56 protein-coding genes (2 of these 56 only partly in view) are annotated in these 57671 nt (G+C 37.1%); 19 read left to right on the forward strand and 37 right to left on the reverse strand.

Annotated elements, in window-relative coordinates; genetic code table 11:
* From MKY07_RS15770 to MKY07_RS15795, 6 genes are all read right to left on the reverse strand, one after another.
* Window positions 1–614, reverse strand: a protein-coding gene (locus MKY07_RS15770; RefSeq protein WP_339263054.1) for an IS3 family transposase; it reaches 960 nt to the left of the window's first position. Within the gene, window positions 1–614 belong to an annotated coding region that runs on past the window's edge; the region does not span the whole gene.
* Window positions 615–1190: 576 nt separating this feature from the next.
* The gene (locus tag MKY07_RS15775; RefSeq protein ID WP_008405393.1) at window positions 1191–1343 is read right to left on the reverse strand and encodes a YrzI family small protein; all 153 of its coding nucleotides are present in this window, start codon (window positions 1341–1343) and stop codon (window positions 1191–1193) included.
* Between the two features lie 565 nt (window positions 1344–1908).
* Entirely contained in the window at window positions 1909–3102 is a 1194-nt protein-coding gene (locus MKY07_RS15780) for an amidohydrolase (protein WP_008405395.1), read from the reverse strand.
* A gap of 61 nt (window positions 3103–3163) precedes the next feature.
* The gene (locus MKY07_RS15785) at window positions 3164–4684 is read right to left on the reverse strand and encodes an AbgT family transporter (protein ID WP_008405396.1); all 1521 of its coding nucleotides are present in this window, start codon (window positions 4682–4684) and stop codon (window positions 3164–3166) included.
* A 308-nt stretch (window positions 4685–4992) separates the two neighbouring features.
* Entirely contained in the window at window positions 4993–5250 is a 258-nt protein-coding gene (locus MKY07_RS15790; RefSeq protein WP_339263057.1) for a UDP-glucose 6-dehydrogenase, read from the reverse strand.
* Window positions 5251–5409: 159 nt separating this feature from the next.
* Window positions 5410–7233, reverse strand: a complete 1824-nt coding sequence (locus MKY07_RS15795; RefSeq protein WP_339263059.1) for a helix-turn-helix domain-containing protein — start codon at window positions 7231–7233, stop codon at window positions 5410–5412.
* Window positions 7234–7467: 234 nt separating this feature from the next.
* Between MKY07_RS15795 and MKY07_RS15800 the strand changes: the two genes are divergently transcribed.
* The 3 genes from MKY07_RS15800 (at window position 7468) to MKY07_RS15810 (ending at window position 10731) form a co-directional block, all read left to right on the forward strand.
* Window positions 7468–8715, forward strand: a complete 1248-nt coding sequence (locus MKY07_RS15800; protein WP_339263061.1) for an MFS transporter — start codon at window positions 7468–7470, stop codon at window positions 8713–8715.
* Window positions 8716–8774: 59 nt separating this feature from the next.
* A complete protein-coding gene (locus tag MKY07_RS15805; RefSeq protein WP_339263063.1) occupies window positions 8775–9971 on the forward strand; it encodes a M20 family metallopeptidase in 1197 nt (398 codons plus the stop codon).
* 286 nt (window positions 9972–10257) lie between these two features.
* Window positions 10258–10731, forward strand: coding sequence for a DUF2062 domain-containing protein (locus tag MKY07_RS15810; protein ID WP_008405401.1), 474 nt, complete (start codon window positions 10258–10260; stop codon window positions 10729–10731).
* A gap of 126 nt (window positions 10732–10857) precedes the next feature.
* Here MKY07_RS15810 and MKY07_RS15815 read toward each other — a convergent pair whose 3' ends face one another.
* Together MKY07_RS15815 and MKY07_RS15820 are read right to left on the reverse strand one after the other, a co-directional pair.
* Complete coding sequence (locus MKY07_RS15815; RefSeq protein ID WP_339263066.1) at window positions 10858–12357, reverse strand: S-layer homology domain-containing protein; 1500 nt, start codon at window positions 12355–12357, stop codon at window positions 10858–10860.
* A gap of 600 nt (window positions 12358–12957) precedes the next feature.
* Complete coding sequence (locus MKY07_RS15820) at window positions 12958–13344, reverse strand: hypothetical protein (RefSeq protein ID WP_339263067.1); 387 nt, start codon at window positions 13342–13344, stop codon at window positions 12958–12960.
* Window positions 13345–13810: 466 nt separating this feature from the next.
* On the opposite strand from MKY07_RS15820, the gene MKY07_RS15825 reads away from it, so the two are divergent.
* Both MKY07_RS15825 and MKY07_RS15830 read left to right on the forward strand, forming a co-directional pair.
* Window positions 13811–14350 carry a sigma-70 family RNA polymerase sigma factor gene (locus tag MKY07_RS15825; protein ID WP_339263069.1) on the forward strand — a complete coding sequence of 180 codons (540 nt, stop codon included), beginning with the start codon at window positions 13811–13813 and terminating at the stop codon, window positions 14348–14350.
* A complete protein-coding gene (locus MKY07_RS15830) occupies window positions 14331–15290 on the forward strand; it encodes a DUF4179 domain-containing protein (protein ID WP_339263071.1) in 960 nt (319 codons plus the stop codon). The genes MKY07_RS15825 and MKY07_RS15830 overlap by 20 nt, the downstream gene beginning before the upstream one ends.
* Before the next feature lie 223 nt (window positions 15291–15513).
* Here the strand turns inward: MKY07_RS15830 and MKY07_RS15835 are convergent, their stop codons facing one another.
* The gene (locus MKY07_RS15835) at window positions 15514–15798 is read right to left on the reverse strand and encodes a hypothetical protein (protein ID WP_339263073.1); all 285 of its coding nucleotides are present in this window, start codon (window positions 15796–15798) and stop codon (window positions 15514–15516) included.
* A gap of 743 nt (window positions 15799–16541) precedes the next feature.
* On the reverse strand, window positions 16542–17003 hold the full coding sequence (locus MKY07_RS15840; RefSeq protein WP_339263075.1) for a GNAT family protein: 462 nt from the start codon (window positions 17001–17003) through the stop codon (window positions 16542–16544).
* A 326-nt stretch (window positions 17004–17329) separates the two neighbouring features.
* On the opposite strand from MKY07_RS15840, the gene MKY07_RS15845 reads away from it, so the two are divergent.
* Window positions 17330–17518, forward strand: a complete 189-nt coding sequence (locus tag MKY07_RS15845) for a hypothetical protein (RefSeq protein WP_339263077.1) — start codon at window positions 17330–17332, stop codon at window positions 17516–17518.
* A gap of 255 nt (window positions 17519–17773) precedes the next feature.
* Window positions 17774–18124, forward strand: coding sequence for a hypothetical protein (locus MKY07_RS15850; RefSeq protein ID WP_339263079.1), 351 nt, complete (start codon window positions 17774–17776; stop codon window positions 18122–18124).
* A 353-nt stretch (window positions 18125–18477) separates the two neighbouring features.
* Here the strand turns inward: MKY07_RS15850 and MKY07_RS15855 are convergent, their stop codons facing one another.
* Window positions 18478–18975 (reverse strand): ATP-binding protein, encoded by a 498-nt coding sequence (locus MKY07_RS15855; protein ID WP_339263081.1) that lies wholly within the window; start codon window positions 18973–18975, stop codon window positions 18478–18480.
* Window positions 18976–19308: 333 nt separating this feature from the next.
* On the opposite strand from MKY07_RS15855, the gene MKY07_RS15860 reads away from it, so the two are divergent.
* The 3 genes from MKY07_RS15860 (at window position 19309) to MKY07_RS15870 (ending at window position 21946) form a co-directional block, all read left to right on the forward strand.
* Window positions 19309–19551, forward strand: coding sequence for an ABC transporter (locus MKY07_RS15860; RefSeq protein ID WP_339263083.1), 243 nt, complete (start codon window positions 19309–19311; stop codon window positions 19549–19551).
* A 326-nt stretch (window positions 19552–19877) separates the two neighbouring features.
* A complete protein-coding gene (uvsE, locus tag MKY07_RS15865) occupies window positions 19878–20843 on the forward strand; it encodes a UV DNA damage repair endonuclease UvsE (RefSeq protein ID WP_339263085.1) in 966 nt (321 codons plus the stop codon).
* A gap of 233 nt (window positions 20844–21076) precedes the next feature.
* The gene (locus tag MKY07_RS15870) at window positions 21077–21946 is read left to right on the forward strand and encodes a polysaccharide deacetylase family protein (protein WP_339263087.1); all 870 of its coding nucleotides are present in this window, start codon (window positions 21077–21079) and stop codon (window positions 21944–21946) included.
* A gap of 106 nt (window positions 21947–22052) precedes the next feature.
* On the opposite strand, the gene MKY07_RS15875 is transcribed toward MKY07_RS15870, so the two are convergent.
* The 4 genes from MKY07_RS15875 to MKY07_RS15890 form a co-directional block, all read right to left on the reverse strand.
* Window positions 22053–22805 carry an SDR family oxidoreductase gene (locus MKY07_RS15875; protein WP_339263089.1) on the reverse strand — a complete coding sequence of 251 codons (753 nt, stop codon included), beginning with the start codon at window positions 22803–22805 and terminating at the stop codon, window positions 22053–22055.
* A 170-nt stretch (window positions 22806–22975) separates the two neighbouring features.
* Window positions 22976–23656, reverse strand: coding sequence for a hypothetical protein (locus MKY07_RS15880; RefSeq protein WP_065216800.1), 681 nt, complete (start codon window positions 23654–23656; stop codon window positions 22976–22978).
* 1 nt (window position 23657) lies between these two features.
* Window positions 23658–24206 carry a zf-HC2 domain-containing protein gene (locus MKY07_RS15885; RefSeq protein ID WP_065216799.1) on the reverse strand — a complete coding sequence of 183 codons (549 nt, stop codon included), beginning with the start codon at window positions 24204–24206 and terminating at the stop codon, window positions 23658–23660.
* Window positions 24203–24697: an RNA polymerase sigma factor gene (locus tag MKY07_RS15890; RefSeq protein ID WP_065216798.1), complete on the reverse strand. Its 495-nt coding sequence runs from the start codon at window positions 24695–24697 to the stop codon at window positions 24203–24205. The genes MKY07_RS15885 and MKY07_RS15890 overlap by 4 nt, the downstream gene beginning before the upstream one ends.
* Before the next feature lie 666 nt (window positions 24698–25363).
* On the opposite strand from MKY07_RS15890, the gene MKY07_RS15895 reads away from it, so the two are divergent.
* The 3 genes from MKY07_RS15895 (at window position 25364) to MKY07_RS15905 (ending at window position 27595) form a co-directional block, all read left to right on the forward strand.
* Window positions 25364–26584, forward strand: coding sequence for a YHYH domain-containing protein (locus MKY07_RS15895; RefSeq protein WP_065216797.1), 1221 nt, complete (start codon window positions 25364–25366; stop codon window positions 26582–26584).
* 61 nt (window positions 26585–26645) lie between these two features.
* Window positions 26646–27260: a PH domain-containing protein gene (locus tag MKY07_RS15900; RefSeq protein ID WP_197494733.1), complete on the forward strand. Its 615-nt coding sequence runs from the start codon at window positions 26646–26648 to the stop codon at window positions 27258–27260.
* Window positions 27261–27310: 50 nt separating this feature from the next.
* Window positions 27311–27595, forward strand: coding sequence for a type II toxin-antitoxin system HicB family antitoxin (locus MKY07_RS15905; RefSeq protein ID WP_014822851.1), 285 nt, complete (start codon window positions 27311–27313; stop codon window positions 27593–27595).
* A 151-nt stretch (window positions 27596–27746) separates the two neighbouring features.
* Here the strand turns inward: MKY07_RS15905 and MKY07_RS15910 are convergent, their stop codons facing one another.
* From MKY07_RS15910 to MKY07_RS15930, 5 genes are all read right to left on the reverse strand, one after another.
* Window positions 27747–28226 carry a hypothetical protein gene (locus MKY07_RS15910; protein WP_339263091.1) on the reverse strand — a complete coding sequence of 160 codons (480 nt, stop codon included), beginning with the start codon at window positions 28224–28226 and terminating at the stop codon, window positions 27747–27749.
* 248 nt (window positions 28227–28474) lie between these two features.
* On the reverse strand, window positions 28475–29365 hold the full coding sequence (locus MKY07_RS15915) for a DMT family transporter (protein ID WP_339264663.1): 891 nt from the start codon (window positions 29363–29365) through the stop codon (window positions 28475–28477).
* A gap of 153 nt (window positions 29366–29518) precedes the next feature.
* Window positions 29519–30310 carry a putative hydro-lyase gene (locus tag MKY07_RS15920; RefSeq protein WP_339263092.1) on the reverse strand — a complete coding sequence of 264 codons (792 nt, stop codon included), beginning with the start codon at window positions 30308–30310 and terminating at the stop codon, window positions 29519–29521.
* A 32-nt stretch (window positions 30311–30342) separates the two neighbouring features.
* Complete coding sequence (locus MKY07_RS15925; RefSeq protein WP_339263094.1) at window positions 30343–31581, reverse strand: NRAMP family divalent metal transporter; 1239 nt, start codon at window positions 31579–31581, stop codon at window positions 30343–30345.
* On the reverse strand, window positions 31568–32353 hold the full coding sequence (locus MKY07_RS15930; protein ID WP_339263096.1) for a 5-oxoprolinase subunit PxpA: 786 nt from the start codon (window positions 32351–32353) through the stop codon (window positions 31568–31570). Before MKY07_RS15930 ends, MKY07_RS15925 begins: the two co-directional genes overlap by 14 nt.
* Before the next feature lie 271 nt (window positions 32354–32624).
* On the opposite strand from MKY07_RS15930, the gene pxpB reads away from it, so the two are divergent.
* Window positions 32625–33359: a 5-oxoprolinase subunit PxpB gene (gene pxpB, locus MKY07_RS15935; RefSeq protein ID WP_339263098.1), complete on the forward strand. Its 735-nt coding sequence runs from the start codon at window positions 32625–32627 to the stop codon at window positions 33357–33359.
* Window positions 33356–34351 carry a biotin-dependent carboxyltransferase family protein gene (locus tag MKY07_RS15940; protein WP_339263100.1) on the forward strand — a complete coding sequence of 332 codons (996 nt, stop codon included), beginning with the start codon at window positions 33356–33358 and terminating at the stop codon, window positions 34349–34351. Before pxpB ends, MKY07_RS15940 begins: the two co-directional genes overlap by 4 nt.
* An 89-nt stretch (window positions 34352–34440) precedes the next feature.
* Here MKY07_RS15940 and MKY07_RS15945 read toward each other — a convergent pair whose 3' ends face one another.
* The 3 genes from MKY07_RS15945 to MKY07_RS15955 all read right to left on the reverse strand — a co-directional run bounded on the left by MKY07_RS15945 (window position 34441) and on the right by MKY07_RS15955 (window position 36714).
* A complete protein-coding gene (locus MKY07_RS15945) occupies window positions 34441–35196 on the reverse strand; it encodes an IclR family transcriptional regulator (RefSeq protein WP_339263101.1) in 756 nt (251 codons plus the stop codon).
* 373 nt (window positions 35197–35569) lie between these two features.
* Window positions 35570–36163, reverse strand: coding sequence for a hypothetical protein (locus MKY07_RS15950; RefSeq protein WP_339263103.1), 594 nt, complete (start codon window positions 36161–36163; stop codon window positions 35570–35572).
* A 167-nt stretch (window positions 36164–36330) separates the two neighbouring features.
* Window positions 36331–36714: a RidA family protein gene (locus MKY07_RS15955; RefSeq protein ID WP_339263104.1), complete on the reverse strand. Its 384-nt coding sequence runs from the start codon at window positions 36712–36714 to the stop codon at window positions 36331–36333.
* A 105-nt stretch (window positions 36715–36819) separates the two neighbouring features.
* Here MKY07_RS15955 and MKY07_RS15960 point away from each other — a divergent pair, with 105 nt between their 5' ends.
* Window positions 36820–37158: a helix-turn-helix domain-containing protein gene (locus MKY07_RS15960; RefSeq protein WP_339263107.1), complete on the forward strand. Its 339-nt coding sequence runs from the start codon at window positions 36820–36822 to the stop codon at window positions 37156–37158.
* Window positions 37159–37265: 107 nt separating this feature from the next.
* A complete protein-coding gene (locus tag MKY07_RS15965) occupies window positions 37266–38270 on the forward strand; it encodes a VanZ family protein (protein WP_339263108.1) in 1005 nt (334 codons plus the stop codon).
* A 94-nt stretch (window positions 38271–38364) separates the two neighbouring features.
* Here MKY07_RS15965 and MKY07_RS15970 read toward each other — a convergent pair whose 3' ends face one another.
* A complete protein-coding gene (locus MKY07_RS15970) occupies window positions 38365–38868 on the reverse strand; it encodes a YetF domain-containing protein (protein WP_339263110.1) in 504 nt (167 codons plus the stop codon).
* 913 nt (window positions 38869–39781) lie between these two features.
* On the opposite strand from MKY07_RS15970, the gene MKY07_RS15975 reads away from it, so the two are divergent.
* Entirely contained in the window at window positions 39782–40612 is an 831-nt protein-coding gene (locus tag MKY07_RS15975; protein WP_339263112.1) for a glycerophosphodiester phosphodiesterase family protein, read from the forward strand.
* A 302-nt stretch (window positions 40613–40914) separates the two neighbouring features.
* On the opposite strand, the gene MKY07_RS15980 is transcribed toward MKY07_RS15975, so the two are convergent.
* The 5 genes from MKY07_RS15980 to MKY07_RS16000 form a co-directional block, all read right to left on the reverse strand.
* Entirely contained in the window at window positions 40915–42012 is a 1098-nt protein-coding gene (locus MKY07_RS15980; RefSeq protein WP_339263114.1) for a hypothetical protein, read from the reverse strand.
* Between the two features lie 89 nt (window positions 42013–42101).
* Window positions 42102–43208 carry an o-succinylbenzoate synthase gene (gene menC, locus MKY07_RS15985; RefSeq protein ID WP_008405428.1) on the reverse strand — a complete coding sequence of 369 codons (1107 nt, stop codon included), beginning with the start codon at window positions 43206–43208 and terminating at the stop codon, window positions 42102–42104.
* On the reverse strand, window positions 43183–44016 hold the full coding sequence (locus MKY07_RS15990) for a GNAT family N-acetyltransferase (RefSeq protein ID WP_008405429.1): 834 nt from the start codon (window positions 44014–44016) through the stop codon (window positions 43183–43185). The genes menC and MKY07_RS15990 overlap by 26 nt, the downstream gene beginning before the upstream one ends.
* Window positions 44013–45128, reverse strand: coding sequence for an amidohydrolase (locus tag MKY07_RS15995; protein ID WP_008405430.1), 1116 nt, complete (start codon window positions 45126–45128; stop codon window positions 44013–44015). Before MKY07_RS15995 ends, MKY07_RS15990 begins: the two co-directional genes overlap by 4 nt.
* 5 nt (window positions 45129–45133) lie before the next feature.
* Window positions 45134–46006 (reverse strand): MurR/RpiR family transcriptional regulator, encoded by an 873-nt coding sequence (locus tag MKY07_RS16000; protein WP_008405431.1) that lies wholly within the window; start codon window positions 46004–46006, stop codon window positions 45134–45136.
* Window positions 46007–46209: 203 nt separating this feature from the next.
* On the opposite strand from MKY07_RS16000, the gene MKY07_RS16005 reads away from it, so the two are divergent.
* Entirely contained in the window at window positions 46210–47805 is a 1596-nt protein-coding gene (locus MKY07_RS16005) for a DUF4153 domain-containing protein (protein ID WP_339263117.1), read from the forward strand.
* Window positions 47806–47992: 187 nt separating this feature from the next.
* Here MKY07_RS16005 and MKY07_RS16010 read toward each other — a convergent pair whose 3' ends face one another.
* The 8 genes from MKY07_RS16010 to MKY07_RS16045 all read right to left on the reverse strand — a co-directional run.
* Entirely contained in the window at window positions 47993–48325 is a 333-nt protein-coding gene (locus tag MKY07_RS16010; RefSeq protein ID WP_339263118.1) for a hypothetical protein, read from the reverse strand.
* A 347-nt stretch (window positions 48326–48672) separates the two neighbouring features.
* Window positions 48673–49509 carry a zf-HC2 domain-containing protein gene (locus MKY07_RS16015; protein WP_339263119.1) on the reverse strand — a complete coding sequence of 279 codons (837 nt, stop codon included), beginning with the start codon at window positions 49507–49509 and terminating at the stop codon, window positions 48673–48675.
* Window positions 49496–49978 carry a sigma-70 family RNA polymerase sigma factor gene (locus MKY07_RS16020; RefSeq protein WP_339263120.1) on the reverse strand — a complete coding sequence of 161 codons (483 nt, stop codon included), beginning with the start codon at window positions 49976–49978 and terminating at the stop codon, window positions 49496–49498. The genes MKY07_RS16015 and MKY07_RS16020 overlap by 14 nt, the downstream gene beginning before the upstream one ends.
* A 220-nt stretch (window positions 49979–50198) precedes the next feature.
* On the reverse strand, window positions 50199–51158 hold the full coding sequence (locus tag MKY07_RS16025; protein WP_339263122.1) for a nucleoside hydrolase: 960 nt from the start codon (window positions 51156–51158) through the stop codon (window positions 50199–50201).
* 110 nt (window positions 51159–51268) lie between these two features.
* Window positions 51269–51874 (reverse strand): hypothetical protein, encoded by a 606-nt coding sequence (locus MKY07_RS16030; RefSeq protein WP_339263123.1) that lies wholly within the window; start codon window positions 51872–51874, stop codon window positions 51269–51271.
* 276 nt (window positions 51875–52150) lie between these two features.
* Complete coding sequence (locus MKY07_RS16035; protein WP_339263125.1) at window positions 52151–53137, reverse strand: hypothetical protein; 987 nt, start codon at window positions 53135–53137, stop codon at window positions 52151–52153.
* 3 nt (window positions 53138–53140) lie between these two features.
* Window positions 53141–54997, reverse strand: a complete 1857-nt coding sequence (locus MKY07_RS16040) for a DUF3696 domain-containing protein (RefSeq protein WP_339263127.1) — start codon at window positions 54995–54997, stop codon at window positions 53141–53143.
* Window positions 54998–55182: 185 nt separating this feature from the next.
* Window positions 55183–57671 carry the 3' portion of a type I restriction endonuclease subunit R gene (locus MKY07_RS16045; RefSeq protein ID WP_339263128.1) on the reverse strand. It continues 613 nt past the right edge of the window, so the window shows 2489 of its 3102 coding nt (coding positions 614–3102); the start codon falls outside the window, past its right edge; the stop codon is at window positions 55183–55185.

The following is a 57671-nucleotide window of genomic DNA, read 5'->3' on the forward strand; positions in this document are numbered from 1 at the left end:
TTTTCACGTTCTATTTGTTGGATTTTTAATCGTAATTTATCTTCTGGTGTACGTTCATCTACTGATTTTATTCGCCCACGGCGATCTTCAAGAGATTCTTCGCCACCAACTTCAAACTTCCGTACCCACTGGTATACTTGTTGGTAAGTCACATTATATTGAGTTGCCGTTTTTTTATAATCCTTTTGATTCTTTAGACAAGTTTTCACAATTTCAATTCGTTCTTCTAGAGTAGTTTTTCTTCCTTTAATCATAGTTTGGCTCATCCTTTGATTCGAGTCTTTTAATTCACTATGACTATTATAATTTTTTAACCACTTATTGAATACTGAGTAACTACTGATTCCATATTTGATAATAATTTCGTACTTTGAATAGTCTCCTGTTAAGTAATCTTCAATAGCGTTTTTTTTCAATTCTTGTGGATAGATTGTATTTTTCGCAGGACGAAGTAATGCGTTTAAGCCTCCAAATTGATATTTAGCCTGCCATTCGTATAATCTACTTACATTCAGATTAAACATGCGACAAATTTCTCTTACAGAATAATGACCTTCCTCTAAATATTTAAGAACCAAAATTTTGGTATCCAATGAAAATCTATTATTAGACAAAAAAATGCCCCCATTTCGTTAAACAGATTATATTTTTTAATCTGTCTACTTAATGGGGAGCATATCACAAATTAACAATTACGCATTTTTATTGGGATTCTATTTATATAGTTTTTATGTATATCATATGATTTTGTGGAAAACGCTATTTATATAACAGTAATGGAAAAATTGCATCAAAAGCTGTGTTTAAAGGGGATCTTCAGAAGGATTTACCATATTAAGAATATGTACGATTTTATGCCTTCACACTGTTGATGCAACAATCAAATTATCTCCTAAATCAAGGATGCTGGAGGCCGGCACGATACTGGTCCCAAATGGATTTTAGCATTCGTTTCTATACTCCGGCCGCCCCGCGATAAACGCGGCTAAATAACACCTTGATATGGGCTGAATGAAATGATTTTACTTTTCGCACAGCCCCATCACTAGACGTAGTTATTAAAACCTACACTTTATATTACGTCCTTTTTTAGCTAAGTGGAGTCATTCTCCCACCATAAAACTGCACACCTTCTTTTATTCATATAAATCATTTCAATTCCCACCTTTCATTGTTTTAAATTAACAAAATTAATAATGGCGTTGACGAACGTAATCTTCTACTTTTCTTCGGTTCTGTTCAAAGATTTTTTTTACTTTTTCTTCATGAAGTGCTTTCTCACGAGAGATCTCACGCTCACGTTTTGTAATAGCTATCGATAGGGTAAAAAAGTTTAATATCATGGATTATCACCTCCTTAAAATGCCCTGGAAACGGAAAAAACCACAGAGAGACTCCCCCTGCGGTAAAAAAAGGCATAAAAATACCGCAGGGGCACACTTCTCCCTGCGGTATGGGCATACTTAATTAATAAAAAAATTTAAGCAATCCATTCCAATCTGGTCGAATGTGTGATTTTCGTTTTCGCTGAAATTGTAACTACTAGTGACATTAATTTATTGATAACGATCATTTTCTTCGACCTCCTTAGAATTTTTTGATTATTGTGTAAGTATACCCATCCTCAGATTATTTGTAAACATCTTTTTACATTTTTATAAAAAAATGTAATGTATCATTCGAAAGTAAAAATCCGAAACGTTGATTTAGCCGCGCAATTCTGTAAAAAGTTGCACACGATTTCATTATATGAAGAGGCTTTATATTGCGTTCATGACGTGTAACGCCTATCCATGCTTGGTTAAACTTTAGAATTTGATATTAACAATATCTTGTTATCCCTCTTTTCCCCTTTAAAACCCAAAGAAAAGACATAACAACAGAAATATGTTATGTCCTTAACTATCCTTATATAACACTACTCACAGCATGCTGCTTCAAATACTCCAACGTCGCCTTGGCAAGTGTGTTTGCTGCAACAAGAAGTGCGCGCTCGTCGATATCGAACTTCGGATGGTGGTGCGGATACGCTTCTTCTTTCTCAGGATCACGTGCACCCGTGAAATAAAATGTTCCCGGTACCTTTTCTAAATAGTAGGCAAAGTCCTCTCCGCCCATTTCCGGTTCGCAAATGACCACTTCCTCAACACCCGGCGTTTGTCTTGCCTGCTCGATGAAGAATCTTGTTGTTTCCCGATCATTAATGACAGCTGAATAGCCGCGCACATAATCGTATTCGTAATCAGCCTTCATCACCAAGCATGCCGCCTTCAGGACATCTTCCAGTTCACGTTCAATCAGTTCACGCGTTTCTTCATCAAATACACGTGCCGTTCCTTTGATTTTTACGGAATCGGCAATGACGTTAAATGGGTTTAACGCTTCAAAGTGACAAACCGAAATAACTGCCGGTTTCACAGGACTAATACGTCTGCCTAAAAGCTGTTGGGCATTTACGACAAATTGTGAACCGATGTAAATCGAGTCTTTCGTTTCCTGTGGTTTTGCCCCGTGTCCGCCCTTTCCTTTAATTGTAATGTAAAATCCATCTGCTGCAGCCATTAACGGACCTTCGCATACAGCAATTTTCCCATGCTCTACCGGTGCCCATAAATGCTGACCGAAAATGACATCTACTCCGTCCAGGCAGCCGTCTTCAATCATCGCAATCGCTCCACCCGGCGCAATTTCTTCACCGAATTGGTGGATGAACACGACATTCCCCTGAATCTCGTCCTGGATTTTGTTCAGTGCCTTTGCCAATACAAGGAGTGACGCCGTATGCCCGTCATGACCGCATGCATGCATTCGGCCATCTACCTTCGATTTATAAGGAACATCATTTTGCTCCTGAATTGCCAGTGCGTCAAAATCTGCACGTAATGCCACCGTCTTACCAGGTTGACCCCCACGTAATGTTGCCACTACGCCACGACCGCCTACCCCTTCACGCACTTCATGTCCAAGGGCACGATGGTATGCCGCAATATATTTTGGCGTCTCTACCTCTTCATGTGAAAGCTCCGGGTTTTCGTGCAAGTAACGACGAATCGCTACCATTTCATCAAAATGCTGTTCCAGTATGTCAAAAATGTTCGTCATGTTTTCCATCCCCATTTTCTAAGTTGTCTGTTTTTCAAATGATATTCGTGTATCCTGACTATTATTTTAAGTAAATGCCATCGCCAGGTCCTAATGGCAGGCCAAGCAAGAACCAGATTGCAAATAAAATAATCCACATAATCGCGAAGAATACTGAGTAAGGCAATAACGCTGAGATTAACGTACCAATTCCGATATTTTTGTCGTAGCGTCTAGCAAATGCCAGTAAAATTGCAAAGTATGCAAGCATCGGTGTAATCGGGTTCGTAATGGAATCCCCTACACGGTATGCCATTTGTGTAACAGCAGGCGAGTAGTTTAAGTACATGAACATCGGTACGAAGATTGGCGCCAGTAAAGCCCATTTTGCCGAGGCACTTGCGATCAGTAAGTTGATGAAAGCACAAATAATAATGAAGCCGATAAACATCGGTGCGCCCGTAAAGTTCATGTTTTGTAAAAACTCTGCGCCTTTAATGGCTAAGATCGGTCCAATGTTACTCCAGCCAAAGTAGGCAATCATTTGAGCTGCAACGAATGCCAATACGATGAATGAAGATAGGTCACCGATTGATTTAAACATTTGTTCCGCTACATCACGGTCCGATTTTACTTTTTTCGTAACGATACCGTATGCTAAGCCTGGTAATAAGAAGAAGAACAGCATAATCGGTACAATACCCGTCATAAACGGTGAATTTAAAAAGCCGTTATCTTCAGGATTTCGTAGTAGCCCTGATTCCGGTACAACTAAAATCGCCATTAAAATGACGTATGCTAATGTGACAATCCCTGCCCAGCGAAGCCCTTTGTTTTCTAATGCTGTCAGTGGTTCAGCGACTTCAATCTTCCCGCCGTACTTACCAAAGCGAGGTTCTACGAATTTGCCTGTTACCCAAGTTGCGACAACGACTAATACAAATGTCGAAACGATCAGGAAGTAGTAGTTCATTGTTGCAAGTCCGGTATATGTAGGATCAACCAATTGGGCTGAAGTTTGTGTAATGCCCAGTAATAATACGTCTAAAGACGAAATAATAATATTTGCACTGAATCCTCCGGCAATGGCTGCATAAGTAGCAATTAACCCAACTAGCGGATTTCGTCCAACACTCATGAAAATCATGGCGGCAATTGGAGGTAAAATAATGAAGGCTGCGTCAGCGGCAACATTCCCGACAAGACCTGTAAATAAAATAACAGGCAAGATGATTTTTTTAGGAGCACTTAAAACGGTCTTTTTCATTAATGCTGATATTAAGCCACTGTTTTCAGCTACCCCAATACCGATCATTGTCACAACTACGATGCCAAGTGGCGCGAATCCAGTAAAGTTACTGACCATGTTTGTAACAATTTGTATGAGTCCTTCACGATTCAATAGATTGATCACTTCGATCGTCTCGTCAGTTCCTGGCTTAACGGCAGAAACCCCAAGTTTTGATAGAATCAGTGATAGGGCAAGAACAAAAAATGCTAAAATAACGAATAACGTAACTGGGTCCGGAAGTTTATTTCCCGCTCGTTCAATTCCGTCTAAAAACCTATCAACCAATTTTTTCTTACCAACTTTACTTTCCATATGCGACCCCCTAGAAGTTTAATGTTTAAAAGAATAGCAAAATATAAAGGAGATAGCAATGAGTTATGCAAATTTTTAGATTTTTCTTTATATTTATATAGTAATTTTGTATATTTAAGGGGTATTTTGGGTGATAAGCTTTTTCCTAGGGGATTGTATTTCCCCCAAAACAAATTTGCACACAAAAAAAGCCTGGCGATAGCATGGCACGTCAGTTGTGCCATGTTTCCCATGCTTTCCATTTCGTATTTTATGGTGATGCTCATATGTAGAAGAGAATATTCTTTTAACAAGCTCACATCTTCATGTTAATTATTAGTGAGAGCACACTTTTTTTGAACGTACATATTTTTTAATTTAGCGTAATAGGCTGCTGCATGTACTGCCCCTGCATCCGTTTTACGTAAAGCAAACTCGAACGCCTCTACTAGATGCTCTGTAGTGACCAATTCACTTCTAATTTTAATTAAATCGAAATGCTTATAGTTTTCTGGTACTCTCGATAAAATTTCCTGATCCCCTGTAATCGAAATTAAATGATCGTCGTTGAAAAATAATTGTAACATAGTTCTTATCCCCTTTTCTGTTTAGTATCGTGATGTCACCCTTTGATAAGCTTTTTAATTAATCGGCTTCTTACCATTACCCTTTTTTCCACAAAATGAATCGCCAATTTTTATCTGAATTATAGAAAATATAAGTTTTATGCCTCTTTCGAATGGTGGTCAATCCGCCATAAAGGTATTATAAAGATACACAGCCAACAGTACTTTTAGATGATCTTCGTAATGGTTGAAGTCAATTTTTAATAGGTCTTCAACTTTTTTTATACGGTGATAGAGCGTATTTGTATGAATATGGAGTTCCTTTGCCGTCGTTGCCATGGAACGGTTGTTTTGTATATACGTGAAAAGCGTATGGAGAAGTTCATCGTTTGTTTCATTGTTATTCCACAATACAGAAAACGTTTCACTTAGAAATGAGTTAATTTCTTCAGCAGGATGATGTAAAAAAAGCGTACTAATGCCAATATCCCGGTAATGCAGAAGGCCTTTTTCCTTTTGTTTTTTCAAATGAAGAAGAGCCTTTTCCGCTTTCATATGATAATCTTTAGCTTGGCCGGGAGAGTATTGTCCCGTGCTTATTCCTCCCCGGGCTACTACTGTAAACCGCTCATTCCAACAATTCATACCGTTATTTAATATGTTGGTAATCATGCCTTCTCCAGCTGAATCTCGGGTAAAGGATAGAACGGTAATTTTATTATTGTAGCTAAACAGAAGACTGTTCTCTAAACGTAACTTCTCTTTTAGATGTGCTAGAAGAAGCAGTGCATCATTTTCAAGTGAAAGCAAATCCGCATTTCCATCTAGCTCAATTAAAGCAATTTGGAGAAAATGATCATGATGAATTCCTAACTCCTGCGCAACAAGCTCAGCCTGCTGGAGATTTCTAATTTCCAAAAAACGATGGTAGGTTTCATAGGTTTTCTTGTACAAAATTTCAGTCTGGGATCTAAGCTTCATAATTTCAAGCGAGAGAGTCAGAGCTCCTTGCTCAATAATCAACTGATCGGGTTGTGATAGAGGGGTGTTCCCTTCTACAATCAGACACCCTAAAAAAACAGAGCCTGACCGAATCGGATAAATATAGCAATCAATTTGAACTGAATCATACGTTGATACATAACTAGCCTCAGTTTTATTAGCAAAGAGTAAGAATATATCGTCCAGAATGGTAGCGATATGTTGAATATGCTGCGGGACGTAATTTCCTTCAAGGTAATCCGCATAGACAAGCTTTCTCTCCATTAACTTATTCATTTCCAGGATAATTGCTTCCAGTCCTTTATTCTGAACAGATAACTTCGTGAGGTGCGTATGAATTTCTGTACGTTTCTCTAGCATCGCATTCGTTTCTTTGAGCTTTTTTGATAAATGGGTAACTTCATCCAGGCTATTTTGAACTTCTGTGTGAAGCTGTGCATTATATAGCGCCGTTGCTGCTTGAGAAGCGAAACTTTGCAGAAGAAGCAAATCCGTTTCACTTAGGCCATCTTCTACATCAAAACAGTGAAATGTCATAACCCCCATCGTTTTTGTTCCAAGTGCTACAGGAACAGACAAAATGGATTTAATAGTAGGGCTATTTTGGTGAGCCTTCGTAATGAACTCAAGATTCTCCTCACTTAAATTTGCCATACTATTATAAATTTCTTCCGTTGAGGTAATTAACCTTATATCGCCATCCCTGAACACCTTTCCTGTAATTGACTCACCTATGTTAACTTTAAAAAATTTAATGTTTTCATTAAAACCTACATATGTCTTTACGATCAGCTTATCCGAGATCGCATCATACATTTGTATATAACCAGCCTCTGCTGTTTCGACAATCTTCAATGCAGAGTGCATAATTTTTTTAAGTACTTCATCCAATTCAAGTGTCGAATTAATTGCGCGAAAGCTTTCCATTAGATTCACCACATGATTTTGGGCTTTTTGATTTTCCCTACTTAATTGTTTGAGCAACGCCTCATTTTGTTCCATTCATTCTCCCCCTTGTTGAATTCAACAACTTTCTCTCCATAACTTTGTTTGTCTGCACATGTGCATGACATTTCTGAAATTATATAATATTCAATAAATATTGAATATAGAAAACGCTTACTTTTTCTTGATTAAACAATTATTATACTCGAAAAATTGTTTATTCCAATCGTTTTCTTATATTCATATAGCTACATTCACATTGGATGAGTAAATTTCAGGGGGAGGTTATTTATGAAAAATGAACAAGTTCCTAATAAAAAGAGGCATATCATTCTTTCTTTGCTTTTTTTAGGGTGGTGTTTATCCTATCTTGACAGAATGGCAATGAATGTTGGAATTGTGGAAATTGCAAAAGACTTTAATCTTAGTCCGTCTGTAATGGGTGTTGTACTGAGTAGTTTTTTTGCAGGTTATGCATTAATGCAATTACCTGGGGGGTGGCTTGCCGATAAATTCGGTTCCAGAAAGGTCATTGTAATCTCCATTGTTTTATGGTCTTTATTTACCGTTTTTACCGGCATGGCCTGGTCTTTAATGTCGATGATTATTATTCGTTTCATGTTTGGTCTTGGTGAGGGCGGATATCCTGCTGCAAGTTCAAAAGCGATAGCGGATGTCTTTCCTAAGAAAGAACGGACAAGTGCCCAAACGATCATGATGTCATCGAATTCACTTGGAGGTGTGATTGCTCCTTTAATCGCCACCCCGTTACTTGTATGGATCGGCTGGCAAAACCTCTTTTTCGCGATTGGAATTTTAGGTCTCTTTGTTGCAGCCCTACTCTGGTATTATTTAAGTCCACAAAATATGCAGGTAGAACTAGTTGAGGAAGAAACAGTCCAAAAAGCATCATTCAAAGATGTGTTAAAGATTCCTACAAGCTGGCAGTTGGCCATTATGTGGTTTGGCGTAAGTACGGTCATTTGGGGGCTTATCTCATGGATGCCGCCATATCTTGTAGATGTGAGAGGCCTTGATTTGATGTCGATGGGGATGCTGACATCCATCCCGGCTCTGGCTGGGGCTGTAGGAGTTATCGTCGGCGGGCAGCTGATTAAATCTTTATTAATGGGAAAAGAGAAATACCTTGCGATTATAAGCTTTATCATCATGATCGGATCTCTTTATTTATTATTCAATGCGCCGTCAGTCACTCTCGTTATTATTTACCAATCCATCTGTATGCTTTTCCACGGACCAATTGTAGCGATCATCTTCAGCCTTCCGCATAAATTATTCTCGAAAAATGTGATTGGGTCAACTTTTGGAATGATTAATCTTGGCGGAATGATTGGAGCATTCCTCGCACCAATGGTTATGGGCTATTTAATTGAAGTATTTGATGGAATTTATGCCTCTGCATTTCTGTACATCATTGCCTGTGCCGTTTTAGGAATCATCGCTGCAGCCGGTCTAAAACCGAATCGACCTGCTTCGGGCGGAAGAAAGCAGGAAGCTCAAAACTTAGAAACGATTTAAATACCGAATGGACATGCATTGATTAGCCATGTCCATTTTATAAATAGGGAGATTATCAAATGTTATTAGACAATTTAATGAAAAAATTAGATGAAAAAAAGGAGCGCATTATTGAAATCCGCCGCTATCTCCATGAACATCCGGAGCTTTCCTTTCAAGAAGAGCAGACAGCCAAGTATCTTCAGGATTTTTATGAAGACGTTCCAGTCGATTCAGTTGAAACAAACTTTGGGGGCGAACGTGGTGTCGTTGTAACGATTCAAGGGGCAAAACCGGGAAAAACAATTGCCATTCGCGCTGATTTCGATGCGTTGCCGATCCAGGAAGAAACCGGTCTGCCTTTCGCTTCAAAAAATGAAGGAGTCATGCATGCATGTGGCCATGACGGTCATACAGCCTATATGCTCGTATTGGCGCAAACGTTAGCGGAGTTTAAAAATGAATTAAAAGGTACGATTAAAGTAATTCATCAACCCGCAGAAGAAGCGCCTCCAGGTGGTGCGATCGGAATGATCAATGCAGGTGTACTGGATGGCGTTGATGCCATCATCGGAATTCACGTCATGAGCAATATGAAGACAGGTCATATTTATTACAGAAGTGGCAACACGCAAACAGGCAGATCCTATTTTAAACTCGTCGCTCAAGGTAGAGGTGGACATGGTTCCTCGCCACATCTGGCAAATGATGCAATTATTGCCGCAAGTTCATTCGTCATGAATCTGCAAACCATCGTCAGCCGCCGCATTAACCCATTTGATACAGCGTCCGTTACGATCGGTAATTTGGATGGGAAAGGTACCTTTAACGTGATAAAGGATTCCGTGACAATCGAAGGCGATGTTCGTACAATGACCTCTCAAACCCGGGAAATAGTAGAATCTGAAGTTCGTGCCTTTACAGAAGGATTGGAAAAATCATTTGGCGTCACATGTCATCTAGATTACCTCAACGACTACCCTGTTCTGAATAATCATCCTGTAGTAACGGAACATGTACGTCAGGCTTTGGAGCTGGCAGCCATTCCTGAAGTGGAGTCCGTTTTAGAAACACCGCCACTGCCGCCTTCAGAGGATTTTGCCTATTATCTTGAAAAAGTACCGGGCTGTTTCTTCTATGTCGGTGCGATGCCAGCGTCAGGTGAAGCATATCCGCATCATCATCCTAAATTTGATATTAATGAAGAAAGCCTCATAATAAGTGCCAAAGCAATGGCTGCTGTCGTCGCTTCTTACTGTGATGGAAACGAAACTTAGAAAATAAAGCATAGACCCGGTACAATACCCGGTTTATGCCTCTATGCAACTGTTTTATTAAATGTTAGCCAATAGTGCCCTCCTGATTTTTCAGGGGGCACTTTTGCTTGTAATGTTCGACTTAGACAGATAATGTATAGTTTACAATCTACTCCTCATAAAACATTTTATTCCTTTAATACAATAGCATAAGAATTTTCTTATGTTCGGTATAATCTGTCTATAGGAGACGCATCGGTATTGATTGTTACATTTGCGATGAAGTACTTGGAGAGGATAGACATCTATGAAAATAACACGCGTCATTAAATATAATTTAATCCGTCTGTTTCGGCTTAAATCTGGTCCACATCAAGTTGCATCAGGGGTAACAATTGGGTTTATCCCTAGCTGGCTTCCTACATTCGGACTCGGCCCCGTTCTTTCCGTCGGGATGGCACGGTTCCTAAAGGCGAATACCGTTTCCGCACTTGTCGGCGGTGTCCTGGGAACGTTTATTTGGCCGCTGCTTTTCTTTTTAAATTATAAGGTCGGAAGTTTACTACTCGATCGAAATACAAAAGTCGATGAACTCGATGAAGTAGAGTACATAGATGCAATTGAACATACATATACAGGTATTGTGAGTTCTCATTCCAGTGGATTCATATTTCTAACAGGTGCCATGTGCAATATAGTTATCTCCTCGATTTTCATTTACATCATGGTATATATCATGTTTAAGACGTACCGAGTGAGGATTTTAAATAGAATTAGGTGATGATTTCACATAGCACCCGCCTTGTTTTAACTAAAAAAGACTAGCAGATAAGGAATTTGCTAGTCCTTTTAAACTTTCTTTCTCCATATTTTGAGTAGTGTTCTTTATAGGTTTATTTTGGCCTGATCAGTAAGGAGGTGTCCTGTATATTCTAACGCTCGAAATAGAACCGATTCGCTCTACTATTACATGAATACCTATCCAGTCGTTTAAGTAACACCATGTTTCATCACAATATTTTTCGGTTACCTTATGTTCGAAACCAATAAAAACTTCGCCTTCTTTCTGACCTGTAGCGTGGGCACGAAACAGATTAGTACCTGGATCTCTCGTAATTGTGGCAATCTGTTCTGCATCTTTCGTCTGGATTATATGCTTGCCTATGTTGTAGTCAGCCCCCATATCATATACATCAGAAATGTTTTCTCTCACTGTCCTGATGCCATAGTAAAAATCAGAATCATGTGCTTTCACTTCGATTCCGTACCGTACTTCTTCCCCATCAGAAAAAAGAACAGTGGCGATATACTGGCCAGGCTGATCGATATCAAAACAAACAGAATCATTATACATGCAATATTCAAACTCGATATTGTCAGACAACTGCACCCCATCCATCGTGGAAAGAGATATGTTTTGAACCGCATCACTTGGCAATTCCCCCTTACCAAGTAAAAGCAATAAGCTTACTGTTGTCGGCAAATGATCATCTGTTTCCTCCAGTGTCAGTTTCAGCTCACCATTTTCTTTTTGAATATGCACATAATATTTTTTAAAGACCGTACTGTCTGACTTAGAACCAGTTACAATTAGTGTGCCAATCCCCTCCTTTAATGGAACGAACTGAATACTACCTTCTCCATCGCCTTTCGGTAGCTCTTTACCTTTCACTAAAATTCCGTCAAACACTCTCGTATCCTTCTGATCAGTCTTTATATATCCAATATTATCCAAACCAATGTCACTAGCCTTAAGTGTAATCATCGGTGGTTTCATATCTTCAGTTGCTTTCAACATTTTGGCTGCTTGTCCCCTTGTGATAAAAGCATTCGGGCTGAATTTATCGGGAGATGTTCCACTCGCGATGCCAAGCTTGTAGAGAATTAGAATATTAACGCCATGAGATGGTGGGTAACTATATACTTCTACATCTTTAAAAGGATTGTTAAAAGAATTGTTAATGTCGTTATAACGTGGCAGATCGAACGCTTTAACAAGGATTGAAGCCATCTGTCCCCGCTTAATAGGATCGTTCGGCCCGTAACGACCGTCTCCATAGCCGCTGATAATGCCTTTTTCCGCCAGCGCTGCAATCGCTTTATAGTAGCCTTTCGCTGTTGTGACATCTTTAAATCCCGGATTTTTCACGGAGGACATATCTAGTTTGATCATTTTCGCAATAATCGCAGCTGCCTGTCCTCTCGAAATGGTGTTACCGGGTTTGAACGTACCATCCGGATAGCCTCCGATAATATTACGCTCCGCCAAATCATAGACTGCTTCGGCAAAATGCTTTGATGATGGAACGTCCGTAAATTTCTTTGTACTTGCGGCAACTGTGCCAGATAAAATCAGGCTACCCATCAGTAAAAGTACACTCAGCAGTACAACTAGTCTATTCTTCATTTCCTCGCTTCCTCTCTTTGCTATTTATAGTTTGGGGTTTCACGTTTCAACACCGTACTGGACCTACTTGTGCAATCAATTGCTCTCGCAAAAAATTCTTTTAAGTCAGTAGTGTGCAGTACTGACGGGAAAAGTAGAAATTAGTTTCACTATTTCAGCTAGATATGGAATCTTTTATAGATACAAAGCTCCTCCCTCTTATTTTATAGTTAGAAAATTCCCTCCTTTTACTCTGCAAAAACCCCTTTATTGGTATAAAATGACTTTTTAATTATAGGAGCTCAAATAGCGCTGCCTATTTTTCTACAGGGGACGCTATTTTCTATTTATTGTATAACCTGTTCACCACTTAGGATGATAGATAAACCGAGGATTTCTCCTTTTTTCCAATTACTATACTCAAAGGTAGACATCTTTCTGAAGTATTTCATTATTCCCCTTCACACTCAAGAGACGTTTGGTAGTATTGCACAAAAAACTTTTATTGTACAATCTGGCCCTTTAACGGAAAAACGCGATCTTCTTATAGAAGAATCGCGCCCGATTGTTGAGCTAAAGCTCCTGGAGTTAAATAGGGATCTACGGTTAGGAAACGAATAGTTAAACATGTCCTTTGTCTAATTTCAGTTTTTTTAATTTGGAAAAATTTTTATCATAGTTGGCTCTTTCAGTTAAATGAGCAATCCATTTCGTTGCCTTATCTAATTCTTTATTCTCTAAAAAACTTTGAATAATAATTTTATAGTTAGGACTATAAGGATACTGTTCGTCTTTGCATAAAATTAGAGCATTTTCAAAGTATACATTCGCATTGTTTAAATCATTTAATTTACGATACATTAAACCAATATAAATTAATCCGCTTCCCATTTCTAATTTTGATAACGGCTCTTCTATTGCTAATTCCATTATTTTTATTGCTTTTTTTCTAAACCCAAAAATTTCGTAACGATTCGCTTTACTTACGTAATTTTTATATTTGTTCATTATCACTACTCCTCAACAATACTGCTTCTACCTAACCTAAAGGAACTTACTGCAATTATAACTCTGTTTACTTAGTCAGCTTACCTAATCCGTTATTAATATCCAATATATTTTGAGTTTGTTATTCAATTAAATGGCCCTATAACGGAAAAACGCGAGCTTCTTATTGAAGAAACGCGCCCGATTGTTGAAGATCTTTTTTCTGTGTCCCCAAACTTTTGTTTGGTAACATTAAGTGCTTACCGTTGTAAAACTGCATTTTTCTGAAGCTACTATTCACTAGTGTGTAAATTCGTTGTTTTTGAAATCCTTGTTGTGCTACCTAAAAAGCACTACATTTAAACTACACTTTCCTCCTTAATTTACAGTTGAATTCATTACAGATTACATATTCCTAAAATTCTTTTTAGATTTTGAAACTTTATAATAGAATTATTTGCTCTAATAAGTGAAAGGAGGTTAGCTCATGAACAATAAAAAGGAACATCTAGCTTTTAAAGCTATTCATGGGGACAAGCTAGCTTTTGAGGAATTATTAAAAAGTGAAGGTGAGAAATTATATAAAATTGCCTTTCTCCATATGCAAAATAAAGAAGATACATTAGATGTACTTCAAGAAGCTACTTGCAAAGCTTATTTAGCAATCGCACAACTCAAGGAGCCTGCCTACTTTAGCACATGGCTCATCAAAATTTTAATCCGTTCCGCTTACAAGGAATTAGAACGAAAGAAAAAATTAATTACTTTACCCGAAGAAACAATCACATACATTTTGGAATCGAACCAAGTGGAAGAGCCTACGTTTGATATAACAGAATCACTAGCTACATTAAAACCTGAATATAAAAACGCCATCTTACTATTTTATTATTATGATTTACCGATTCGAACAATTGCCGCTTCGATGGGGAAACCCCCTTCTACGATTAAAACGTATTTACGCCGAGCAAAATTGGAATTAAAACAAAAGTTAGGAGACGATTACTATGCGCAAAGATTTACATGAGATTGAAGTGCCAACAGATGAAGTTTTCCAGGCAATTCAGTTAGGTATTGAGCAAGCGCAACAGCTTGAGATAAAAGCGAAACGTACAAAGTTGACAAAGCGTATGACGTATTTTACTTCTGTAGCAGCAGCCCTGTTTCTGGCTTCAGGGTTTATTTTCACACCTGTTTCGAATGTGTTAGCACAAGTTCCCTTAATAGGCGGTATTTATGAAAAATATCAAATGTCGATTGGTGAACAGATTGCCCACGAACAACTACTTACTGAAATGTCACTCATTGCAAACGATCATGATATTCAGGTGGAGGTAACATCTATTTTTTATGATACAGCATATGTAGGGATAACATTTAAAGCAACGGGTGCAGTGAAGGATACAATCGGTGGCGATAAAGCACCGGAAGCAGGCTTTACTTACGAAATGTTTGATGGCAAAGACACGTCCACTTGGGGTGGCGCATTAGGGTCATTAACAAAAACTGAAAACGGTTATACGGGTGCGCTTATTTTAGATGTCCCTGCTAATGTTACAGAAGAAGTTATCTCATTCCCTATTACATTCACGCATATGGCTGGTGTTAGGGGAGAATGGTCATTTGACTTAGCTGTAGAAAAGTTACCGTTTAAGCAGCAAATCATCAATCAACAAGTCACTTCAAAAAACAGAGAACTTAGCATTACATTTGATGAAATTCAAATTGGCCAAACGAATGCGAGAATTTCTTATACAGCAAACTTTGAGTCAACAATTGAAGGGCAAATTTATACTTTCGAAGCCTATAATATGCATGGTGGAAAAATAAACTTTAATCAAATTAGTAACGCCACTCTTTTATTAGAGCTTCCTAAAGATACAACTTCCATCAAAATCGTACCTGTATTAAAAATAAATAGCGCTAAAACAGAGCAATTGAAACCTATAACAATTGATTTAAATTAACAAATAGTAAAACCCGTTCGGAGCATTTGAACGGGTTTTATAAGTTCACATTTGGTAACCTGCTGTTCATAAGCAGCCACCCCCATTCAATTGAATGGGGGCTGATTGGCGTCAGTTGGGAACCTTGCATAAAAAGAATGTTATTCAATAATATGGCCCTATAACGGAACAACGCGATCTTCTTATTGAAGAATCGCGCCCGATTGTTTAATAAGACAATTATTTATTTTTTATCATTAGGATTAAAATAAAATCCCTCATCTATTTCTGAATGTGAACCATTGTAATCCATATTCATGTCTATTTCGTGCAAATCAATGTCACTTATATCATCGTCGTCACCTTCACCTATAATAGCAATTAGCCTTATATCTTTATCTGGCAAACCTAACAATATGGCCTTTGACTGCCAGGTATCAAAACCATTTTCTTCAGCAATATGCTCAGTTAATATTTCTAAAATATCTTCTTGATTGAATTTGAACACTTTTCTATTCATTTTAGACAAAATTTTCTCCTACCTTCTTACAGGACTGCACATAATTGTGGAATTGACGTCACTTTAACTGATTTGCAATAATCTGAATTATGAGTTTTATTATTAATTTAAAAGCAATTCTGTAAAGAATATTCCAAAACAAAAACCTAAAAATAATACAAAAGAATATATCAACTTTACTTTCATTGTTTGATCATTGAAAACCATCCCTGAATAACGATACGTCCAATATAATATGGGTAAAACCACTAGAATACAGAAGATACTTTTAAAGGAAAAGCTTAAATTAAAAGTGGGATTAATTACAGATATAAGAACTACCAACCATCCCACAATAAAACCAATTGTATAACCACCTAATAAAAAGTGTTTTAATTCATTTCTTTTCAAGATTTCCACCTACATAAAATCTAATTAGTATTAGAACAAAGATTTCTCTCTAATTCAACTTACCTTATTATACGCTTTAAGTAACATATTCTCTTCAAAGTAGTTATTTCACAATATGGCCCTATAACGCAAAAACGCGATCTTCTTATTGAAGAATCGCGTCCAATTGTTGCATAAGGATGGTATCAGATTTATAAACTTACAATGTTAAGTAAAGAGAGGTTCCCCAAATACGATTTGGAGTCAGGGGTATTAATGTAACCAAAAGACGGTTTGGGGCAATTTTATCTTTTTATAGTAATGTAACCTCAAAATAGCTTCGAATCGGTTGTAGATTAAAAAAACTGATCTCACTAATCCTTCTAGAATAAGAAACTCATCACAATTAATTCACCCTTAGGCCCTTGACGACGCACACCATAATCCTTAAATCCACACTTCTTATAAAGGTTTTGTGCTACAGTGTTTGCAACATTAACAGCAAGTACGATTTCATTAATATGAGGGAAATTTTCTTGTACATATGCGGGTAGTAACTGCAATGCCTGCTTTGCATAGCCTTTCCCTTGTTCATTAACCTCTGTTGAAAAAGCACGTACTAAAATCGCATTACAATTATCCGAATATGGTGCTACTCCTTCCTGCTGATGTAAATCAAAATATGTTACAAGTTTTCCTTCAACTATTGCTAATATAGGTGTTCTGCTATAACTGGCTAATTTTACACATTCACGTGGGTGTCCTGTAAATTTTAGCTGGTTTTCAACTAATTGATATTCGTTAATTAAATTTTGATAGGATTGATTGAATAATTGTAATTCCATGATTAACCCCTCCGAACAAGAACTTATGTTCCTATCTTAACTTAACGTTTTGAATATTTCAATAATTTTTAGAATTAAGTGTCCCAAACAACGCTTTGAGTACATTTTACTTCAACTTCGCTGCATGAATGATTTAAGGAATTTACAATTAACGAATAGGAAGGCTGAATATATCATTGGCATTGCTAAAGCAATGAAAACACCAAGCCCCTACCCAGTAAACGAGTAGAATAACCAAAATTCTGAAATTGTTACATAAATTTAATATAAAGAGTTATTATCTATCATTTATAATAAAAGTATAGTCATTATGAGAGGTGAATTAAATGATTATTAACGCTAATAAATCATCCCACTTATATGAATACCTAAAGAATAATTCTGAAACTAGCAGTAATGAAGATAATGAAATGCTTGAAAACATCAAGGTTACAATAGAGGAGAATAAAGAAATAATAGAGAAAAACCGTAAAATTCTTGAATTAAAGAAACAAAAAGGAGCCACTGAAGCATGATCTCAGTGGTTTTTTTGTTGCTTTCTAATAAAGTTTAATCAAAAATGTCTCATAAATTAATGTTACCAAACGACGCCTCGGGAATGTTATAATGATAACCTTTGAAACTTTTATAATAGAATTAACGTAAATATAGTAATTATTTATTGTAGGGAAGGGATTATTATTTTAATTTATTATATTATATTTGGCTTAGGAGTGTTATTCGTTTTAGGTGCATTGATTTTTTTAATGCTAATGTATGGAGATGGCGAAGTGGAGTTTTTATCAATAATTAAAACACTTGGTGCTTTACTAATGGGACTTCTTTGTTTGTGGATAACCACTCCAAGTCTAAAATCTGTAATAACGAAAGACTTTGATGTCGTTAATGGCAAATGCACTATAGAAATATCTTCATCTGGTCGTTCTTCTGATTCGACATTTAATATGATTGATACAGATGAACAGTTTAGTTTCATGGAGATTCCTGAACTTGATGCTTATGGCAAATCAATCCCTTATTACTGTGAGATTACGGTGACCAAAGACCATATGTGGGAAATGGATTATAAAATTTATAATTTAAAGACGAGACAGCTTATGGATTCACACACAGGTGAGTAGCTTATTCTTTGAAAAAATAAGAAGAATAATTATACATACGAAGCTGAAAAGCGTTCCCAAATAAAAGTTTGGGCAGGTTGCAAAAGTCGAAAACGTTGATTTAACAGCGTTCTCGACTTTTTTGTATTACATTGTTTATACGATATTTTATACAGTCAGCTGAAACCCTTGATATATATCCTAGTGAGCCACTTAAATATTCTTGAACCATCATCAATTTAAATTCTTCATTATATAAAAATCACCCCAAAGGTAAGTTTTTTAATCTAACTTTTGGAGTGCAGTACCTAATTGCGCCCGATTGTTGAAATCTGGAGGGGTTTAGGTACTATTAACGCGTTTTGAAATTCCTGTTATTTTTCTCTACTGTACTCTAAAATATTTAAACCTTCGGATGCCTTTGGTGCTTCAAAAAATTTAGTAACATAAATAAACGTCTCTTCTGTATCAAAAGCTGCTCTTTCGGGTTGTTCATTACGTCGTTGTGCAATTTGCCTTAAGCATTGCTCGTTATTTAAATTCAGGAAAATTAGTTGGTGGTTTGCATTGATTTCTAATACTATATCCAAAAACCACTTTCGCTGTTTTTGAGTGTTACCTGGAAAATCCATCACTACATTAGTTCCAACACTTAATATATTTTGGACAAGTTTTTTTACCATTGGCTTGAACTGGGCTGAGAATCTTAGATAATCCTCAAATGCTGATATCTGATTGGGATAAAGAGATGAAAGCCATTCATCCTCAGATAACAGTACCGCTTGTTTTTCTATAGACAATTGTTTAGATTTAGTTGATTTTCCTGCACCCATTTTTCCACAAAAAAAATATAGTGTTCCTAATTGTTTCATATTTTTATCCCCCGGACTTTTTTTTGGTTGTTGCACCCCTAGAAAAACTATATTTACTACCTAGTTTAGATAGCTATAGTAACTGTCCTCTTTAAGTATAAATCTTCAGTTTCAATTATTCATATTTAAATCTAAATCTAATCCGTTCTTTCCATTTTTAAATTAATTTTTTTGTATTAAAAATCCTATAAGACATTTAATCTTTGTCCAACAATATGGCTATAAAATACAAAATATGACTGTAATAAGCCTTAAGTCTTAATTTAGATAACCTAAACATATTGCCTGTATTCACATACTTTAATAATGAATAACTTTAAAGGAGGTGTTTCTATGAGTAATCAAAATAGTATTGTGGGAATTTTCCTTGGATTTCTCACAGGTGTGATATGGCTGCTACTAGCATTATTAGGGTTCATTACCGAGTTTTTGGTATTAATCGGTCTAGGTGGAGCTCTTGGAAATATTTTAAACATTCTAATTGCTTTAATTGGCTTCCTAACTTTTATTTGGTTTGGAATATGCCTATTCAAGAAAGCGTGGCACCATTGCAAGTGGCATAAACCCGGATGCTAATGGATCATTATAATCTTGGCAACAACCATTTGTTGAGGCATCTAATAATTAAAATACTTGCTGACAGTCTTTAGTAACAGGCCGTTTTTTATCATTTTTTTAAAAGACCAAATCCATATAGGATTTGGTCTTTTAAACGGATTCCAATTTTCGGATTTTTTTATTCTCCCCCACTAACAATATGTGTCCTACCATTGTTCTCCCCCAACTCCAACTTTATATTAGAGAACTGCTCATAAAGGAAAAATTCGATTGATTTTAATCGGAATGCAGTATTGGATAATAAATTTGTCTACTACCATACATACTACAGTTGAGGTGGATTAATGACGATTGTACGATTAGGATATGTTGCGATGAGTATGGAGCTAAAAAATGCTTCTCCGTCTCAAACGATGACATTTACTCAATTTCAAAAAATTAAGGATCGTGAAGCGGCCATACGAAAATTAGAGCGGATTGCACTGAAAAATTTAGAAAATACATTTAGGCTATTAAAACATAATGTCTTTAAGGAAATTCATTTCTATCGCTTAACCTCTCGATTGATTCCTCTAGCGAACCATGAAGAACTGCCTGATTGGAATTATATAAAACCCTTATTAGAGAAGTTAACTGAAATTGGTGAGTACGCAACAAAACATAATATACGAATTGATTTTCATCCTGATCATTTTGTCGTTTTGAATTCACCTAAAACAGAAGTAGTCAAAAACTCTTTAAAAACGTTAAAGATGCATTATTTATTGTTAAAGGGAATGAAAATCGATCCGACACACCGGTGTGTTCTTCATGTTGGTGGGAACTATAAAGAAACCGAGAATTCTTTGGAACAATTCGTTGATAATTGGATGGATGTTCCAAGAGCAATTCAAAAGATGATTATCCTTGAAAATGACGATACTTCTTTTACAGTTGATGATACGCTATATTTGTGTGAAAAATTAGAAATACCTCTTGTATTTGATTATCATCACCATCTTGCTCATCATTATAATGAAAAATGGGATGATAAGTGGAACCGAATTGTAGCTACTTGGAAGGATTCCCCGTTGCCAATAAAAATGCATATTTCAAGTCCTAAAAGTGAGAGAGAATTCCGCCATCATTCTGATTATGTGGACGTAGACATGTTTTTCAGATTTTTAAAAGAAATCAAAGGAACAGTACCGGAAATACATTGTATGATTGAGGCAAAAAAGAAAGATGAAGCGTTATTTCATTTGATGGAGGAAATAAAACATCGTGAAGATGCAGAAATCATTGATGGTTCATCTTTTTATTTGAAGTGACAATAACTGGCACTGCTCACAGAAAGAAGCCGAAATGTTGAAGGAAATATACAACAAGCCCCCACCTCCATTAGTGTTGGGGCTATTTGACGATTGCAATCATTTATAATCTGACAAGCTCTTTCGGAGCAAACGTTCGTAATTACTTTTAAACAATTATGTGAAATATAAACACATTTAAGTTAGGATAGCCCTCTCTAAAAGGGGCATCAATATAAAAAGGAGGTGAATGGATGAAAGAACGAATAGTCAAGTGGTTGTTGGTTACGGGGTTTGTATTTTGTTTGCCTATAACAGTTATCATGAGCGTTTATGCGAACGAGGGACCCTTGGCAGATGGCGCAAGGCAATGGTTGAAAGCTGACTTACAGGTTAATGCGGAACAAGATTTATCTGACCATATAGGAGTAACTAAGATTTCCGTGCGGAATCCTGAGCAGCCTGTTGACCTAAGAATTCTACAACAACGGTATCCAGAAATATTTTTCTTACAAGGTCCTACAGATCAAAAACGAATTGCTTTAACTTTTGATGATGGTCCTGATCCTCGATTTTCAAATGATGTATTAAATGTATTAAAACAGTACAATGTTCCAGCAACATTCTTCGTATTAGGTTCAAAAGCCGTTGCTAACCCTGAAATTGTCAAGCGAATGCAAAACGAGGGTCATGTAATCGGAAATCATACCTACGCCCACCCTAACCTTGTCGAAGAAGCTGACCTCGGAACGCTTGAGAGGGAAGCAACTAGAACGGAAGATGCTCTTAACGAAATTATTGGTTACCGGACAAAATTATTTAGACCACCTTATGGCTTCCTATACAATGAATTAGTCGAGAAGCTTGGGAAAATGAACTATAACGTAATTGCCTGGGATATTGATTCGTTGGATTGGCAAGAAGATCCGCCAGAAGTTATTGCTTCGCGAGTAGTAGACAACATTCATCCCGGCGCGATTATTCTCATGCATGATGGTGCAGAATCGACTGGGGATCGAACGAATACAATCTTATCACTTCAACAAATTATTCCAAAACTGCAAGAGCAAGGCTATGAATTTGTCACAGTTTCAGATTTGTTGAGTATTCCATTTGAGAAATAAAACTGCAAAGACGCCTTCTTAATAAGAAAGCGCCTTTTGCATGATTTTAGAGGTATCAGGGAGTTATCCCTTTATCCGTTTCGTTGTATTTATTTAATGTACGATGTTAATGGAGCATAATCGAGCCGCCATCAACCATCAATGTTTGACCTGTTATATATTTAGAGTCTTCCGAAGCTAAAAAGACAGCAGCACGTCCGATATCTTGTTCCGGATCACCGAATTTACCCATCGGAATACCTGCAAGTACACCTTCATAATATTCCGGCTGTGCTTTTGCCCAAGCTTGTACACCCTCTGAATTGGCAATTGGTGAGATCAGGTTTGCTGTAATACCATCTGCGCCAAATTCATTTGCTACGACACGCGTAATACCGCGAATCGCTTCTTTCGCTGCAGCATAGGCAGCTTGTGTTTTATGCCCTTTTAACCCGGCACCTGAAGCAAAGTTAATAATATTACCACGCGTTTTCTTTAAATGTGGAATAGCAGCCTGCATTAAATACCATGTAGGATAGAAGCCTGTATCCATTGACAATGCTAAATGTTCTGGAGTTGTTTCAAGGAATGGAACTTGCTTAGAAGCATGTGCATTATTTACTAACACATCTAAACGACCATATTTCTCGACAACTTGTTCCACGACATTTTTTAGTTGATCATGCTTTGTTAAATCAAATTCAATAAAGCTAGATTGTGGTGAATGTTGCTGTAAATCCGCTAATACGTTTGCGCCGGCTTCCGGATTGAGATCAACTGCCACAACAATTGCTCCCTCTTTCACCATTGCACGACCTATACCAGCACCAATACCACCTGCACCACCTGTAATGATCACTACCTTGTCTTTTAATTTCAATACAATTTCTCCTTCTCAGAAAAACCACAAACCTAACGTGATTGTTCCCAGTATCGTTAATAAATTTTTGTTACTAACAACCTAAATATACAACTTCATCATTTTAGAGGCAAATTATCAATCTAAGTTATTATGCGCTAACTGGACTAATGCTATTACAGAAATTCGCTTTAATCTAAAACATTCAATGTCAATTCCTGATCTGGAGTAAAACCGACATACGTATACATTTCTTCTTCGTTTTCCAAACTGCGATACCCTACCTCAGTCAGATAATAATTAATGGATTCATTATTCAGTAACTCCTGTATTTCCTTACATTGCTCCAACATTTGTTCTTTTGTCAACTCGCCATTTTCAACTTCAAGCATAATGTGCATCGGCTTGGGTGTTTTTAGCTTCGGTGTCCATGCCTCGGTAACATTGTTGTATACTTCCACATTTGTAGTCACTGAATCAACTTGCGGCACTTTTCCCTGAAGCAGTGTTAAAATATACTGCTCTGCTTCCGTATTCAGCTTGTCGGATACCTCATTGTCTATGTTGGTTTCATGAATTGTATCACTAAAAACTTCATAGGGCTCAGAACCGGAAACATAAAACGTATAGGTAGTTTCAACTGCCAGCGAGTCCTTTTTCACCACTTCAAACTGATACGTGTCATCTGTCCAACCGTATCCTACCTGTTTAATCTCATAGTCCGTGTCCGGATAAGTTTCTTGCAAAAATGTTTCTAAGCTTTCCTTTGCTTTTTGTTTATCCAATGTATTGCCGCTCATTTGCATGTAAGCTAATACTAGGATACCAATTAATAAAACAGCGACCACGCTATATATTATTTTCTTTTTCATATTAATTTTCCTCTCTTATTTTAAGAATACAAAAGCCGATAACAATTCCGATAAAAGTAAATATTAAATGGACAATCACGGCTGTGAGTGCGATGAGAAAACCTTCCAAAAAGCTTTCTGCATAAAAGTTACCGAACCAATCCGTCATATACAACAGACTGTTCCATATAAAATTCGGTACCCCTGCAAGCAGAACGGCAATAAGAATTGAGCGGTAAAATAAATATGTTACCGCGCCCAGTAAGGCATAGGTAAGGATAAATCCACTATTGTTATTCATCACGGTCGTCCCCATTGCCAATATAAAGGCAATCGCAATAAAGAAAATCTGTATCGTTGTCAGCTTCAGTGTGATGTTCCGAATCATTTTTTTAGAGCCACCACCACGTTCTACTTCAACAGGCAGCGGAATTTGAGATTGTTCTGCAATCTGGCGGCACTCTTGGCAACTTTTCAAGTGTTCCTCGACAAATTGTTTTGTTCCTAGCTGAAGCAAATCTTCCTCGTATAAAGGTAAAAGATCTTGTACAATCGGACATTCCTTGTTCATAAAGTCGCCTCCATTAATTTTTGAATCTTTAATTTCAGCCGGTGAAACGTCACCCGCGCATAGTTCTCTGATTTACCAATTAAGACACCAATTTCTGCAAAGCTCAGTTCTCCATATATGCGCAGCAATACAATTTCCCTTGAGGCATCATCTAGTTTTGAAATATGATGTAAAAGTATTCTTGTGTCTTCATGGATTTCTGCTAACTCTTCTAGTGATTGCATTTCAGTTTCTGGAATCGCTGCGAGTTTTTGCATTAAGCTTTGCTGATACTTGTTTTTCCGGTAATATTTTTTTAGTAAATTCCCCGCAATCGAGAATATCCATGTCGACAAAGTGGAATGTCCATTAAAGGAGCCAATACTTTTACAGGCCTCATAAAAGGTATCGTGGCAAAGATCTTGAGCAGTCATCCGATTTCCTGTCTTAGATAAAAAAAACGCATAGAGTTTTGGATGAATTTGTTCATATTGTTCCTCTAGCTTGTTCATAACTGCCCTCACCTTCTTGTTGTACGTAGTATTAATACCACGACCCTCTATTTCGTTACAAATTATTTTAAAATATTTTTTATCAGTGTTTCCGTAGATTTCTCAATCCAGGTGTAGATATATATTATGACTCCTGAATAGTATCGGGGTAAAAGCTCCCATGAACACTCCCATGAACAGCAAAAATAAGAGAACTCCGGTTCAGTACCGAAATCCTCTATTCCAATTAATCTTAAAAAGGTACATTTGTCGTTGCCAAAATGGGAAGTACAGAAACGCGGATGGTCTTCTTTAAAGATACTGAAGGAATTACACATACTTTGATAAAAAACTCTTTTATATTCCATTTAAAATATACATGTCCTCTTTTTGTCCAAGTTTCTGCATATGGGACCCTGATAAAATTTTAGCTATGATACAGTTTTCTAGAAAAAAGTAGATTAATATATAAACAAAACCCTTCCCTCTATTCTACAAAGGAAGTCCTCGTTCAATTAATGGAATATTTACCCTCTATAACTAATAATAGTTAGACTTTACCACTATCATCCATTACTATGTATATATCTGCTACAAAAAAGGTAGTTAATTTGCAACAGAATAGACAAGTTTCTAATATTCTTTTGTTCCTGTAGTATATATAAATTTGATTAAGGAGAGAAAATTGTGAATAAAAAAATAGTTATCTTTACACTATTATTTACTTTTTTGTTTGGAACAATGACTTTTGCTCACTCTGGAAGAACCGATTCAAGTGGTGGGCATAACTGTAGCGAAAAGTCTCAAGCGAAGGGATTGTGCTCAGGTTACCACTATCATAATGGAGGAAGTTCTACAAAGAGTAGTTATATAAATAGCAGTCCCACAATTAAAAGAACGGATAAAAATTGTTCAGACTTTGCTTCATATGATGAAGTAGTAAGTTACTGGAACTCAAAAGGCTACTCTGCAACAAATGATCCGGAAAATCTCGATGGTTGGGGCAACGGTAAGGTAGACGATGGAATCCCATGTGAAGCACCTAGTTCGTATGACAAAACGAAAATAAATAACAGTCCAGAACAAGTTCAATACAAGGAAGAACAACTAGCGATTAAAAACGGAGAAAAACAAGGATATAATCAAGGTTTAAGTGATGGATATAATGAAGTTCCATCTAATAACGTTACTTCAAATGATTCCTCTACTTTCAAACAAGGGTATACAAGCGGGTACGATAAAGGCTATAAAGAAGGTAAAACGAAAATTGAGGGTGAAAAAGTAAAAGCTAGTAGAGAAGGATATGCTCTAGGTCAAAAACAAGACAATATTGCAATAGCTGGTAAATATTCAAATCACCAAGGACTTAAAAATTCTTTTGAAAGTGGTTTTAATCAGGCAGTAACGGAACGAGTGGAAACAAAGAAAAAGAAATTTACGGAGCTAGGCTATGAAGACGGCAAAAAAGATACATATTCCCCTCCAACAGATGTGGAGAAAGTTTATGGTAACTCGTATCAAAATGGGTACGATAAAGGACAAAATGAATTAAAACAAGAGTATGTCCAACAAGGTTATGAAGCAGCCTTTACAATGATTAAGTATCATGAACCTGATTTAACGAACGAAAAATTCAAAGAATGGCATGAGGAAGGTTTTGCTTCCAATAAAGAAGCTGTAAAAATCGGAGATGCCGGTTTTATGTTAGGGCAACAAGGCGATGATTTTGTAATCCCGTCTGATTATAAGAAAGCTGAGCCACTTTACACGCATTATTATGAGCTTGGTTTTAAAGAGTACGAAGAAGAGCAAGATGCCAAACAAAAAGCGGTTACTGGTAGCATTGGGGTCGCTGCACTCGCCTGGTTAGGCAGAAGAGTATACGTAGTAAAAAAAATGATTGGTTAAGGAGATTGTAATGAGCATATATCGAACAATGTGCTATAAGGTTGAGGACGTAATCGTTAAAGTGTTATCAAAAAAGCTCGATCAAGCAACAGTTAAAGAAAAAGTAAACTCCTATAGAATAGAACAAGGAAATCTTCTTACACAAAAGAAAACAGATAAAGCAAAGAAATTGGCTGAACAAAATAGTGAGAGAATCAAAAAACGTGAAGCTCTGCTTGAAAAGCGGCTAGCTCAAAAGGAACAAGAAAAACAAGAAATAGAAACGCTAATATCTACATTTTTAGAAAACAGTAAAGAGTATTCTCAATATGAATTCAATGAAGTTAAAAAGAATAAAACATTCTTTCAATTACTTCCCCAACGAGTATTGGAACAAAATGAAAAAGCATTGACTTTTATTTTCTGCGAGTATGACAAATCAAGTAAAAAAGAAATTAAAGGGTACTTAATTCCTACTAATAAAAGAGTCTTGTTTTTAACTAAGGATCTTAACCACATGGAAAAATTCCGATACCAAACGATTATAAATGTGAATTCGTACAAGGATGGTATTTTTGAAAGAGAACTCCGGATTCAGTATGGTAAGAGAAAACTCGAATTTGATGAAATATTTGATCAGGAGCAAATGAAGAAAGTCGGAAATACAATTTTAAATCAATCAACGACGAAGGTTTAGAAAAAATTTTTAGTATAATAATTGATTCTATATTTAGGAGGTTTTGTTAATTGGCCAATTACATTTTTCCGGCGATTTTTGAGGCTGGCTATGAGCATGAACAGGGCTATACTGTAACCTTCCCAGATTTACCGGGCTGCATCACTGAGGGTGATACATTAGAGGAATCTATTTACATGGCGAAGGATGCTTTAGCTGGTTATCTGAGTATCATGGAAGAAGATGGTGAAGAAATCCCAGCTGTATCAAATGCTCATGGAACTGAACTACCTCAGGGTGCTTTTATCATAGATATAGAAGTAAATACTGACAACTTCTTCAGAATCAACACATAATAATTTTTTGACTTAGGCTCGGTTATTTTTATAATTATTAAAAAACTTCAATAGTTACAAGCCCTCATTCTATCTTAGAAAAAGTATTTCAAAGATAGCATTGGGGGTTTTTCATTCACTTATGATTGAGTAACGACAAGCCGAGACTTTACTAATCCCAATAATTAAACACTAAATCTCCTACTGTCTGTGATCGGAAATGCTTCATAAAACGGAGCTCCACATCATTAAGTTCATTTTCATTCATCAGAACAATACCACTGCCTTTTGTTTGATATACTAAGGGCTCTGCTAATTGTGATGCTGTTAAAACTGTATAGTGATTTTCAAACAAGGCGCCCAATAATTCATGATCGATAAATTTTAAGCCCCCAATTTCACAGTTGCTAGTGAAGGCTATATCATCATACATATTATTGTGGAAAATATATAACTCTTCCCTATTGATTTTCACATGAGCATGGGCATAGCCAAGATCAAGATCAGGTTCATAAAAGGCTAAAATGCTCCCATTTAATTTCTGAACATACGCGTAGCAATATTTTTTAAATTCAGCAGTAAGGGCTACCCAATCACGCTCAAGTGATAAATCCCCTGCACTAAAGCCTGTTACGCCTCTTTTTAAAATCATACATAACCCCCCTCTCTTGAATTCTATTTTAAGATGTATAGTATGTATAACGGTTGTCTATCACCGTTCTCCTTTAGCTTGCCATAGCTACTGTAATTAAAGCAAAAAAGTACATCCTGATAAAATCAAGATATACTCGGGTTTAATTATCTATATCCTTATGTTGTGAAAACTCGATTAGCTGTAAACGCTAAACCATACCCTCTCTTTAAAGCATGAGGTTCCAGACGATTTCAGTGCACCAATCTTTAATCCTTACTGATACTTTGGTTTTTCGTTTTATACTGGAAATTCACAAAATAAATGCTTATGGCTACTAGCAGCATCCCGATAACCAGCGAATAGGTCACCGTTTCTCCTAAGAATAGCACTCCGAGAAGAACAGCGACAATCGGAATGAGAAACGTATAGGAACCAACTTTGCTTGCCTCACCAGCGTTAACTAGATTGTAGTAAAGAATGTAGGCTAACGGTATGCCAATGGTCGCACCAAAGCCGAGCCCTGATAGATAATTCCGATTCCATTCGATGGCAGACCAGCTTTCAAACACCGATCCGGTACCTAAAAGAAAAACCCCGCCAATGATACATTGAAGTGCTACCATCCAATATGCATCTACTTCTTTGCTTATTTTCTTTACGTATATTACTCCGAACGCCCAACTTACAGCAGTTAGTAACCCGAGCGTAACGCCGATTGCTGAAACATGGACGGTCAGACCATCCACACTAACGACCGCTACCCCTACAAACCCTAGAAACAACCCGAGGATTTTGACTGGTGATAAATATTCACCGAGTAATAGCCAAGCGAAAAGGCCAAGTAAAATCGGTTGAAAATAGACAAGAACGGAAAACAAGCCACTTGGTAAATAGAGCAATCCTGCCGTCTGAAGTCCGAAAAACAGGATCGTGTTAAAGAAAGCCCCAATACAATACTTTTGCCAGTTTTCCCGCCAATTGACTCTTTTCCTAGTCTTCCAAATGATAACTGTCAGCAGGATGCCTCCTAAAAGCGCACGTTGCCCGGCATAAAGCAATGGCGGTGAGTAGGGTACCGCTAATTTATTGATTGGCCAGCTCGCGCCCCAAATTAAGATGAGGGCAATAAGTGCAACAGTCGATTTTTTAAACACTATTTAAATCCCCTTTCATCGGCAAAAAGCATGTCCCTATAATCACTGCAAAGTTCAAAGAGACGATGCACGGTTGCATCGCCTCACATATTAGTAAGAGTATTTCACACCCTACTTTACAATCTATCTTACTATGAAAGTATGATTCACATACATCTATAACACACTGAATGCTTCATCCTTTATATCACTGATGAACATATGTCCTGGTGCATGAGTAATCATAATCGAAGGCTTACTTTCCATCGCAACAGCTTGTGGAGTCACACCACAAGCCCAAAATACCGGAACCTCCCCTGTTTTGAATGGGACAGCATCTCCAAAATCAGGTTTTGTAATATCCTTGATGCCAATTTGGGCAGGATCTCCAATATGTATTGGCGCACCGTGTACTGCCGGGAAACGTGATGTAATCTGGACAGCACGGATGGCATCCTCTGGCGTCATAGGCCGCATACTAACGACTGTCGGCCCCTCGAACATACCTGCTTTGTTACACAGAATGTTTGTTTTATACATCGGAACATTACAGTTTTCCTCGATATGTCTAATCGGAATACCGCTCTCAAGCAATGGGGTTTCAAATGTAAAGCTACAACCGATCAAGAAGCCGACCATATCGTCTTCCCAGTACTCCGTAATATCTGCGACTTCTTCTGTAAAAACACCATCTCGGTAAATACGATATTTCGGGATATCTTTACGGATATCCGCATTTTCGGCAATCATAGCAGGAATATATGAACCAGGCTCCGTCACGTCCAATAAAGGGCATGACTTCGGATTCCGCTGACAGAAAAGCAAAAAGTCAAAGGCATGTTCCTTTTTTAAAATAACCAAGTTCGCTTGTGTATTACCTTTTGACATTCCTGCAGTCGGTCCAGTAATCTCTTGCTTTCTTATCAACTCTCTTATTTCTTGCGGCTCTAACATTCCATAGTTCACCATAAAACCCCTCCCGAATTTGTATTCTTATTCCTTTATTTAAAAACCAATGGTACTTGTTCAATCAAAGTCACTACACTTAAAATACCCATGATTACCACGACAAAAGCGCCCGTAACCGTCAACCAGATCGGATGTTTATATGTACCAACAATATTTTTCTTATGTGCAGCAATTAATAATGTACCTAAACCGATTGGCAAAATGAAGGCATTCAACGCTCCTACAATAAGCAAGATTGTTACCGGCTTTCCAACAAAAGCAAACGTTATTGTTGAAATAACGATAAACGCAATGATAACCCAATTTTGGAATTTCTCAATAAGAGGGTGAAACGTTCGGATAAATGAAACCGACGTATATGCAGCTCCTACAACAGATGTTACCGCCGCAGCCCACATAATTACACCAAACATACGATAACCAATGTCACCTGCAGCTAGCTGGAATACAGAAGCTGGCGGATTCGCTGGATCGATCGCTAGTCCTTTTGATACTACTCCAAGTACGGCCAAGAATAATGCCACACGCATAACACCGGTAACAAGAATCCCTGTAACAGAGCTTTTTGTAACTTCCGGCAATGATTCAACACCTTTAATACCTGCGTCTAATAGACGGTGTCCGCCCGCAAATGTAATATATCCCCCTACCGTTCCACCAACAAGCGTAACAATAGCAAATATACTGATTTGCTCCGGTTTAAACGTATTCACAATCGCCTCTCCAACCGGCGGCGATGTAGTAAATGCCACGTACAGCATGAGGAGAATCATTACAACCCCTGCAATTTGTGCGAATTTATCCATCGCTTTACCTGCTTCTTTCACAACAAATATAAAAATTGCTAAAATCGCACTGACAACAGCACCTGTAATCGGATCCCAGCCAAGCATGGCATTCAGACCCAAGCCTGCACCTGCTACGTTTCCGATATTAAATGCCAAACCGCCAATTACGATAAGTATTGCCAAAACAACGCCCAGCCCAGGTAACACCTTGTTGGCAATTTCTTGTCCACGCAATCCGGAAACGGCAATGATTCTCCAAATATTCATTTGAGAAAAGATGTCTAGTAATAATGAAATTAAAATTACAAAGGCAAAGCTTGCAGCCAATTGCTGTGTAAATACAGTAGTTTGTGTCAAGAAGCCCGGACCAATCGATGACGTGGCCATTAAAAAGGCAGCTCCAAGTAAAACACTTCTACTTACCTTCTTTTTCCCGGTAACGTTGACATCTTTTTGTGTGGCATCAGTTTTAGGATTTTTCATTTTTAACCTCCAACTTACAGATTGCATCTACAGTAATATTGTTCTTAGTCAATGTTTCATTTATATATTTTGCAAAGGCGAGTGCATGTGCACCATCACCGTGAATACAAATAGTATCTGCTCGCAGCGGAACTTCAGTTTTTTGCTCAGAAACTACGATTCCTTTTGTCACCATTTTCACTATTTGCGCTACAGATTGCTCTTGATCTGTAATCATCGCATACTTTTGTGATCGAGAAGTCAATGACCCGTCTGCTTGATACGTGCGGTCTGCAAATACCTCGTGTGCTGTTCGTAGACCAATCTTCTCTCCGGCCTTCGTCAATTCACTGCCGGAAAGTCCAAATAATATCAATGATGGGGATACATCATATACTGCTTGTGCAATCGCTTCGGCAAGCTTTGGATCCTTTGCCGCCATATTGTACAGAGCACCGTGGGGTTTTACATGCTGCATTTTTTCATTGAACGTCATTAAAAACCCTTGCAATGCACCGATTTGATAGACGACCATGTCATACCCTTCTTGGGGAGTAATCGCCATTTCTCTTCGCCCGAATCCGTTCAAATCCGGTAAACCAGGATGCGCACCAATTTTGACACCATTGGCAATGGCCATCTTCACGGTTTCTCTCATCACGCTCGGATCTCCGCCATGAAAACCACAGGCAATATTTGCAGATGTAACGTATTTCAAAATTTCTTCCTGCTCCCCAAGTTTATAGCGACCAAAACTCTCCCCTAAATCACAATTCAAATCTACTTGAAACATATTTCTCCCCTCCATTGATAATCGTTTAATAATTAGTAAGTATTTTCGATGTTCCCGAAATTCGGAACAGTGGTTTTAAAACTAAAACAAATTCTAGCATAAAAATTTTCGCTTGAATATATTATTTGCAAAATTATTCGAAAATTGTAAATATCGCAATATTCTTAACATATATACTTGATTTTAAATTTGAAAACAAATTATAATGTTAGCAATATCCGAATTGAAAAACATAAATACCGAAATTCGAAACCTTAAGGAGCTGTTTAGAATGGCCTATCAGAAAATTAATGCACACATAAGGCCCTTAGGGGATTCTGCGCTCGTCATTCAGTTAGGTGATGGAATCAGCCTTGCCGTCCATGAAAAAGTGAAAAACCTTTGCAATCTATTAGAAAAAGAGCCGTTTACAGGATTGATTGAATCTGTGCCATCTTATAATAGCTTGACCATTTATTACAATCCTGTTGCCGTCTTTTTGTCCAACACGGATAAAGCATCCGCAAGTCCCTATAAGAAAGTAAGTGCAATTATTTTATCGCTGCTGGATCAAATAGAAACAAGTGAAACATCGGAACAACGGCTAATAACAATCCCTGTCGTGTACGGAGGAGAGTTTGGTCCAGATTTGGAATATGTAGCAAGTTATCATGGACTATCTGTTGAAGATGTAATTCAAATACATTCGTCAAACGAGTACTTAGTTTATATGATTGGCTTTGCCCCTGGATTTCCGTTTATGGGCGGGATGGATGAAAGAATTGCAACACCACGTAAGGATTCACCGCGTCTAGCCATCGCACCGGGTTCTGTAGGAATTGCTGGTAAACAAACAGGCATCTACCCGTTGGAAACTCCTGGAGGATGGCAAATTATCGGCAGAACTCCGCTCGATTTGTTTCTTCCGGAACTTTCACCGCCAACTCTGTTACAGGCCGGAGATAGAATCCGCTATGTACCGATAACGCTTGAAGAGTATGCTGTCTATAAGGAGATGAAACAATGAGCATTAAAGTACTTCATCCTGGATTATTGACGACGATTCAAGATTTAGGGAGATTCGGTTCACAAAAGTTTGGAGTCATCGTAAGTGGCGCAATGGATCCGATTTCTCTCAAAATTGCCAATTTACTTGTCGGAAATGACGAAGGCGAAGGAGCACTCGAAATCACACTTTTAGGCACAACGCTCCAATTTGACACGGATGAGTTAGTTGCCATTACAGGTGGAGACCTGCAGCCTACAATTGATGGAGAAAAAGCGCCAATGTGGAGACCTGTCCTCATTCGTAAAGGTTCTGTTTTAAAATTCAAGTCAGCAATTAATGGGTGCAGAGCCTACGTGGCATTCGCTGGCGGAATCGTCGTGCCTGAAGTTATGGGAAGTAAAAGCACTTATTTGCGCGCAGCTATTGGAGGACTTCAAGGCAGAGCATTACAAAAAGGAGATGTATTGGACAGCGGACAATTCAATCCAATCAGTCAGGCATTTGTTCGTCAGCTCGAAAAAACGGCGATTCACTTTAATTGGTCTGTCGACTATACAGAGTTAATATCATTCGATAAAACACAAACGATCAGGGTGTTACATGGTGCTGAGTTTGAGCGTTTTGATATTGGAAGTCAACAAGCATTTTTCTCTAAGCCCTATAAATTAACGACGCAAGCGGATCGAATGGGCTATCGGTTGGATGGCGAACCACTCAGCCTTTCAGAGAAATTTGAATTATTATCTGAAGGCGTTACGTACGGTACAATTCAAGTACCCTCAAACGGCCAGCCTATTATTCTGATGGCTGATCGACAAACGACAGGAGGATATCCAAAAATCGGTCAAGTCATTTCCGTTGATCTCCCTTGTTTAGCACAGATGCAGCCAAACAGTAACATTCAGTTCAAGAAATTTTCCCTTGAACAGGCAGAATTAGAATTAATCAAGCAAGAGCAGTTGCTGCGTAAATTAGCAATGGGTATTCAGTTTAAAGCACTTCATCAATAAGAGCACATGAAACCGCGATACATAACCGTATTTAGAAACAAAACGAGGCGATCTCGCATCCAATTGATGCAAAGACCGCCTCGTTCATTTTATTTGCGATAGCCTAATTGCATTGAAATATCCTCAGCAACTTTTTTTACCTTTTTGGCATAGATCTCAACGTTCTCATCCTGATAATTCGCTTCGATTCCTGCGATACTTATCCCCGCAATAACTTCTCCATTGTGATTAAAAATCGGGGCAGCAATGGCAGCTGTATGGTTTTCCAATTCAGAATGACTGATTGTATAGCCATCGATTCTCGCTTGTTTGATCGTTTCATAAATTTTATCTTTTTCAGTAATTGTCCCGTTTGCAAACGATTTTGGATTGATCGATTCAAGATATGTATCCACTTCTGAATCAGGTAAAAAGGACAAGATTGCCCGTGAACAGGCACCGGCATAAAGCGGACTTTTCCTGCCGATCGAAGTATACAAACGCACCTTTTGTTTTGTGTCTATTTTCTCGATATAGATCGCTTCATCTCCATCTTTAACAATTAAGTTAATGGCTTCCTTCACATCATTATGTAATTCATTCATAAACGGATAAGCAACTTTACGTAAATCAATCCTGCCTAAAACTAGCTGACCGAATTTGAGAAACAACAGTCCAAGTCGGTATTTCGAATCGCTTCCTTTTTCCAAGAACTCCATTTCCTCTAATGACCTGAGCATTCGATAGACCGAAGATTTCGGAATCCCCGATAGATTAATAATTTCTTGAAAGGTTAATTCCGTATTCTCTATAAATAAATTCAATATATCCATCGAACGGACAACCGTTTTATTTTTGTTGTTCATTAATTGTCGTCTGCTCCTTCCCATTCTCCACTTTACATCTATGTACAAAAAGCTTTCCCTAATTGATTACTTCATTGAAATCTATTGAGTATACTTCCGGACTTGATATAACTATTATACCAAGATTAGAAGATAAAACGGAACCTATAGTAAGTGCACATCTAATAAGACACATTTTCTTATGGAACGAAATTCTCTTTATTTGAAGCGTTATTTTAGAGTTTTTTGTATTTTCTCAATAATTAAAAATTTCGACTTATACATAAGGATGTATTGGTTAGATCTTTCCAATTATTCTTAAAAAGGCATGTTTTGAATAGAACTTTCAAAACATGCCTTTGCATAATTTAATGTGAATTATATGTTAAATACTTTATTCTATATTCATCCTTCTTTTAAAGTCTTCCATTTCAAACGGTTCATTATTTCCTTTAATCCGGCTGAATTCATTTAGTAATTCTTCCTGTTTCGCCTGGATTTTCCTTAACTCTGCCATTTGTTGTTCTTGCTCACATTCTCTCGTATATTCAATCGCACAATCCTTTAATGTATCTGCAAGATTGTTTAGTACATAACTTTCAAATTTGTCCAGAATGGTCGGACTTAAATACTTCTGACCTATATTAAGTGTTTTTAACATATGGTTGAGTTCCGTTGCCTTCTGATTCAATTCATTGATTTGGTGTTTATTATTTTCCAACTTTCGAATTGTTAACTTTTCACTTGTACGAAATAAGTAAATAAACGTAGAGATGATGACCACCGAACTTATATAAAATATCATGTTATCCTCAAAACCAGCTAATACTAATAAAATTATCGATAAGGTACTTACTAATAATAATTTCATGAAGGATATCGGGACTGGCTTTTTAAGTTCTATTAAGTTATTTTCAATACTTGCTTTATCTGTTAGTAGTTGTTGCGCTTGCTTGATTTCATCTAAAACCAACTGCTTATTACTCATTAATTTAACCTCCCAAAATTCCAAGTCATTTAATTTCAACTTAGTTTGGTCGGAACAACAAATTTTAAACATGATATTACTAGTCTTAATTGATTAGCGTCCATACAAAGAGATAATTTATTGTAAGCAATATTCAGTTTTTCCGTTTTCTTTATTTTAAATCTACTCTAATCCGCATACGCAATCGCGCTAATTTCGATTAATTGCTCAGGTGAAGCCAAATGATTTACTCCGATCAGGCTGCCGGCTGGGCGATGCTGTCCCATATATTCCTTAAAAATTTCGATAGCCGGCCCTGTATCCTCTTGTGCATTCGTTAAATAAATTTCCAAATAAGCAAGGTTCGATCTTGTAATATTAAATCCTTCTAATACACGGTCTAGATTGGCCAGCGTTTGTCGAGTTTGCGCTTCAATATCTCCTTCACCGACAAAGCCCCCTTCCGAATCATGCGAAAACTGCCCGGAAATATAGACTGTTCCATCTCCACTGAACCCTTGAGAAATGCCATGATCCCAAAGATCGTGGTTGACTGTTTTAATTTTTTTCATTTTTACCATTCCTTTACTTGAGAATAGGTTAAATATAAAATAGTCCTAAATAAAAAAATAGTACGCACTTATTTGAAAGGTACTATCAGAAAGGATAGTGTAAATATGGGGATGTCTGACTATGTAGAGAAGGGCAACGTTTTGGAGACACCTTTTGGTTATACATTATCAATTATTGGCGGCAAGTGGAAAATGCTGATTATTTATATATTGGCAGAACACGAAACCGTACGCTTTAATGAATTGCAAAGAAAGTTGGGGACGATTACCTTCAAAATACTTAGTTCACAGCTTAAAGAATTGGAAGCAGACGGGATGATTATTCGAAATGAATATCCGCAAATCCCCCCTAAAGTAGAATACAGCCTTACCCCTAAAGCACAAACTCTTTTACCAGCTTTGGAACAGTTATGTGATTGGGGATTGAGAAATCAAAAAAATTAGTTAGAATTTTTTTGCGTTTCATAATATAGTTTTTAAGAGACAGAACGAATTTCTAGTAATGAGATTCGTTCTTTTATTTGCTGTTGAGTATTCAGAAAGGACATTTTATGAAACAAATAAATCTACGTAAAATTACAATTGTGCTGTTAACATTCTATACAGCGCTGATCCTCTATTTCTTATATCTTGGATTTAATAGAGGGCTTCTCGGGACAGACTCCAACTTACGATACAACCTAATCCCAGAAGGCCTTGCGTTACACTATCCAATGGGAAAAGCCTTTCAAATCTGGTTTTTCGAGTACGGGAATTTTTTAGCGTTCATCCCTTTTGGCGTAGTTATTCCCCTCCTGTATCGTTGTAGTTTCAAACGTTTTATCATCGGTTTTATCTTGTCGATCACAATGCTTGAAACGCTTCAAATGCTGACACATTTAGGCGCTTTTGATATAAATGACATTATGATCAATTCACTCGGTGCTGCTGTAGGTTTTGCCGCACAGCGAATCGTCAAGGATAACCGAGATAACCTTAAAGGAATTATCAAAATCGTACTGATTTCGATTGTACTTGCGCTTGGAACAATAATCATTGTCGGCGGGATTAATCAATATTTAGAAAATGGCCAAGGAGAAACTGTTGCCCTGAATGACCTGATTGAAGAAGATGGGGCGATCCAGTGGGATGAAAACTTATCCACTTTTACAGTTGGCCAAAATGAAGTAACTCCACAAATTAATTTAATTGATAGAGAGAATACGAATACCAATGAATTCATTTATCTTTTAAATGGCCAATATAAATTTATGACAGGTTATGTGGCAATACCTGACGATGTATTGAACACTACAAGTACAGAGAGTATTGAAATAGAATTCATCAGCGATGGAGAAGTAATTTATTCGGTAGGGTTATCCGCTACAAGTGGAGAAAATGGCGTAGAGTCTTTTGAAGTTCCTCTTAATGAAGTGAATGATTTAACAATAAAGGTAAATAGCGAAGATGCTAATCCGATTACACATACCTTGGTATGGGATGTGACACTTACAGAGGAAAACTCGGGGCAGAAGGTTATTAATTGGGTTAATGGAAAGATTAGGACATTATTTTAATATCAGAGTAAACAAAATATATAGTCCACAAAAAAATGTGCCAAAATCCATGATAATAAAGGATTTTGGCACTCTTTAAATTCCTATGAAATCGTCAGCTTTCTCTACTTACATTAGCCAAGGTATTTCCCGGTTCTCCATTAATAACTGATAAGCTGCCGTCGTTTTCAAGAACGATGGCTTGAACTTCCTTTAAGTCCCCGATTCCATCATTTCGTACAGACTGCAGGATATCGCCCTCGCTAATTCTTTCCTTTTTCATCGTTTCTCTAAGAAATGAACCGTTCAAATAGAGCAAGCTCGGCTCTGACTTAATGAGTTTATTGAATTTTTTCCAACGTACGGATGTGAACGTTAATAGGAATTGCAATAGAAGCAATAGGACAAATGCTAACAATCCTTCAAGTAAGCTCACATTTTTATCCAATAAAATTGTAGAGAGTACAGAACCAATGGCTACTGTTACCACTAAATCGAAAGCATTTAATTGGGTTAATGACCGTTTCCCGGATGTCAGCAGAAAGAAGATTAAACCGATATAAGCAAGAATACCAACAGTGATAATTCGAATAAAACTGTCCAATGTTATTGAGAACACGTTACCAGCTCCTCTCTTTAGTTTCTCTAGTTGGTAATTATAAAAAATAGGTTAAAGATTCTTATCTAAAACATTCTCATAACCACTTAAGTAATCTACTTTTTTTGTATACCCCATTCATAACCTTCCAAATACTCATCGTTTAAATTAAAAGCCTGTTACGCCTATTTTTAAAATCGTACATAAGCGCCCCTCTCTCCGTTCTTCTATAGATTTCCATAGCTACTGTAATTAAAGCAAAAAAGTATATCCTGATAAAATCAAGATATACTCAGATTTAATTATCTATATCCTTATGTTGAGCTAAACCATACCCTCTCTTTGAAGCATGAGGATCCAGGCGGTATCAGTGCACAATTCTTTAATCCTTACTGATACTTTTGCTTTTCGTTTTGTGCTGGAAATTCACAAAATAAATGCTTATGGCTACTAGCAGCATCCCGATAACCAGTGAATATGTCACTGTTTCTCCTAAGATTGAGGATGGCCAATTAAGCGAAGAACTTTTTGAGTCATCCTCTTTTTTGTTTCTACACCTTAAATCAATGCATATATCGAACAATGTGCTATAAGGTTGAGGACGTAATCGTTAAAGTATTAGCAAAAAGCAAGATCAAGCGGCAGCTAAGGGAACTCCGGATTCAGTATGGTTTATGAAAAGAGCGTAGTCCTTACATCAGGATAGCGCTCGCTCCTTGAAATACTAGAGTTCACCCGAGTGTAGTAGGTAAAATAAAGCAGTAGAGAATACAATTCCATTACTATTCTATTACTAGTTTTGTAAAAAATCGTAAGGAAAAAGAGCGAATTTCGTTTACATAATCTTTATTAAGCTATACATAGATCTATATATTCTATTAACATTCCTTTTCTAAAATAAATTTGAATCATATTTTAGATAGGAGATGGAGAATTGAGCAAAAAATTATTAGTGGGAACAGGTATGGCCTTATCGTTATTATTAAGCCCGTTCAGTCAATCATTTGCAGAACAACCAACAGTAGGTGAAAGAAAACAAGTGAGTAATGTAGCACACCGTGGCGCAACAGCTTATACACCTGAAAATACGATTGCCGCTTTTGATCTAGCAGTTGATATGAAAGCCGATTATATTGAAATCGATGTTCAAAGAAGTAAAGATGGTGAATTAGTATTGATTCATGATACCACGGTAGATCGTACAACAGATGGAACGGGAAAAGTTGGAGATTTAACATTGGAACAGCTTAGAAGTCTTGATGCAGGTAGTTGGAAAGGAGAACAATTTGCAGGAGAACCAATCCCAACATTTGAAGAAATTCTAGATCATTACCATGGGAAAATTGGAATTTTAATAGAATTAAAGGCTCCAGAGCTTTACCCTGGTATTGAAGAACAAGTAGCAGCAGCATTAATAGAACGAAATCTCCATAAACCACAAAATGAAAAAATCATTATTCAATCTTTTAACTTTGAATCAATAAAAAAAATGGATCAGCTTCTTCCTAAAGTTCCAATCGGTGTATTAACTTCTAACCGAGCAGATACAACATTAGAAGCTTTACAGGAATTTTCAACTTATGCGGATTGGTTTAACCCAAGTTATGGAATTGTGACGGAAGAATTAGTGAATCAAGTTCACTCTCTTGGAATGCAAATTGGTTCGTGGACGGTTCGTAGTCAAGAAGCAGCAGACTTCCTATTCGAAATGGGCGTTGACGCAATCATTTCTGATTATCCGGATTATGTAGATCCTAGAAACTAATATTCCTGTAAAATAGTTTAAGAAAAGGAGTAGTTGCTACTCCTTTTTTGTTTGGATTTTTTGTTGGTTTTTAGATTAAATTTTATACAAATAAGACCGATTCCGCCCAATCTGCTACACTAATTTGGATACATACTATAAGGGCTAGTAGACTTAAAAATTTCAGAGGGCGCTTTATATGTTTTTATATTACATAAATATTATTCAATCAGAAAAGCTCTAAACGCTGATATCACAGCAATTAGAGCTTTTTGTAATGTGTATATATTAATCTAAGGCATTTCGTTATAACTAACTAAAGTCTAGGACACTTCCCTATTCGAAAGTTGTTTAAAATACATAGATTCCGATTGTTTCAACTTTTTTCGTCGAATCCATGCAACAATCACGACAAGAATTAAAGCAAACCCTAAATAGCCCATAGTTGAGTAAACTTTCCCTACTAAACTTGTGAAGCCAACTAGGCTTGCAGCAAATCCTGCCAAACCAACGACGATAACAGCTGGCTTGAATGACTTCGATTCTGGTGCAAAGAAGCGTACGGTAAAGGCATAGAACATACCGACTGCCGTATTGTACATCATTCCTAAGAGTGCGATTGACATGAGAACACCTACCGCTGGATGAATTTGATTGGCCAGCTCTAATGTTGGCATATCTACCCCTGCCACCACGTCGATTTTTACGAACATCGCGACATTAATCAGAATAATTAATAGACCTAGCATAATCCCGCCAAAAATACCGCCGCGCCCTGCTACTTTACTATCTTTCTCTGTACCACCCATGACGATTAACAGCGCAGCACCCGCAGCGATGTTATAAGAAACATACAATAATGCGCCAATAAACCAATTCCCTGCCGCTGCCGGCTGCTCCTTCGCTAAGTTATCTGCTTGTGACCATGAAAGATCCATCGTAAAGATTGAATAGATTAATATAACAAAGATAACCCCCATTAAATACGGAGTCACACTCGCAATTATATTAATGATATTTTTCACATTTAATAATAATGTCGCAATCGTTAAACCAACCATGATAATGCTGCCAACCATCGGATCAATGCCAAACATTTGATTGAATGTAGAGCCAGAACCTGCAAACATCACGACCGCTACTCCAAATAAGAAGAACGTAATCAGGAAGTCTAAAATGAAGCCTAAATAACGACCACTAATTTGATAAATAACCCCTTTATGGGAATTAACCTGCATTTCCGAGCCTAGCTGTGCTAACGTCATCCCTAAAAAGGCAAAGGCTAATGAAGCGAGTATTCCCCCAACTAGCCCCAGCGTACCGAAACTTGTAAAATACTGCATAATTTCCTGACCAGAGGCAAAGCCCGCGCCGATTATTAAACCGACGAAAGCACCTCCTATTTGTAAACTTCTTTTCATAATGCACCTTCTTATTGTTTGAATTTTCTGATAAAATAGTCCATAAATTTCCTTAAGCACAAACATTCATGCTTAAGGAGTTGTTTTTATTAGTTATATGTTTTCTTTTCGACCGTATAAGATTCCACTGTTTCACGATTGATCGCATAGCCGATGCCAGCTGTTTGCGGAACCTGGATATAACCATTTTCCGCCACTACCTCAGGCTCGATAATGTCCTTTTCCCAGTAGCGATTCGAGCTTGCTGTATCCCCTGGCAGAATAAAGTTCGATAAAGTTGTCAGTGCTACATTATGTGCACGTCCCACACCCGACTCCAGCATGCCGCCACACCATACCGGGATACCCATTGATTCGCAATAGTCATGAATTTTCTTCGCTTCTGTTAAGCCACCGACACGACCAATTTTAATATTAATAATTTTTGTTGCACCGATTTCGATTGCTTTACGTGCATCCTCTAATGAGTGAATGCTTTCATCCAAGCAAATCGGTGTTGTCATTTGTTTTTGCAGTGTTGCATGATCGATAATATCATCCGAAGCTAACGGCTGTTCCACCATTGTTAAGTTAAATTCATCAAGCTGCTTTAATAGTGGCGCATCTTCTAGACGGTAAGCAGAGTTGGCATCTGCCATAATCGCCACATCCGGGAATTTTTCACGTAGTGTACGCATCACTTCTACATCCCAGCCTGGCTTGATTTTTACTTTGATCCGCTTATAACCGTCACGCACATATTCATCTACTAAAGCGACTAATTCATCGATCGAATTTTGGATCCCAATACTAATTCCTACCTCGATTTGATCCTTTGTACCGCCTAGTGCAGCTGCTAATGTTTGATTCGTTTGCTGGGCATAAATATCCCAAATTGCGCCTTCAATTGTTGATTTCGCCATATTATTTTTACGGATTGGCTCAAAAATAGCACTTACTTCATCTGGATGATTAATCTCTTTATTTAAGATTAACGGAATCAAATAATCCTCCAGCATATGCCAGTTTGTTTTTAACGTTTCTTCGTTATACCATGGTGAGTGGAAAGCTACAGATTCACCCCAGCCGATTGTACCTTGTTCATCTTTTGCTTCAAGTAATAAAAAATCTCTATTTGTGAAGGTACCAAAGCTTGTTGTGAAAGGTGCCTTTAGTTTCATTTGTAAATGCCTAATTGTAATTTCGGTAATTTTCATGTTTGCTGCCTCCAAGTGCTAATGTGTCTTTTCGTACAAAAATATATTCATTCCTCGTTTCCTGCTGCTGCAAGCGAACAGCTGCGTAGCCGGCAGCAAATAATGCCTGGCAAGTTTCTCGCACAGCTAATCGCCAGTGCATCGCATGCAGCTGACTCGACGCCTTTAATTGTTGGAAATCTTTTGGAACAGGTAATGTATAAACAGGCTTCGTGAAATCTACCTTATGAAACTTGATCCTGCATAAATTGTCCTGCTCCCAAACCATTTCCCCAAGCGGTTCCGGATTTTCGATATCGGGTTGGATAGACTGTGCTACATAATCAGACGTTAAATGCCAGTGCACCTCAAAACGATCTGATGGTAACCCTTTATTAAAACCATCCTGCATTTCGCCGTAGCAGTTTTCCAGGTACGTATAACAAATGCCGTTCAGCTTCGTTAAGTTTAAGTACCCATTGCGTGTTTCCAGTGGATCAAATGTCCATACCATCAGGTCATAGCCTTTTTGAATGGCGATTTCTCGCTGCGCATCTTTCAACTTTTCGCCAACTTTTTGAGAACGATAGGCTTCATCAATGCCAAGCATATGCGAGCATAAATAGGTTTTGCCATTGTTGAGTGCCGCAAAGCCGTAGCTAAAGCCGATTAGTTTTTCGCCTTCATAGGCCCCAACCATAATGCCACCATGCTTGACCGCTGTTAATGTTTGATGTGTCGGCAGAGGGGATGTTTGCCATATTTGCTGCTCCAGCACTTGCACCTGTTGCATTTCCTCTAGTGTCGTTAGTTCTTTTATTAAAATCATATCTGATCGCTTCTTTCTAAATGCTGTAACGCGCCAAGTAATGCCCGTTTAATTATTTCTACTCCTGTCTCAAGCTGATTTTGATTAAAGGTCATTTGCGGATGATGTAAACCCGGTGTGACGCCACAGCCTAAGCCGAGCATCGTCGTTTTTAAATGGGGCTTCGTATACGCATAAAAATGAAAATCCTCGCCTCCCGGTGTCACGATATCCGGTGCGCAATACGCGGTTCCTACCGTTTCAATAATCGCCTGTCGCATAATAGCTTTTGCTTCTTCATCGACCTGTGCTGCCGCAATATGAGCACCAATCGTTGTCGTAATAGCTGCTCCGTACAATGCACTGACAGCATCAATGGCCTTTTGTAAGCCCCTTGTGAGCGCATCCATTGTGTCATTCGTCTGTGCACGCACATCTAAACTGAATGTCGCGGTGCCTGGAATGATATTTGTCGATACACCGCCTGCTTGAATTTGGGTCATTTTTATTGAGGCGCTTTCCTCAGGTTTAATCCATATACGTTTTAGCGCATCGACTAGTGCGGCTGCTACTTCAATTACGTTTATTCCCTGCTCTGGTCTTGCGCCATGTGCTTCGATCCCAGTAATGGTGCCGTTAATGAGTTTTGCTGCCCCATGATAGAGCGCTGGTGCATGATAACCTTCTGCCAGTTCCACAAGCGGACGTACATGGGTGCCAAATAAAAACTGCAACGGATCGACGACGCCGCGCTCCGCAATCGCCTTCGCACCAGCTGCCTTTTCCTCTGCTGGTTGGAATATAATCCGTACCGCACTTGGTAGATGCATTTTTTGCAAGGCAAAGGCCACACCGAGTGCCATCGTCATATGTCCATCATGCCCACAGGAGTGATTGGCCTTAAAGACTCCATCTACTTCCTGCCATAAGGCGTCGATATCTGTGCGGAAGCCGACTTTCGGAATACCTGGACCAATATCTACATACAAGCCCGTCATTCCTTCGAATAATACGGGTGTCAGTCCTGCTTGTGTGAGCTGCTCTACAATAAATTGTGTCGTTTCTACCTCCTGCCAACTTACTTCAGGATGATGATGTAAATGCTCAAATATTTCGTTTAAACTTTTCTCCATACAACTCAACTCCATCGATCTGCTAAAAAACTATTTTGAAAATCATCAAACTTTTCGCGTTGTTGCTCATAATACGCCTGATCATGCGACACCATGCCCACGACGAGTGTATTCATAAAAGCAATCAATGCCGGCATCATATCAATCGTCGAAAGCTCCGTTTGCTGTAACACAAAGGTAGTATCTGCATGAGGGATAATCGGTGCCACATTGGAATCCGTCATCGCCACCGTATAGGCCCCCTGCTCATGAAACATTTTCGCTAATGCAATCGATTCCTTATAATAACGATGCAACGATACGACGATGACCAATGCATCTTCATCCATCTCCTGCAATGTGCGGATCAGCGCACCTGTATGTGACTCAACGGCTTGTACATTCGGACGTAAAATATTTAATGTGAACTTCAGCCACTGTCCTGCAAATTGGGAAGCACCCGCACCGATTAAATAGATCGTCGATGCTTGATGCATACGTCTTGTGACATCTTGGAATTGGTCTGGGTCGATTTGTTGGGCAATATTAATAATTTGATTACTTACCTGTCCCATGACCTTTTCTGCAAGCTGCGGCTCATGAAATAATGCTTCCTTTGATGCCACATAATTGCCTAACGTACTATTCGTATTCTTGCCAAAAACGAACATCGTGACTTCCTTTTGGAGCTGTGCATAACCCGCCAAGCCAATCGCGTAGCAAAATCGGATTACCGTTGTTTCACTTGTGCCTGCACTAATACCTACTTCACTAGCCGAGTGCACCCCAACATAAGTTGGGTTTTTCAATACAAATTGCGCTACCTTTTTCTGCGCTTTCGAAAGCTGATCAAAATGCGCCTCAATCCGCTCGGTAATCGTGCTTGCTTTAACACCCAAAAGAAGCCACTCCTTCACGATTCATTTTTTGAAGTTTATACTTCAAACATTGAATAGTAATTTAACATACTCATTGGTAAAATGCAATAAGTTTTCTGAAAGTTCTAACTAATAAATCTATTCATTTGTCGATTCAATGAAAATGATTAGCTTGAGCATCTAAAATAAAAGCATATAATGAAGACATAAAGGGGGTATCTTTGATGAGGTTTAATCGAATCTTTCAACAATTTGCAGCAATAACCGAGGCAATCAAAGCATTTCCACTAGCTACTGTGCTCTTAGTCGTCTTATTCTTCGTGAATGTAGCAGAAATTAGCGGTACTGTGGCAAATTACGAAAAATGGCTGGCAACGCTTGTTGTTGCTGTATTTGCTGCATCTGTAGCTGACTTATTTGCCAAACATGTCATAACGTATAGCATCGCCATTTTTTTTACAGGGCTTTTCTTCTGGATTAGCAGCTCCAATGATCTTGTATTAGCGATCCAAACAGGCGTTGTTGTCAGTGCGCTCATGATGGGCTTTATATGGTACGGAAAGGAAAACTTCAGTGCTCGTTTTTTCCATATTTTCAAAAGCATACTCATCACAGCCTTCTTCTCCATTATCATCTTTGTTGGATTAATGCTCATCTATGCAGCGATCAATTATTTACTGTTTTCGATTAATTCAAATATCATCGAGTATATCGCGGCTATTGTATTTGGTTTGTTTACGCCATTATTCTTCCTGTCCTTGACAATGAAGAAAGAGGAACCTGCCCATATTCTTGAGGTGTTGCTTTCGTACGTAATTGTACCGCTGACAATGGTGTATGCTGTGATTTTAGTAATTTATATCGCACTGCATTTCACCGATTGGTCAGAAAATTTACTCGAACCATTATTAGTGTATTTCGCGTCAACTGTACTCGTCGTCTACTTTTTAAGCTACCGACTTAATAATGGGTTAACGAAATGGTTCCGACTTATTTTCCCGAAAGTATTACTTATCATTGTACTTTATCAGCTCGTTGTCTCCATCATGAAAATCGGAGAGACTGGCATTACACATGGCCGATATTTTGTTATTTTATTCGGTTTATTTGCCATCATCATCGCACTGATCCTGACATTTATTCCAAAAAAGCAATGGCTTGTTGCACCGATTTTTATCGGGTTTAGTTTACTTTCTGTCATCCCGCCTGTTGATGCTTTTACGATTAGTAAAAACAATCAGGAAAATCTACTACAGGAGCGTTTACAATCGCTCAATATGTACGATGGAGAAGTTCAGCCGAATCCGGAAATTTCTAATGAGGATAAACAATTCATTACGGAGAAATTTGATTATTTACAGCGCATGGATTATGACATTGCGTGGCTGCCGGATCAACGTTTTGAAAAAATCTTTGGTTTCTCGCCACAGTATAAAGATTATATGAATGAAGTCTATTATACGGTTAACTTAAATGGGGATGAACCGATTATCACTGCAATTGATCATTACGATTATTTTGTTCAAGTATCCGCTTCACAAAATCCACCGCACAGACGCTTTGAGTTAACAAACAATATGCAGCTCCGTTTACAGAAGGATCAGCTCGTGTTAGTGAAAGACGAGCAAGAGCTTTTAGCATGGCCGTTGGAGGAACTAGACACCCTCTTTACAAGTAATTACAGCGAATTATCTGTAGAGGAAGCTACTTTAATCGCAGAAAACGACCGCGCGAAGCTGCAAATCATCGTACAAAATGCTCAATCCCATCGCAATCAACGCTATGCGGAGTTATATGTTTTTGTGCAGGTGAAGGAATAAGGAATGAATGGAACAGCCCTTGACATGTGAATTGTCGAGGGTTGTTTTTCGTAAGAGGTGAAAAAATTAAAGCATAAAGAACGCACAATTCCTATTTCAAGAATTGCGACCTTTAAGGGAATAACTATGATCTTAAAAAGTCATTTACTTGTTCTTTCTTTTTAAAAGCCAGAGTGAACAAATGTTATTACGCGGGCGGAATGACATCTGTAACTAGCAAAATAAAGAAAATTAACCCGATGCCAAAGTAAACAACCGAAGCGAAAAATACTGTACCTTTTTTAAAAACAAAGGTTTCTCTTTTTTGAATGATTCCTGTTATGCCCGCGTTTCTCGCTGTAAAGAAATTCGAAATTGGCCCACCTCCACTTGTAAACAAAAGAAACAATCCGATACATATTGCCCCGATCATTCCCATTACTTCAATAAATCGAACAGAGAACGTACTTGCAACAAAATAGGTGATAATCGCCTCGATACATAAAGTTAGGAAAAAAAGAAAACCATTCTTTTTGTTCATTATCCTTCAACTCCGTTTATTTATATTTCTAATTTGAAATAAACTTCTTTTTAAGAAACCTTCCTTTTACCCTAATTTTACCATAAAGATATGTGATAGAACTCACAATTGTATAATTCGGAAACTGCGATCTTAGTTTAAGTGTTATTCCTCAATCTCAATATAAATCTACATGAGTATCTGAATGAAGTTCCTCCGCAATCTGGCCCTAAAATTTAATAAAGCACTTTTCTTATTCAAGAAAGCGCCGGATTGTTGAAGATCGTTATTCATTTAAAGTCTTGGGTTAGTGTGTCTTCCCAAACTTTGGTTTAGGGATGTTATTTCAAACAAATTTGTATAAAGAATTAAGCTATTAATTTTAGAGCCTTTCTATTTGTATTTTTTATTCCTCTGTATAAGAAATACAAACAAAGTGTCACAAACATAGCTATAAGTGCAGGTATCCATAATTGAAAATTATTAGGGCTATAATGCTTTGTTTGAAAGGCTTGTTCAACTTCATTTAAATAATTTCTAGTGTATTCAAATTGAACAATATACCCTTCTTTTTCCATTGCCACTGTGCCTATATCATAGTCGCTAGGTGTAATTTTCTCCGTTATTAATTGTCCATTCTCATAGGTCGCCTTCGCCTTCTCGTAAGGTAATGGATAAATTACTTTAGGCATACTATTATGAGCCGATAAAGGTTCCATTTCAGTTGCACTAAAAGCAGCGATGTACTTAATCTTATTTTGGTAATCAATTGAAACCTTTTTTAGTCCAGAAGTTCCTTCACTAGCAAGATTTTCAAAAGCAACTTTCATAATGTTATGTTGTTCCTGTTCAATCTTTTCTTGATGTTTAATATCATTTGCTAAATCTTTTGTATCTATAAAACCTTTTCCTAGGAAGATGATTGTAATAACCACAGCAAGTACGGTCATCCATTCTAATATTTTTGAAAAACCTCGATAAGATTTAAAAATATTATTCATTTTTACAAATGGTTGTTTTTGTTGGATGGCGATTTTGTTTACCTCGACTTGTTCAATCTCAAATTCCTTGAGCATTTGAGAGTGGATTTGCTTGCAATGTTCACAAGTTGCAAGATGCTGTTCTACCAATGTGTTACTTGTTGAACTGCATAAGCCATCTATATACATCGGTAATAAATCTTTTATGATTTCACAATGATTCATTTCTTTTTACCTCCTCTTGTAATTTCACTTTAGCTCTGTAAAAGGTAACCCTTGCCCAGTTTTCATTTTTCCCTAAAATCCCGCCTATTTCTTGAAAATTTAGCCCACCTAATAGACGTAAATGGAGTATTTCTCGGTACGGTTCTTTTAATTGATGAATACAACGGTATAGTTGGATCTTGTCCTCTTGTGCCACTAATAATTGGTCAATAGAAGGGCCAGTTTGCAGTTCAGGAAATTCCGGTTGCTTCACTTGTTTATCAACGTATTGATAATATGTATGTCTTGCAATTTGACATAGCCAAACAGATATTTTACAAGCCCCGTTAAAGCGTTCTATAGAATGAATCGCTTTATAAAATGTCTCTTGGGTTAATTCCTCTGCTACATCAGTATCCCTACATAATGTCATCAAATATTTAAAAACAAGCTCATAATTTTCTTCATATATTTCAGTTAAATGCCCCACATCGTTCCTCCCTTCACTTATATATCTAAAAATAACGAAGAACGTTACAGTTATTTAAAATAATTTTATCATTTGTTACAAAATATAATTTTCGTACTTTTTAAAATAAGTAGAAAAGAGGATATTATGTTCATCTACTGAACATAATATCCTCTTAAAAGTCTCATTTACACATTTAGCGCTTCTTCAGTTTTATTAACCTCTTTACCTGCGGCCCCTCTTATGATAATCGATCTGAAATCGTCCGCACTGCATCCATAAATACGTTAACAAATGCATCGCGATCCACATCATGCAATACATGCACGTTTGGTTTATTGCCTGTTGAATTGTGTAAATCTACAACGGTCGCACCTGATGTAATACCCTCTGTCGACATTTCTACATAGTAGTCTGTTCCTTTGAAAAACTCAGGATGCAGTAAATACATGATGGCAGAAACGTCATGGAAGCGGAGCACATCGGCGTAATGCGGCTCACTAAAAGGTGTTGGTTTCGCTACGTCCAAATAGTATGTAACAAGATCATAAGCCTTTTGTGCAAACTCTGTACCGATGTCTAGAATTTTTTTCGCCTCAGGTTGTGTGACGAACGCTTTGTGAGTCACATCTAACCCGCACATGCTCATCGGTAGGCCTGATTGCATCACAATTTGAGCGGCATGCGGATCTACAAAGGCATTAAATTCGGCAACGGCAGTTTTATTGCCACCTTGAGCTGCCCCACCCATCCAGGAAATCGTTTCAATGTTGTCCTTTACTTCAGGGTGAGCGAGTAATAATGCACCCACATTTGTTAAAGGACCTGTCGCAACAATCGTTACCTTCTCCTCACTCGCTAAAATCGTTTCACGCATAGCTGCAACTGCCGGACGGACATTTGTCGGTACTTCCACTTTCGGAAACTCTACTTTTCCAAACCCAAATGCACCATGAATCTCCTCTGCTACTTCAAGCTTACGGAACATCGGTTGCTCCAGCCCTCGTGCAATCGTCACGTCTTCTTTAATGTAATTTAAAAATGCATGTGCATTGTAATTCGCCTTACTTTGCGGAATATTTCCAGATGCAGTCGTTACTAAACGAATATCAAAAATATCCTTATTAGCAAATGCTACTGTTAGCATCATTGCATCATCAATACCTGGATCTGTGTCAATAATTAACGGTCGTCTTATCATGCTGTATTCACCTTATTCTTTCATTTATAGTCTCAGTATTAGATTGCCATAACCACTGTGTTAATTAAAGCAAAAAAGTACATCCTGATAAAATCGAGATATACTCAGATTTAATTATCTATATCCTTATGTTGAGAAAACTCGATTAACATTAAGTCTTTTGTATCCTTCTCTATTTTTTCTATATCCGGACGATCCCAGTCACTTCCGTTATATTTTTCTTGATCCAATATATAATGAAGCTTCGTATACTCCGCATTTTGTATTAAATGAAGAATATAACCTACTCGGTCCATCATGTACTTATTTAAAGCCATCATATCTTTATTAGACAGTTGGCTAATGACTTCTAATGGTGTATTTTCAGGAATCTTCGAGTACTCATCATAACCATATTTACCAGCATGCATATCTTCAATGATGCCATTTCTAAAGATAAAGTGAACTATTTTGCGTGATAAATCAAACACATTCTCTTCAGGATCACTTTCTTCAGGTATCTCGCACTTGTTAATATATTCTAATGTCATGATATTCTTTTGACTTTCAAAATTTATAGCCTCTTCATCTTCCTCATAAAAAAAGCCTTCCATATCTACTAACTCATCCATGAATTGTCGATCAAGCTTTTCAAAGGTACCGTTCAAAACCTTTATCAAGTTACTTCTCTCTATATGGTCAATTGAATCCAAAAAGTCGTCTTTATCTGTGCTCATTTTATAGCCTCCATATTATCACGAGTTTGTTGCATCAGGTACAGTCATACTTGCTCATAGTTTTAGCTCATTTCATTATTTTTATTCTGAAAATAAAAAGTGCCAAAATCCTTGTAATTGGATTTTGGCACTTACATTTCTTATATGGAGACGGTGGGAGTCGAACCTATCGTCTTAGAATATTAATATATCAAGGATTGCGGGGGTAATTGATTTTTTTGACTACGTTTTTGACTATTTTTTAATAATTCTGTTGCTTACTAAGCAACAGAATTATTAAAATGGTATTGAAAAAGCATTATGAGGACCAATTGAAGCAAGTGTGATGAGATTACCTTTTTTCCAATAATGTAAGTGGTATTCTCTATCAATATCATACCTCCAAGCCTTTCCTAAATGACTTTCAATTTGAGAAGCTCCTCCTGATTTATCTTCTCTAAGGGCATGTCCTTTTGCAAGATTAGTTTCACAAATCACCTCTAAAATACTTCTTAATAACATTTTAATTTTAGTACTTTCATGACTAAAACCGAACTTCCTAAAATTCTCAATAAAATAGTTACCTATTTCCCAAGTATTTTTTTTAATATAACATCGTTCCTGAATTAAGTATAAATTTATAATATCCCTTATTTGTTCTTCTGATGTAGTTTCCTTCCATAATTCAATACAATTTATATTAAACAAAATCTCTTCAAGAGTTTCTATAGTCTTTAACTTTTCCTTGAAACTGAAGGGGATATCTAATTCTAATTCGCCAAATGCTTCAACATCTAAAATTTCACTAGCAACTTCTATTTCATTTGAATTACTACTTTTCAAAAAAATTTCCCCATCTTTTTTCTTTATTAAATAGCAATATATATAAAGTCTTTCTAGTTCTCTTAAATATAATTCTGTAGTATCACTTATTACATTCGCATTTTCATATGAAATCGAAAACAAGATTTCTTTAATTTTTGTATGTTCTTCTACTGTTTCAAATCTTAATATTCCTTCTAAAACTCTAATTATATCTTGAGCTTGATATTTTTTAGATAAATCAAACTTTTTTAATTCTGCATTTAATTTTTCCCAATCCGGATAATTGTTATGCTCCATCAAAAGTTCGATAGTATTATTAGATATTAAACCCACTAAATAAGGATAATCCTCAATATCACCAGTATCCAATATTAAATCAATATATCTTTGCATTTTAGACTCAGAATTATTTGTGGCGTCAAAAATCAGCGTATAGGGATCTATAACTACATATTGCATTTATTATATCCCCCTGTTTTTTTGTCTAGCAGCTTTCAAAATAGCTGATGATGTTTTTTCATGTTCGTCAAAAAATCCTTTAGGCCAATCTTCAATAACTCCAAACTCATTGATTTGAATTGATCTATAAATAGATTTTCCATCCTCTTGTTCTACAAAGTAAATCATAACATCGTTTTGTATATTATCTTTTGGAGAAGAAACTGCTTTGTATCTTAATCTATTTATTAAATATTCACTATGAGTTTCTAATATACATTGCTTATTTAACTTAATCATTGTTACAAAAAAGTCAGCTAACCTTGTTTGTACCTTTGGATGCAAGTGTAATTCAGGTTGCTCAAATATAATAGTAGAATTTTTTTCTGCTAATAATGATAAGACTAAAATTGGTAATACTTGTGATACACCAACACCAACATTTGTTAAATCATGATATTTACCATTTTCACTTAGTTGAACTTGTAGTTCATGCCCAAGTTTACCTCTATCAACGGTTTTAACATTTTTACTTATCCCCATGTAATTTAACCACTCTAATACAGCTTCAATTAGTCTTCCTTCCTTTTCCTTATAAACATTTGATTCTAAGTCAGTAGGAGACAAATAATTAATTATAGTATCCTTATGCAGCTCAAGGACTGCTGCGGTATATTCTCCTCGATAGCCTACATCTCTAGAATCGAAAGAACCCATATTAGGATAGATTGGTTTGGGCTCGTCTCTTAAAGGTCCTAAATATTTAACATTATTATTAAAATATTTTACTATTTCATTAATATAATCTTGATTAATCAAATTACTTGATCTTAATAATGCGTATTTTGGATCATGCTTAGAAGTTAGATTTTTTAAAAAATCTTTGCTATTTAAATCTAAAAATTCCGTCCACTTTATCATTGCTTTACTAGGTAGTGTTTTAAGCAATTTTAGAAGTTGTTCTATATCTTCTTCTTCTTTAAATAAAGTTAAATGTCCTTTTAGTTTTTCTAACCTTATAGGACTTATAGAAGACTCCTCTTCTAATATCGCAGAAATTCCATTAACTACTTTATCAATAAAGTTTTTATTTAATATGAATTCAATATCTGTAGGTTTAATTGGATAGTTTCGATGTCTTAAAGAATCTAATAAACGTATTGCGGATACTTCAAATTTATTAACCCTGGATATTACATTTTTCGGAATAAAATGTAATAACTCAGCCCCGATATATTCTTCACTTAATTGACTATATCTATTATAAATAAAACCATAATTTTCGCTTTCTACGGTTAAAGACGACGATTTAACATCGAATTTTAAACTATTATAAGATCTTTCATTAATATTATCTATTTTATAAAATTTCATTTTATCTTCTATAGAGAGATTTGTTCTAAAGACTTCAACGTTTGTTAAAGTTTTCTTTTTAATTTCATCATATACAGAAATCTTACTCTCTGTGATTATAGGTTGTAATGCCGATATCTCATTATTATCATCTTGAATGGAAAAGTTATAAGAACATGAAATTATATTTTTTTCTTTATAGTCATGCTCCTCTTCCAAAGATAAAATATGGAACTTATTTTTAAAATTTGTTGTACTTTCTAATTCAAAACCTATTTTAATATCATTTTGTTCATGTTTATATGATAAAATATCAAAAAAATTACCTAATTGAATTATCGGACCATTTAGAATTAATGGCTTAGAATCCACATTATTTTGTAGAGTTTGAGTACTTAATAAAATACTTTGTATTACAGAACTTTTACCTGAACTATTTGCACCTGTAAATATAGTCAATGGAGATATATTAAATTCTGTTTCATCATATATTGACTTAAAACCTTTTAGATTCCACTTTTTAAACATTTTTAAATCCTCCAATTCTTAATTATTTTAAATATGTATTTTTCAGCATCACTATTTTCTTAATAAAAAAGTATATAAAGCTTTATATAAGAGATATAAATGACCTATACATAAAGCTTTTTTTACATTTAAAAAAGGTATTTGATAAAATTATAATATTTAATATTTGAATGTTGGTAATTACGTTAGAATAATTCTAACTCCAGCTGAGCCATTAATTCTGCCTGTTTAATTACTGTATCAACAGCAGCTTTCTGCACATCAGGTGGATACCCATACTTCTTCAGCAATCGTTTTACCGTAATACGCATTTTAGCACGGGCGGACTCACGAAGGTTCCAGTCAATTGACATATTCTCTTTAATCGATTTCGTTAACTCATGTGCAATTAGCTTTAATGTTTCATCACCAAGAACCTGCTCAGCTGTTTCATGCGAAGCAAGTGCATCATAGAATGCTACTTCTTCTTTAATAAGACCTCCTGCTTCACCACGTTTATGTGCAGCGTCCATTTCTTTTGCTAACTCGATTAGCTCCTCAATTACTTTTGACGTTTCAATTGCACGCTTGTTGTACTTATTTAAGGCATTCTCCAGCATCTCTGAGAATTTGCGCGCTTGAATTAAATTTGTACGTTGGACCGCTTTTACTTTGCCATTTAATAACCGATTTAATAGCTCTACAGCAAGGTTTTTATGCGGCATTGCTTTTACGTCTTCAAGGAACTGATCGGATAGAATTGAAATATCTGGATTTTCTATACCCAATGTTTTATAAATATCGACAACTTCTTCTGAAATAACTGATTTAGATATTAATTGATTCAACTGTGCTTCCATTTGCGCTGGTGTTTTGCGCTTGCTGCCATCACCAATACTCTTCAATAAACTTGCTTTTACTGCTTTAAAGAAACCAATTTCAGCATTTAGTTCCTGGGCTTCTTCTGTCGTTGCACATAATGCAAAGGCTTTCGCTAATTCGGTCACTGTATTTAAGAAGCGGCGTTTTTCATCATCACCAAGACCTAAAATGTAATCCATCGTTGCAATGATAGCTGTCATACGCTCGGAAGACTTCTCTGATTCGAAGTTGCTGTAATCATGCTCATAAAGCATCTCTGTAATGATTTCATGCTTCTCTAACATAATGTTCACCGCTACTTTTGTATCGACACCAGCTGTACGTTTATCGCTCTCTGTATATTGATGAAGTGCCTCTTTTAAGCTTTCTGCAATACCAATATAGTCAACAATTAATCCACCCGGTTTGTCTTTGAATACGCGGTTCACACGAGCAATCGCTTGCATTAAGTTGTGACCTTTCATTGGCTTGTCGATGTACATCGTATTCATAACGGGTACGTCGAAGCCTGTAAGCCACATATCACGTACGATAACGATTTTTAATGGGTCATCATTATCCTTCATACGTTTTGCTAAGTATTCACGACGGCGCTTGTTCCCGATAAACTGCTGCCAATCTGCCGGGTCACTCGAAGAACCGGTCATAACAATTTTAATAACACCTTTATCGTCATCAGCTGAATGCCAGTCTGGACGTAGGGCTACGATTTCCTTATATAAATCAATCGCAATACGACGCGACATCACAACAGCCATTGATTTCCCGAACATCGCTTGTTGACGTTCCTCGTAGTGCTTTACAATATCTGCTGCAAGACGTTTCACACGAGAATTCGCCCCTGCTACTGCCTCTAAACGTGACCATTTCGACTTTAAGCTTTCCTTTACATTTTGCTCTTGGTCCTCAGTTATTTCTTCATATTCACTATCTAGATTAAGCCCCTCTGGTAACTCTAGTGGAATGATGCGGCTCTCATAGAATATTTTTACCGTTGCTCCGTCTTCTACCGCCTGTGTCATATCGTAAATATCAATGTAATCACCAAAAACAGCAGGCGTATTTTTATCCGATGCTTCAACTGGTGTACCTGTAAAACCAACGAAAGAAGCATTTGGTAAGGCATCACGCACATATTTTGCATACCCGTATTTTGTTTCTGCATCCTTTTTATTTACCTTTGCATCAAAGCCGTACTGAGAACGGTGCGCCTCGTCCGCCATCACGATAATGTTAGAACGGTCCGTTAGACAAGGCATCAAGCCCGTTTCTTCATCTGGTGCAAACTTCTGAAGCGTTGTGAAAATGACACCACCAGCTTCAACAGAAAGAAGTTTACGTAAGTCATCACGGTCTTCTGCTTGCTGTGGGGTTTGCCGTAAGATTGCTTTTGACATCGAGAATGTTGAATACAACTGGTCGTCTAAATCATTTCGGTCTGTTAAAACAACGATTGTTGGATTATTCATCGTTTGAATTAACTTCGCAGCGTAGAATACCATCGATAAACTTTTTCCTGACCCTTGCGTATGCCATACAACACCAATACGGTGGTCGCCATTTACTGCAATTTTAGCCTTTTCAACTGCTTTATTCACCGCATGATATTGGTGATAAGCTGCTAAAATTTTAAATGTCTTCTCACCGTCCGTTTGGAACAAAATGAAGTTACGTAATATATCTAAAATGCGGTCTGGTGCAAGCATTCCCTTTAGTAGAACATCTAGCTGTGATAAAGATGTAGGAGCTAGTTCCGTACCATCAATCGTACGCCAAGCCATAAAACGTTCTTCATTTGCTGTTAAAGAACCAA

It is taken from the genome of Solibacillus sp. FSL W7-1472 (assembly GCF_037969775.1).
Classification (GTDB): Bacteria; Bacillota; Bacilli; order Bacillales_A; family Planococcaceae; genus Solibacillus; species Solibacillus silvestris.

Bases quoted from the DNA above. Each gene is read 5' to 3' on its own strand.
- MKY07_RS15800 (WP_339263061.1), top strand. From the start codon at position 7,468: ATGAAAAATGAACAAGTTCCTAATAAAAAGAGGCATATCATTCTTTCT.
- MKY07_RS15810 (WP_008405401.1), top strand. From the start codon at position 10,258: ATGAAAATAACACGCGTCATTAAATATAATTTAATCCGTCTGTTTCGG.
- MKY07_RS15995 (WP_008405430.1), bottom strand. From the start codon at position 45,128: ATGGAGAAAAGTTTAAACGAAATATTTGAGCATTTACATCATCATCCT.
- MKY07_RS15960 (WP_339263107.1), top strand. From the start codon at position 36,820: ATGGGGATGTCTGACTATGTAGAGAAGGGCAACGTTTTGGAGACACCT.
- MKY07_RS15890 (WP_065216798.1), bottom strand. From the start codon at position 24,697: ATGAACAAGCTAGAGGAACAATATGAACAAATTCATCCAAAACTCTAT.
- MKY07_RS16010 (WP_339263118.1), bottom strand. From the start codon at position 48,325: ATGAACAAAAAGAATGGTTTTCTTTTTTTCCTAACTTTATGTATCGAG.
- MKY07_RS15820 (WP_339263067.1), bottom strand. From the start codon at position 13,344: ATGAACAAATATAAAAATTACGTAAGTAAAGCGAATCGTTACGAAATT.
- MKY07_RS15930 (WP_339263096.1), bottom strand. From the start codon at position 32,353: ATGTTTCAAGTAGATTTGAATTGTGATTTAGGGGAGAGTTTTGGTCGC.
- MKY07_RS15880 (WP_065216800.1), bottom strand. From the start codon at position 23,656: ATGAAAAAGAAAATAATATATAGCGTGGTCGCTGTTTTATTAATTGGT.
- MKY07_RS15965 (WP_339263108.1), top strand. From the start codon at position 37,266: ATGAAACAAATAAATCTACGTAAAATTACAATTGTGCTGTTAACATTC.
- pxpB (WP_339263098.1), top strand. From the start codon at position 32,625: ATGGCCTATCAGAAAATTAATGCACACATAAGGCCCTTAGGGGATTCT.
- MKY07_RS15940 (WP_339263100.1), top strand. From the start codon at position 33,356: ATGAGCATTAAAGTACTTCATCCTGGATTATTGACGACGATTCAAGAT.
- MKY07_RS15845 (WP_339263077.1), top strand. From the start codon at position 17,330: ATGATTATTAACGCTAATAAATCATCCCACTTATATGAATACCTAAAG.
- MKY07_RS15815 (WP_339263066.1), bottom strand. From the start codon at position 12,357: ATGAAGAATAGACTAGTTGTACTGCTGAGTGTACTTTTACTGATGGGT.
- MKY07_RS15860 (WP_339263083.1), top strand. From the start codon at position 19,309: ATGAGTAATCAAAATAGTATTGTGGGAATTTTCCTTGGATTTCTCACA.
- MKY07_RS16035 (WP_339263125.1), bottom strand. From the start codon at position 53,137: ATGCAATATGTAGTTATAGATCCCTATACGCTGATTTTTGACGCCACA.
- MKY07_RS16025 (WP_339263122.1), bottom strand. From the start codon at position 51,158: ATGATAAGACGACCGTTAATTATTGACACAGATCCAGGTATTGATGAT.
- MKY07_RS15955 (WP_339263104.1), bottom strand. From the start codon at position 36,714: ATGAAAAAAATTAAAACAGTCAACCACGATCTTTGGGATCATGGCATT.
- MKY07_RS15825 (WP_339263069.1), top strand. From the start codon at position 13,811: ATGAACAATAAAAAGGAACATCTAGCTTTTAAAGCTATTCATGGGGAC.
- MKY07_RS15925 (WP_339263094.1), bottom strand. From the start codon at position 31,581: ATGAAAAATCCTAAAACTGATGCCACACAAAAAGATGTCAACGTTACC.
- MKY07_RS15830 (WP_339263071.1), top strand. From the start codon at position 14,331: ATGCGCAAAGATTTACATGAGATTGAAGTGCCAACAGATGAAGTTTTC.
- MKY07_RS15795 (WP_339263059.1), bottom strand. From the start codon at position 7,233: ATGGAACAAAATGAGGCGTTGCTCAAACAATTAAGTAGGGAAAATCAA.
- menC (WP_008405428.1), bottom strand. From the start codon at position 43,208: ATGAAAATTACCGAAATTACAATTAGGCATTTACAAATGAAACTAAAG.
- MKY07_RS15855 (WP_339263081.1), bottom strand. From the start codon at position 18,975: ATGAAACAATTAGGAACACTATATTTTTTTTGTGGAAAAATGGGTGCA.
- MKY07_RS16040 (WP_339263127.1), bottom strand. From the start codon at position 54,997: ATGTTTAAAAAGTGGAATCTAAAAGGTTTTAAGTCAATATATGATGAA.
- MKY07_RS16005 (WP_339263117.1), top strand. From the start codon at position 46,210: ATGAGGTTTAATCGAATCTTTCAACAATTTGCAGCAATAACCGAGGCA.
- MKY07_RS15945 (WP_339263101.1), bottom strand. From the start codon at position 35,196: ATGAACAACAAAAATAAAACGGTTGTCCGTTCGATGGATATATTGAAT.
- MKY07_RS15840 (WP_339263075.1), bottom strand. From the start codon at position 17,003: ATGGAATTACAATTATTCAATCAATCCTATCAAAATTTAATTAACGAA.
- MKY07_RS15775 (WP_008405393.1), bottom strand. From the start codon at position 1,343: ATGATATTAAACTTTTTTACCCTATCGATAGCTATTACAAAACGTGAG.
- MKY07_RS15910 (WP_339263091.1), bottom strand. From the start codon at position 28,226: ATGATTTTAAAAAGAGGCGTAACAGGCTTTAGTGCAGGGGATTTATCA.
- MKY07_RS15885 (WP_065216799.1), bottom strand. From the start codon at position 24,206: ATGAACAAGGAATGTCCGATTGTACAAGATCTTTTACCTTTATACGAG.
- MKY07_RS16030 (WP_339263123.1), bottom strand. From the start codon at position 51,874: ATGAGCACAGATAAAGACGACTTTTTGGATTCAATTGACCATATAGAG.
- MKY07_RS15950 (WP_339263103.1), bottom strand. From the start codon at position 36,163: ATGAGTAATAAGCAGTTGGTTTTAGATGAAATCAAGCAAGCGCAACAA.
- MKY07_RS15785 (WP_008405396.1), bottom strand. From the start codon at position 4,684: ATGGAAAGTAAAGTTGGTAAGAAAAAATTGGTTGATAGGTTTTTAGAC.
- MKY07_RS15980 (WP_339263114.1), bottom strand. From the start codon at position 42,012: ATGAAAAGAAGTTTACAAATAGGAGGTGCTTTCGTCGGTTTAATAATC.
- MKY07_RS15805 (WP_339263063.1), top strand. From the start codon at position 8,775: ATGTTATTAGACAATTTAATGAAAAAATTAGATGAAAAAAAGGAGCGC.
- MKY07_RS15870 (WP_339263087.1), top strand. From the start codon at position 21,077: ATGAAAGAACGAATAGTCAAGTGGTTGTTGGTTACGGGGTTTGTATTT.
- uvsE (WP_339263085.1), top strand. From the start codon at position 19,878: ATGACGATTGTACGATTAGGATATGTTGCGATGAGTATGGAGCTAAAA.
- MKY07_RS15790 (WP_339263057.1), bottom strand. From the start codon at position 5,250: ATGTTACAATTATTTTTCAACGACGATCATTTAATTTCGATTACAGGG.
- MKY07_RS15780 (WP_008405395.1), bottom strand. From the start codon at position 3,102: ATGACGAACATTTTTGACATACTGGAACAGCATTTTGATGAAATGGTA.
- MKY07_RS15990 (WP_008405429.1), bottom strand. From the start codon at position 44,016: ATGATTTTAATAAAAGAACTAACGACACTAGAGGAAATGCAACAGGTG.
- MKY07_RS15920 (WP_339263092.1), bottom strand. From the start codon at position 30,310: ATGGTGAACTATGGAATGTTAGAGCCGCAAGAAATAAGAGAGTTGATA.
- MKY07_RS16015 (WP_339263119.1), bottom strand. From the start codon at position 49,509: ATGAATCATTGTGAAATCATAAAAGATTTATTACCGATGTATATAGAT.